This is a genomic window from Niastella sp. sgz303648 (assembly GCF_059587045.1).
Genome location: NZ_JCAPSW010000005.1, coordinates 576,715 through 634,385, shown reverse-complemented (window position 1 = coordinate 634,385; position 57,671 = coordinate 576,715). Strand labels below are relative to the sequence as shown.

Annotated in this window: 53 protein-coding genes and 1 pseudogene (2 of these 54 only partly in view); 24 read left to right on the top strand and 30 right to left on the bottom strand. The window is 41.1% G+C overall.

What is annotated here, in order from left to right; translation table 11 throughout:
* Positions 1–325, bottom strand: the start of a protein-coding gene (locus AC59IL_RS18175; RefSeq protein WP_496553597.1) for a hypothetical protein. It extends 539 nt beyond the left edge of the window; only the first 325 of its 864 coding nucleotides appear in the window; the start codon lies at positions 323–325; its stop codon lies beyond the left edge, outside the window.
* A 255-nt stretch (positions 326–580) separates the two neighbouring features.
* Between AC59IL_RS18175 and AC59IL_RS18170 the strand changes: the two genes are divergently transcribed.
* The 4 genes from AC59IL_RS18170 to AC59IL_RS18155 all read left to right on the top strand — a co-directional run bounded on the left by AC59IL_RS18170 (position 581) and on the right by AC59IL_RS18155 (position 3,924).
* Entirely contained in the window at positions 581–1,699 is a 1,119-nt protein-coding gene (locus AC59IL_RS18170) for a hypothetical protein (protein WP_496553596.1), read from the top strand.
* A 106-nt stretch (positions 1,700–1,805) separates the two neighbouring features.
* A complete protein-coding gene (locus tag AC59IL_RS18165; protein ID WP_496553595.1) occupies positions 1,806–2,429 on the top strand; it encodes a hypothetical protein in 624 nt (207 codons plus the stop codon).
* Between the two features lie 191 nt (positions 2,430–2,620).
* Entirely contained in the window at positions 2,621–3,247 is a 627-nt protein-coding gene (locus tag AC59IL_RS18160; RefSeq protein WP_496553594.1) for a hypothetical protein, read from the top strand.
* A gap of 74 nt (positions 3,248–3,321) precedes the next feature.
* The gene (locus AC59IL_RS18155) at positions 3,322–3,924 is read left to right on the top strand and encodes a hypothetical protein (protein WP_496553593.1); all 603 of its coding nucleotides are present in this window, start codon (positions 3,322–3,324) and stop codon (positions 3,922–3,924) included.
* A gap of 225 nt (positions 3,925–4,149) precedes the next feature.
* On the opposite strand, the gene AC59IL_RS18150 is transcribed toward AC59IL_RS18155, so the two are convergent.
* Positions 4,150–5,187 carry a tetratricopeptide repeat protein gene (locus tag AC59IL_RS18150; RefSeq protein ID WP_496553592.1) on the bottom strand — a complete coding sequence of 346 codons (1,038 nt, stop codon included), beginning with the start codon at positions 5,185–5,187 and terminating at the stop codon, positions 4,150–4,152.
* A 6-nt stretch (positions 5,188–5,193) separates the two neighbouring features.
* A complete protein-coding gene (locus AC59IL_RS18145) occupies positions 5,194–5,943 on the bottom strand; it encodes a LytR/AlgR family response regulator transcription factor (protein WP_496553591.1) in 750 nt (249 codons plus the stop codon).
* Between the two features lie 210 nt (positions 5,944–6,153).
* On the opposite strand from AC59IL_RS18145, the gene AC59IL_RS18140 reads away from it, so the two are divergent.
* Complete coding sequence (locus tag AC59IL_RS18140) at positions 6,154–6,747, top strand: dihydrofolate reductase family protein (RefSeq protein ID WP_496553590.1); 594 nt, start codon at positions 6,154–6,156, stop codon at positions 6,745–6,747.
* A 132-nt stretch (positions 6,748–6,879) separates the two neighbouring features.
* On the opposite strand, the gene AC59IL_RS18135 is transcribed toward AC59IL_RS18140, so the two are convergent.
* Positions 6,880–7,512 carry a MarR family winged helix-turn-helix transcriptional regulator gene (locus AC59IL_RS18135; RefSeq protein ID WP_496553589.1) on the bottom strand — a complete coding sequence of 211 codons (633 nt, stop codon included), beginning with the start codon at positions 7,510–7,512 and terminating at the stop codon, positions 6,880–6,882.
* Positions 7,513–7,654: 142 nt separating this feature from the next.
* Here AC59IL_RS18135 and AC59IL_RS18130 point away from each other — a divergent pair, with 142 nt between their 5' ends.
* From AC59IL_RS18130 to AC59IL_RS18115, 4 genes are all read left to right on the top strand, one after another.
* Positions 7,655–10,036, top strand: coding sequence for a TonB-dependent receptor (locus AC59IL_RS18130; protein ID WP_496553588.1), 2,382 nt, complete (start codon positions 7,655–7,657; stop codon positions 10,034–10,036).
* A gap of 20 nt (positions 10,037–10,056) precedes the next feature.
* On the top strand, positions 10,057–10,542 hold the full coding sequence (locus tag AC59IL_RS18125; protein ID WP_496553587.1) for an anthrone oxygenase family protein: 486 nt from the start codon (positions 10,057–10,059) through the stop codon (positions 10,540–10,542).
* A 224-nt stretch (positions 10,543–10,766) separates the two neighbouring features.
* Positions 10,767–12,146, top strand: a complete 1,380-nt coding sequence (locus tag AC59IL_RS18120; protein ID WP_496553586.1) for an outer membrane protein assembly factor BamB family protein — start codon at positions 10,767–10,769, stop codon at positions 12,144–12,146.
* A 125-nt stretch (positions 12,147–12,271) separates the two neighbouring features.
* Positions 12,272–13,021, top strand: a complete 750-nt coding sequence (locus AC59IL_RS18115; RefSeq protein WP_496553585.1) for a hypothetical protein — start codon at positions 12,272–12,274, stop codon at positions 13,019–13,021.
* A 249-nt stretch (positions 13,022–13,270) separates the two neighbouring features.
* Here AC59IL_RS18115 and AC59IL_RS18110 read toward each other — a convergent pair whose 3' ends face one another.
* From AC59IL_RS18110 to AC59IL_RS18085, 6 genes are all read right to left on the bottom strand, one after another.
* On the bottom strand, positions 13,271–13,687 hold the full coding sequence (locus tag AC59IL_RS18110; protein WP_496553584.1) for a VOC family protein: 417 nt from the start codon (positions 13,685–13,687) through the stop codon (positions 13,271–13,273).
* 90 nt (positions 13,688–13,777) lie between these two features.
* Positions 13,778–14,230 carry a VOC family protein gene (locus tag AC59IL_RS18105; protein ID WP_496553583.1) on the bottom strand — a complete coding sequence of 151 codons (453 nt, stop codon included), beginning with the start codon at positions 14,228–14,230 and terminating at the stop codon, positions 13,778–13,780.
* Positions 14,231–14,439: 209 nt separating this feature from the next.
* Positions 14,440–14,748 carry a YdhR family protein gene (locus tag AC59IL_RS18100; RefSeq protein WP_496553582.1) on the bottom strand — a complete coding sequence of 103 codons (309 nt, stop codon included), beginning with the start codon at positions 14,746–14,748 and terminating at the stop codon, positions 14,440–14,442.
* A gap of 383 nt (positions 14,749–15,131) precedes the next feature.
* Entirely contained in the window at positions 15,132–16,256 is a 1,125-nt protein-coding gene (locus AC59IL_RS18095) for a leucine-rich repeat domain-containing protein (protein ID WP_496553581.1), read from the bottom strand.
* A gap of 65 nt (positions 16,257–16,321) precedes the next feature.
* Positions 16,322–16,969: a hypothetical protein gene (locus tag AC59IL_RS18090; RefSeq protein WP_496553580.1), complete on the bottom strand. Its 648-nt coding sequence runs from the start codon at positions 16,967–16,969 to the stop codon at positions 16,322–16,324.
* A 233-nt stretch (positions 16,970–17,202) separates the two neighbouring features.
* A complete protein-coding gene (locus tag AC59IL_RS18085; protein ID WP_496553579.1) occupies positions 17,203–17,760 on the bottom strand; it encodes a hypothetical protein in 558 nt (185 codons plus the stop codon).
* Positions 17,761–18,374: 614 nt separating this feature from the next.
* Here AC59IL_RS18085 and AC59IL_RS18080 point away from each other — a divergent pair.
* Complete coding sequence (locus AC59IL_RS18080; RefSeq protein WP_496553578.1) at positions 18,375–18,758, top strand: RteC domain-containing protein; 384 nt, start codon at positions 18,375–18,377, stop codon at positions 18,756–18,758.
* Here the strand turns inward: AC59IL_RS18080 and AC59IL_RS18075 are convergent.
* Positions 18,652–19,266, bottom strand: a complete 615-nt coding sequence (locus tag AC59IL_RS18075; RefSeq protein WP_496553577.1) for a glycoside hydrolase family 3 N-terminal domain-containing protein — start codon at positions 19,264–19,266, stop codon at positions 18,652–18,654. The genes AC59IL_RS18080 and AC59IL_RS18075 overlap by 107 nt on opposite strands.
* Positions 19,263–21,656 carry a glycoside hydrolase family 31 protein gene (locus AC59IL_RS18070; RefSeq protein ID WP_496553576.1) on the bottom strand — a complete coding sequence of 798 codons (2,394 nt, stop codon included), beginning with the start codon at positions 21,654–21,656 and terminating at the stop codon, positions 19,263–19,265. The genes AC59IL_RS18075 and AC59IL_RS18070 overlap by 4 nt, the downstream gene beginning before the upstream one ends.
* Positions 21,657–21,919: 263 nt before the next feature.
* Here AC59IL_RS18070 and AC59IL_RS18065 point away from each other — a divergent pair, with 263 nt between their 5' ends.
* Positions 21,920–22,063: a hypothetical protein gene (locus AC59IL_RS18065; protein WP_496553575.1), complete on the top strand. Its 144-nt coding sequence runs from the start codon at positions 21,920–21,922 to the stop codon at positions 22,061–22,063.
* Between the two features lie 213 nt (positions 22,064–22,276).
* Here the strand turns inward: AC59IL_RS18065 and AC59IL_RS18060 are convergent, their stop codons facing one another.
* The 7 genes from AC59IL_RS18060 to AC59IL_RS18030 all read right to left on the bottom strand — a co-directional run bounded on the left by AC59IL_RS18060 (position 22,277) and on the right by AC59IL_RS18030 (position 31,586).
* Complete coding sequence (locus AC59IL_RS18060; protein WP_496553574.1) at positions 22,277–23,068, bottom strand: hypothetical protein; 792 nt, start codon at positions 23,066–23,068, stop codon at positions 22,277–22,279.
* A gap of 183 nt (positions 23,069–23,251) precedes the next feature.
* Positions 23,252–23,488 carry a hypothetical protein gene (locus tag AC59IL_RS18055; RefSeq protein WP_496553573.1) on the bottom strand — a complete coding sequence of 79 codons (237 nt, stop codon included), beginning with the start codon at positions 23,486–23,488 and terminating at the stop codon, positions 23,252–23,254.
* 138 nt (positions 23,489–23,626) lie between these two features.
* On the bottom strand, positions 23,627–24,220 hold the full coding sequence (locus tag AC59IL_RS18050; RefSeq protein WP_496553572.1) for a hypothetical protein: 594 nt from the start codon (positions 24,218–24,220) through the stop codon (positions 23,627–23,629).
* Between the two features lie 164 nt (positions 24,221–24,384).
* A complete protein-coding gene (locus AC59IL_RS18045) occupies positions 24,385–25,263 on the bottom strand; it encodes a hypothetical protein (protein WP_496553571.1) in 879 nt (292 codons plus the stop codon).
* Between the two features lie 315 nt (positions 25,264–25,578).
* Entirely contained in the window at positions 25,579–25,953 is a 375-nt protein-coding gene (locus AC59IL_RS18040; RefSeq protein ID WP_496553570.1) for a hypothetical protein, read from the bottom strand.
* A 511-nt stretch (positions 25,954–26,464) separates the two neighbouring features.
* Positions 26,465–30,898, bottom strand: a complete 4,434-nt coding sequence (locus AC59IL_RS18035) for a PKD domain-containing protein (protein WP_496553569.1) — start codon at positions 30,896–30,898, stop codon at positions 26,465–26,467.
* Between the two features lie 310 nt (positions 30,899–31,208).
* Positions 31,209–31,586, bottom strand: a complete 378-nt coding sequence (locus tag AC59IL_RS18030; protein WP_496553568.1) for a winged helix-turn-helix transcriptional regulator — start codon at positions 31,584–31,586, stop codon at positions 31,209–31,211.
* Positions 31,587–31,701: 115 nt separating this feature from the next.
* Between AC59IL_RS18030 and AC59IL_RS18025 the strand changes: the two genes are divergently transcribed.
* From AC59IL_RS18025 to AC59IL_RS18015, 3 genes and pseudogenes are all read left to right on the top strand, one after another.
* Positions 31,702–32,679 carry an NmrA/HSCARG family protein gene (locus AC59IL_RS18025; protein ID WP_496553567.1) on the top strand — a complete coding sequence of 326 codons (978 nt, stop codon included), beginning with the start codon at positions 31,702–31,704 and terminating at the stop codon, positions 32,677–32,679.
* Between the two features lie 234 nt (positions 32,680–32,913).
* Positions 32,914–33,585: pseudogene (locus AC59IL_RS18020) on the top strand (ABC transporter permease); the annotation flags it as partial.
* A 12-nt stretch (positions 33,586–33,597) separates the two neighbouring features.
* Entirely contained in the window at positions 33,598–35,352 is a 1,755-nt protein-coding gene (locus AC59IL_RS18015; protein ID WP_496553600.1) for an FtsX-like permease family protein, read from the top strand.
* Between the two features lie 25 nt (positions 35,353–35,377).
* Here AC59IL_RS18015 and AC59IL_RS18010 read toward each other — a convergent pair whose 3' ends face one another.
* The 4 genes from AC59IL_RS18010 to AC59IL_RS17995 form a co-directional block, all read right to left on the bottom strand.
* The gene (locus AC59IL_RS18010) at positions 35,378–36,148 is read right to left on the bottom strand and encodes a cupin domain-containing protein (protein WP_496553566.1); all 771 of its coding nucleotides are present in this window, start codon (positions 36,146–36,148) and stop codon (positions 35,378–35,380) included.
* A gap of 180 nt (positions 36,149–36,328) precedes the next feature.
* Complete coding sequence (locus AC59IL_RS18005) at positions 36,329–36,727, bottom strand: hypothetical protein (protein WP_496553565.1); 399 nt, start codon at positions 36,725–36,727, stop codon at positions 36,329–36,331.
* A gap of 218 nt (positions 36,728–36,945) precedes the next feature.
* Entirely contained in the window at positions 36,946–37,683 is a 738-nt protein-coding gene (locus AC59IL_RS18000; RefSeq protein ID WP_496553564.1) for a hypothetical protein, read from the bottom strand.
* A gap of 75 nt (positions 37,684–37,758) precedes the next feature.
* Complete coding sequence (locus AC59IL_RS17995; RefSeq protein ID WP_496553563.1) at positions 37,759–38,724, bottom strand: Ig-like domain-containing protein; 966 nt, start codon at positions 38,722–38,724, stop codon at positions 37,759–37,761.
* 380 nt (positions 38,725–39,104) lie between these two features.
* Between AC59IL_RS17995 and AC59IL_RS17990 the strand changes: the two genes are divergently transcribed.
* Together AC59IL_RS17990 and AC59IL_RS17985 are read left to right on the top strand one after the other, a co-directional pair.
* Positions 39,105–41,537, top strand: a complete 2,433-nt coding sequence (locus AC59IL_RS17990) for an ABC transporter permease (RefSeq protein WP_496553562.1) — start codon at positions 39,105–39,107, stop codon at positions 41,535–41,537.
* Between the two features lie 24 nt (positions 41,538–41,561).
* Positions 41,562–42,317 (top strand): head GIN domain-containing protein, encoded by a 756-nt coding sequence (locus tag AC59IL_RS17985; protein WP_496553561.1) that lies wholly within the window; start codon positions 41,562–41,564, stop codon positions 42,315–42,317.
* A gap of 70 nt (positions 42,318–42,387) precedes the next feature.
* Here the strand turns inward: AC59IL_RS17985 and AC59IL_RS17980 are convergent, their stop codons facing one another.
* Positions 42,388–44,064: a DUF3863 domain-containing protein gene (locus AC59IL_RS17980; RefSeq protein ID WP_496553560.1), complete on the bottom strand. Its 1,677-nt coding sequence runs from the start codon at positions 44,062–44,064 to the stop codon at positions 42,388–42,390.
* Positions 44,065–44,226: 162 nt separating this feature from the next.
* Positions 44,227–46,503, bottom strand: coding sequence for a catalase/peroxidase HPI (gene katG / locus AC59IL_RS17975; protein WP_496553559.1), 2,277 nt, complete (start codon positions 46,501–46,503; stop codon positions 44,227–44,229).
* A gap of 233 nt (positions 46,504–46,736) precedes the next feature.
* Between katG and AC59IL_RS17970 the strand changes: the two genes are divergently transcribed.
* The 8 genes from AC59IL_RS17970 (at position 46,737) to AC59IL_RS17935 (ending at position 52,079) form a co-directional block, all read left to right on the top strand.
* Positions 46,737–47,180: a hypothetical protein gene (locus AC59IL_RS17970; protein WP_496553558.1), complete on the top strand. Its 444-nt coding sequence runs from the start codon at positions 46,737–46,739 to the stop codon at positions 47,178–47,180.
* Positions 47,181–47,184: 4 nt separating this feature from the next.
* Positions 47,185–47,841 (top strand): hypothetical protein, encoded by a 657-nt coding sequence (locus tag AC59IL_RS17965; protein ID WP_496553557.1) that lies wholly within the window; start codon positions 47,185–47,187, stop codon positions 47,839–47,841.
* Positions 47,811–48,605 carry a sensor histidine kinase gene (locus tag AC59IL_RS17960; protein ID WP_496553556.1) on the top strand — a complete coding sequence of 265 codons (795 nt, stop codon included), beginning with the start codon at positions 47,811–47,813 and terminating at the stop codon, positions 48,603–48,605. The genes AC59IL_RS17965 and AC59IL_RS17960 overlap by 31 nt, the downstream gene beginning before the upstream one ends.
* A gap of 12 nt (positions 48,606–48,617) precedes the next feature.
* Complete coding sequence (locus AC59IL_RS17955; RefSeq protein ID WP_496553555.1) at positions 48,618–49,241, top strand: response regulator transcription factor; 624 nt, start codon at positions 48,618–48,620, stop codon at positions 49,239–49,241.
* Between the two features lie 258 nt (positions 49,242–49,499).
* On the top strand, positions 49,500–50,147 hold the full coding sequence (locus AC59IL_RS17950) for a hypothetical protein (protein WP_496553554.1): 648 nt from the start codon (positions 49,500–49,502) through the stop codon (positions 50,145–50,147).
* A gap of 38 nt (positions 50,148–50,185) precedes the next feature.
* Positions 50,186–50,581: a hypothetical protein gene (locus AC59IL_RS17945; RefSeq protein ID WP_496553553.1), complete on the top strand. Its 396-nt coding sequence runs from the start codon at positions 50,186–50,188 to the stop codon at positions 50,579–50,581.
* A gap of 111 nt (positions 50,582–50,692) precedes the next feature.
* Positions 50,693–51,115 carry a hypothetical protein gene (locus AC59IL_RS17940; protein WP_496553552.1) on the top strand — a complete coding sequence of 141 codons (423 nt, stop codon included), beginning with the start codon at positions 50,693–50,695 and terminating at the stop codon, positions 51,113–51,115.
* 43 nt (positions 51,116–51,158) lie between these two features.
* The gene (locus AC59IL_RS17935; protein ID WP_496553551.1) at positions 51,159–52,079 is read left to right on the top strand and encodes a hypothetical protein; all 921 of its coding nucleotides are present in this window, start codon (positions 51,159–51,161) and stop codon (positions 52,077–52,079) included.
* A gap of 73 nt (positions 52,080–52,152) precedes the next feature.
* Here the strand turns inward: AC59IL_RS17935 and AC59IL_RS17930 are convergent, their stop codons facing one another.
* The 5 genes from AC59IL_RS17930 to AC59IL_RS17910 all read right to left on the bottom strand — a co-directional run.
* On the bottom strand, positions 52,153–53,058 hold the full coding sequence (locus AC59IL_RS17930) for an NmrA family NAD(P)-binding protein (RefSeq protein WP_496553550.1): 906 nt from the start codon (positions 53,056–53,058) through the stop codon (positions 52,153–52,155).
* Between the two features lie 180 nt (positions 53,059–53,238).
* Positions 53,239–54,012: an isocitrate lyase/PEP mutase family protein gene (locus AC59IL_RS17925; RefSeq protein WP_496553549.1), complete on the bottom strand. Its 774-nt coding sequence runs from the start codon at positions 54,010–54,012 to the stop codon at positions 53,239–53,241.
* Positions 54,013–54,077: 65 nt separating this feature from the next.
* Positions 54,078–56,207 carry a TonB-dependent receptor plug domain-containing protein gene (locus AC59IL_RS17920; protein ID WP_496553548.1) on the bottom strand — a complete coding sequence of 710 codons (2,130 nt, stop codon included), beginning with the start codon at positions 56,205–56,207 and terminating at the stop codon, positions 54,078–54,080.
* A gap of 378 nt (positions 56,208–56,585) precedes the next feature.
* Positions 56,586–57,623, bottom strand: coding sequence for a PorP/SprF family type IX secretion system membrane protein (locus AC59IL_RS17915; protein WP_496553547.1), 1,038 nt, complete (start codon positions 57,621–57,623; stop codon positions 56,586–56,588).
* A gap of 25 nt (positions 57,624–57,648) precedes the next feature.
* Positions 57,649–57,671, bottom strand: partial view of an MBG domain-containing protein gene (locus AC59IL_RS17910; RefSeq protein WP_496553546.1) — the end only. Its footprint extends 3,583 nt past the window's final position; the window shows 23 of its 3,606 coding nt (coding positions 3,584–3,606); its start codon lies off the right edge, out of view; it ends in the stop codon at positions 57,649–57,651.

Genomic DNA, 57,671 nt, shown 5'->3' with positions numbered 1-57,671 from the left:
GTTCTCTGTACTCTTTTCCTCCATTATTATAAAGATATTGAAGAAAATGCTGGACACGCTCTTCAAAGCCATAAGGTATTTCCTGCTCTTTTAATTTTGATAATAAAGCAGTATCAATCATTGTAGGCCCTTCTCCTTTTAAACTCCTATTCCTACAAATTCCGGCTAAAATTTGTTTTTCTTCTTCACTCAATTGACGGGCCGCCCTTAGCGCTAAATCAGTAAATATCACTTCACCAGTTAAAGGAGTTTCGTAGTGAAATTCCCTTTTACTTCCAGGTTGGAACATATTCACGGCTTTACCGGTTAAGGGGCATGTGCTCATAATTGTAAGTTCAAGTAATAATTACACATTAATTATTTAGCAATTTACTTTAATTTATGAGTTATTATATACGTGTAACTTAGTAGCCTGCCGGTATATTTAAATCATAAGGCAATTTAACGAGCTGGCATAGGTGTGCGTCAACCTCAACCAAAATCAATAGGATGAATATCAACAATTTACAAGTGTTTTATATAATTATAAATTGATGCGTAATTTGTAGATTGCAAAACGAACTTGTATAAACCATGACATATGCAGGCGCAACAATCCTTTAGCAAGCCTTCAAACTGGCAAGATCTTGAGTTATTTAGCAAAAACCTTTGGGGAGAAATATGGCAATGCCCAGAAATTAAAATGAATGGTCGAAAAGGGCAAAAGCAAAACGGAGTAGACATATATGGTATGCCAGCGGGTGAAAATGGTTATTATGGTATTCAATGTAAAGGCAGGGGTAAAGAATTTGGCCGACCATTTACTGAAAAGGAAATATTAAGGGAGATTGAAAAGGCAAAAGGATTTACACCAGCATTAAAAAAACTATATTTTGTAACCACAGCTTCTAAAGATAGCCAAATAGAAAGCTTTTTTCTTCAAAAGAACCTGGAACATAAATCCATGGGCATATTTGAGGTTCACCTTTTTTGTTGGGAAGATATTGTTGATCTCATGGTACGAAACAAGAATACATTCGACTGGTATGTAAATGGCCAGAATTATATAGTGCGAAAATCGGCTGTACTATCCTTTGATGATGGAAGCTTTAAAGTAATTAGGAATCCCCGATTTAAAAAAACTACAATTGAATATAGAGAGGCCATTATTCCAGCGGACTATACCCCCCCATACGCTTATCTTTTAATCAAGAATCGGGAAAATAATTCTTCTAAACCTGTTTTGCCCGAATATGCTAATCATTGTACGAACCACAGTTATTTCCCATTGCAAATCAGATTAAAAAACAACGGTAATTCTCCTATACATGAATTTGTAATTCGATTAGAGACTAAAGGAAATATTTCAGGTCTTAGTGAAAGCAATATTTCCGGAGGATTACTTGCATATAGTGAGCCCAAGCCAACGAATGTAATTATTAATTTTGGTGAGCAGAGCCTTAAAGTACAACCTGGAAAGAAAATCCTTGTAGCTGGCGATGATTTTTATTCTGATATATTCTACATCAAAGCACATGCGGAAGAAACAAACATTCAAATAAAATGGACGTTGCTTTCGTCTGATTTTACCGAAAGCGGTATACTGGAAGTGGAGTTGCAACCGATAATAGAGGATGAAATATTAACTGTGTTTGTAGAAAATCGATATAAAGTGAAAACCGTACATGCAGGTTTCAGGGATTATTGTACAGGGTATTAAAGAATGAAGTGATAAGAGAAGCACGGTGAATTATTAGAAACGGTCTAATCTCTTTCAAGATGAAAAAAGTGATGCCTACTTTTAGAAAAGCATAAATTGAAACAAGATGAAATATTATCAAATAGCGTGCTTGTTTATCTTTCTTACGAGTTGCGAAAAGAAACCAGAAATTTTATTAGGATTTAATTTATTGTCTTCTCCAGAAGAATACAACGAACATTTAAATCATTTAGTTAAAGAAAATAAAATTGTAGATAATCATTATTCATTAGACTGTGGTTATAGTTTTTATACAATAACAGGCAAAAAAAATTTATACTGTAATCTCATTGAAAATTTTACTGAAAACCAATTGTCAAGCCTCAGACTTGCAGGTAGTATTAAGGAAAAAGACTCTCTTGCTTATGAAGAGATAAAGAATTGCCTCATTTCTAATTATCTTGAAAAATATGGGTATCCCGTCGATACTCTTAAAAAGCAATTCATTGCATTCCAACAACGCAAAGAATCAATGTACTGGCCCCAAGAAATGGGAACAATATTTATTTGGAAAAAAACAGATTTTTCAATTGAATTAAAAATATCTGATGAAGTTGGAAAAAAAGATGACATACTCTGGAAATATGTGAGCTATGTGAATATCACATATTTGATAGACTCTGCTCTTATCGATAATAAGTCAATTGAATTAGAGAAAAAGAAAGTAAATGAAACCCAAAAAGACATTTAATCATCTTGAAAATAACTTTAAGCCAAAGCGGTTAATCCATGAATAAACATTTTTTTTAAGCAGAAGGGGCATTCACAATTCATCAGATACAAGTTTAAAGCTTTTGATTATTTAATCCCTCATTATTGGTAAAAATATAGATTTTATGTGCGAAGTCGTTTTTAGCTAAAAACATTTAAAAATAATTGAAGATGGATTCAATAATGAATAACATAAAAACAATTTGGGGAAGGATTGATGAATGGATGAATAGGGATGTAAAATTAATTTCATCAGAGAAATCAGTAGTTTTCAACTTTGCTTGGGAGTTTCAAAAAGAGTTTAATGAAAGCATAGCATTAATGGATTTCGAAACCAGTTTGTTTCATGAATTTTCTGACGGGCAATATTTAGACTTATTTATTAAATTCATTCACGAAAATGACGAAATTAAAATAGGGATTGAATTTAAGTATCCAAATAAAAAAATAAATAATTCAAATCAAACTCAAACAAGACAAAAAATAATAAATGATATAAAAAGGCTTAATTGGCTGGTAGCAAATAAAAAAATTGACATAGGTTGTTTTTTATGTTTAACTAACGAAAATAGTTACATAAACAATGGACGTTTTACTGTTGCTACCGCATTTCTTACTCATCATGGAAAAATTTATAAACAAGGTGAATTTTTACCAGAAAGCCAATTTTCTGTTGAAAAAGTTCAAGCAATATCAGATATTAATTTTTTTTGGAAACATATTTCTTATAAAAAGAATAAACATTGTATAGAGTTAAATAGATATTCGTTCTTAGAACCAATTTTTATTAAGCTATGAAACTGAATTAGGTGATCGCAATTTATAAATAGGTTTTAAGCACACATATATATTAGGTTATAAAAAGGATATTCATGGAAAAGATGCCTAAAGTAAGTAGCACTTACATCCTTGAGAGAGCGGGTATTTTGAAGGTTGGACTGGAGATTAATAATCTTGGCTTCATTTTTAGAGAAACACACGATATACCTGAATTATTTACAGTTATGATCAAAACTAAATGTGCAAATCCAACTTTTTCAGTTTCTTTTTTTGACCTCTTTGTCCAGGGATTAACCAACATTTCTCGACAGCTCTTTTTCTCAATGTCACTTGCAATAGAAATTGCCGAGTTTAATAACGAGAGTGAATATGGTCTATCGATTGGTTATGAGGAACACCAGTTTCTTAAGGAATATGTTACCTTCTTATTTAGTCAAAGTTTAGCAACAATAGATTATTCTGATTATTTAATAGATTGGAGAGATCGTGAAATTCAATCAACTTTTTTATCGACCATTACTCCCAGAGGTCGACTTTTGATGGAATATATAGGGCAACAACAGAAAAAATTTAATCTTACCGGGGTGAACTTACTTATGGAAAGAAATTTGATAATGGATGCTTTTGGTTCAGGATGGGAAAAATTGCCAGAAGCTAAGGAGTTCCAAAAGCTATTTAATCTCAATCTGCAATAAACTTACCAACTGTATTATATAATCTTTTAAATTTGCCCAGACAGGTAGAAAGTGCGAATAAGCACGCATAACTGGCACGCCTAATTGCTCTTTAATTTTTTGCGACACAATTTTGACACACGTCGTCTATAAATAATTGATAATCAGGATGTTTAGATTCATGTCCTGGGCACATTACAAACCTTGTAAACAATTGGTTTACAAGGTTTTTTTATGCCCGTTCGCTCAGTTTTCCTCGCTTTTTTCCGCTTTTTGCCGCCCTTTTTGGCGAACAAATGGCGAACAGATTGGCGAACAGATTGGCGAACAAAGCTGCGCTTCTTTTCCCGCTTTCGCTTTCCAGATAGCAGTGATCTGGTGCAGGTCATTTTGTTGTTTGGCAAGGATCATCGCCGTGTCAAGGTTCATGCCTGCCTTATCAAACTGCTGCAACTTATTATACGCTGTTGCGAGATCGTAATAGGATTGCGCATCCAACGCATCAATGCCGCGATTGATCGCAAAAGCCTTTAACTGATACTGTAATCCTTCCTGCAGTTTATTTTGCTTTGTCAGCAAAGTGCCGAGGTTTTCATACCGGATTCCGAAATAATAAGGATTGTTCAGGCTGCTGTCTTTGTCCAGCATTTTCAGGAAATAGATCGCGGAGTCCGTTTGACCAACCTGGTCATAATAATCGGCGATATTGTTGGTAAAAACTACCTTGTGCGCAGGGGAGGTGCTGCGCCGGTAACCTTCCCGCAGGTATTTATACCGCTGCGGCTGGTCGTTGATGGCGTTGTAGATTTGGGCAAGCCGGATACAGATCAGCGGCAAGGCGATGGTATCCACTTTAACCGCAAGGTAGTAGGCTTCCCGTGCAAATTGCAGCGCGCTGTCATAGGAGTGCTGCAGCCGGAGCACTTCCGCGAACTGCAGTTTGGCAGCCATGATCTCCCTTTGCGTCGTGTCACGTCTTGTCGCAAGTGCCAGCGCCTGCCCGATAAACCATCTGGCACTATCGTTTGTACCACCTTGGTGTTCCACCGATTTGCAGCGCAGCCAGGCACCGGTCAGCCGGTAGTCTCCCAATTGATCAACGATGGGCTTGATACTGTCCAGGATCTTTTTGCCACCGGCGATTTGGTTCTGGTTAAAATAAACGTTGACCGAACTTTTCAGGTAAGCGATCAGCGAATCGGCTTTGGCTGTATTGACGGGAAGTTTGTTTGGTGGCGTGTTGCAGGCAGCAAGCAGCAACAGCCCTACAATAATGCGGTTCATAAGCTATCAGTGAAGATGGTTCATATAATGCAGGACCGTTTCTTTGCGGCGCGTGGCTACAGGTATCACTGCGCCATTGCGCAACACCAGTTCATTATCCTCTTTCCGGTACCGGTCAATAAACCGGGTATTGACCACATAAGACTGGTGTGTGCGGAGGAAAACCGATTCCGGCAAGTCGCCTTCATATTCCTTCAGGTATTTGGAAGTAAGCAGCTTCCTGCCATCAGCTAAGAAGAATGTCGTGTAACCGGCATCGCTATGACAATACATGACTTCCTGCAGTTCCACCACCTGCAGTTCTTCCTGGAATCGCAGCAGGATGCGTTGCCGGTCACTTGTCTGTGTCACTGGTTGCGCACCATTCTGTGTTGCATGCTGCACGGTGTGCGACCTTTTTGCTTTGTGTAAAGCAGCAATCAGTTCTCCCTGCTCAATGGGTTTTAATACATAGTCCAATGCGCCAAACTTGATGGCTTTAATGGCGTGTTCTTTATGTGCCGTTAGAAAAATCACACCGCAGGGGTGTAGGTCGTTTTGTTGCAGGATATCAAAACCGGTGCCATCGGTCAGCGTTATATCCAGCAACAACAGCTCGGGTTCTATGGCTGGAATGAGTACCTTGGCATCTTTCACGCTGCCGCAGGTGCCTGCAACAATAAAGTCTGGTTCATTGCTGATCATGGACTGGATGTCTTTACGGATGGCAGGCTGGTCTTCGACGATCAGTAGCTTGAGCGGAGTGGATAAGGTCATGGCGTATAATGATTAGCGGTATAAATATATTGCAAAAAGAAAATTAATGCAGGAGCAAAATTAAGGATGCAGGAATAGTATCACGCGGATAATAACCGTGCTTTGGCATAATTGACCCGCTAAGTTGTCATTTTCACACCGTATGAAATCCTGAAAGGAATGCAATCTTTGTGAAGTAACTATTTCAATTAAACAATAAATCAAAAGAAGATGAGAAAGATAACTGTTTTATCAATGATTTCACTGGATGGCGTTATGCAGGCACCGGGTGGTCCGCAGGAAGACACCTCAGGCGGCTTTAAATATGGCGGCTGGACGGCGTCTTATGGTGACGAACTTTTTGGAAGGATCATGGAAGAAGAGTTAAAACCAGCGGAATACCTCCTGGGCAGAAAGACATTTGAGATTTTTGAGCCCTACTGGCCGCAACATGCTGACTTTTGGCCGGGCATCAATGAAGGCACCAAGTACGTCCTGTCGCAGACAAGGGACAAATCAGCCTGGAAAAATACCGTTTTCCTCAAAACCGTAGCTGATATCGAAAAGCTAAAGCAATCAGCGGGCGGCGATCTCCAGGTTTGGGGGAGTAGTCAGCTCATACAGCTGTTGCTAAAGCATGACCTGGTGGATGAACTCCGGCTCAAGATCTACCCGGTAATCCTGGGTGAAGGAAAAAGGCTGTTTGACAACGGCGCGATGCCGGCCGCATTTACCTTAACAGAAAGCCATGTTACGTCGAAAGGGGTCGTCATCGCCAGTTACCAGCGGACGGGATCAATCATCACGGGTGATGTTATTGCCTGAGCCACTGCAAAACGTAATATAGGGTTGTCTGATCTGCAATTGAAATTTAGGCAACCGCGTAGCCATCACTGCTCTCGCAATAAAAAACCCGCTGCGAACAGCGGGTAATTTTCGTGATACCAACAGTTGATTCTACTTACCTGTTACAGTACTATAAACTTCATCAAAAGGTTTGCCTTTGTGGTGTAGCCACTGACCCGAAAATTTCAGCTCAACATTTTTAAGAAGCTGAATACAAAGACTAATGTCATCATCCGGCATTTCAAAAAACATCAACTCACTTACCTTATGAATTTGTGCATAGCATTGCCTTAATATTTTTTCTCCTTTTGGTGTTATGCTAACCCTTTTTGAACGTTTGTCTTCTTCATCGTTCTGTTCTTTAATATATCCTTGCTTAATAAGGCTGGTAAGGATATTCAAGCCGTTAGACAGCTCATTTACGGTATGATAGATCACCTCTGTTTTCTTGGGGAACTTGAGATTTTTAATCACCGAAAGAAAATAGAATTCTTCTGCCTGCTTAATCCCCGTTTCCTTGGTCGCCATATCTAAATAGACATTGTGTATCCTTACTATTTTCACCAGAAGCTTTGTTAAAAGCGAAGTTTTCTGGGGCGGCACAATCCCCTCAAGAAACTGCTGCTTATTTTCTTTTTCACGTTTGCGAACTAAATAATACCGGCAAAAATCTTCTATGCCGGCTTGCGGGTGTGTCTCTTCAAAAGCTGCCCATTCGTTTACCAGTTCAACTGTTTTGTTCATTCTGTTATAGCAATTGTGTTACAAATTTATCAAAAAAGGGACACTATTTATATTAATGCAACAAAAATGATGTTTAAATAATAATATTATAACAAAATTGCTATATATTTATCCTTTGTAAGCTTCCACTTTAAACAACATCATGCGCAAACAATATTTTTTTACATTATTCCTTCTAACCTGCACCGTTTGTGCAGCATTGGGACAGGCAAAAAACACAGGTGTTATAAAAGGCAAAGTGTTTGACAAAAGCACAAAACAACCTGTACCCTTTGCAACTGTTATAAACAAAGAAACAAAAGCCGGGACAGTTACTGATTCAACAGGTACTTTCATGTTAAACAATGTTGATGAAGGCATTTATTCACTAATAATGAGTGTTGCAGGATACCATGAAAAAACGATACACGACGTTCATGTTTTGAGAAACAAAACCAATTATGTTGAAATTGAAATAGAGCAAGTGGTATCTGACTTAAAAGAGGTCATTGTAAATGCCAGGAAGTATGAAAATAGCCGGTTTACTCCTGTATCATCCTTTAGCTTTTCAAGAGAGGAGATAGCAGGAAACCCTGGTGCACAGGGAGATATTTTCCGGGCAATCGGGTTGTTACCAGGTGTATTAAGCAGCGGGGGGCAATATTCTGCTATTGCAGTAAGAGGGCAAGGTACAAGAGATAATGTATATATGGTGGATGACGTTCCTGTTACAGAATTAGGGCATTTGGAAGGCGGTTCCGGCGGCTTTAACGATCCCAATGGCGGAAGGTTCAGCATTTTTGCGCCAAGAGTGGTTGACAATGCTCAATTTCAAGGCGGCGGTTTTGCTGCACAATATGGCAGACGAAGTGCGGCTTATTTAGGTTTGGGAATCAAAGAAGGCAACAAGGTTGATCCTACCATTGACGGCCAGACAGACTTGCTCGGCTTTACGCTTAATTATGACGGGCCAGGCTATCTGCATAAAAACACAGGCCTTTTTGTATCGGTCCGTTACCAGGATTTCACCGTTTTGACAAATGTGATTGGACGGGAGGATATTGGGATCCCTAAATATGCAGACTTTATTCTAAAATCGACCACGCAAATCAACAATAAAAACAAACTATCCCTCCTTGCTGTTTATAGCCCGGAAACCTATACACGGGGCGTGGGAAACGTAAAGGAAGACAAAGAACTGAACAGCCTTGATATTACCAATTCAAGTAACAACAAAGCGATCATTGGCTTAAACTTACGTACACTTACCGGTAAAAGCAGTTACTGGAAAAATGTTGTTTATTATACCAGCACGGCATCTTCAAATAAAAACGGAAAAGCCTTTCCACAAACAGATTCTGTTGGTAAATTGATTAATCCCGGGCATATTCCTTATGAAGGTGGCATAACAAATGTTCAATACAGAGAATCCAAACTGGGTTACCGTTCTGTCTATATCGTCAGTTTTAAAAACCTGTCAAGCCTTAGCGCCGGATTTGATTTTGACAGAATCGATATAAAGAATAACAGGGTACTAGGCAGGTTAGATACTTCCTTCACTTTTAATACGGATGACAACAGACCGCCTGCCCAATACTATACCATCAAAGCCCCCATTGACTTTAATGCGGATTTCAAAGATTTTGCCTATGATGTTTCGTGCTATGCCGATTACTCGTTTGTTCTGTTGAAAAAACTACAACTCAATGCCGGGTTTCGGTACGACTATACAGGATTTTGCGGACAGCATACTTTCTCTCCACGTTTAAGTGGAAGCTTCCAGATTAATGATAAAACCACCGTCAATTTTGCAACGGGCATTTATTATCAGGACCCCGTTTATTCAGAGATAGCCGACCAGCCTGTTGATAAAAAATTAAAAGAAGAAAAAACGGCACAATACATTTTGGGGTACAAAAAGTATTTCACTCCCGATCTGAAGCTTACCATTGAAGGATGGTACAAAACATTTGATCAGCTTGTCGTTCGCCCCGTCAGCAGTTCAAGAGAACAAAATAACAATGGGGACGGATGGGCGGGTGGTATAGATATCAGCCTTACAAAAAGGCTTTCAAAAAACATCCACGGGCAGATAGGCTATTCTTATATGCAAAGCAAACGGAATGACAATGATGGCCGGGGTGCATATGATTTTTTGTTCAGCCAACCACATCAGATCAATTTCCTGGTAAGCTATAAGGCTGGTAAACGCTGGATTTTGGCTTCAAAATTCAGGTACGCAACAGGCAAACCAACAAGCTCTTACATGATACATAACAATGTATTTAACGATCCAGACTACATGCGCTATTCCCGGGAAATCACCGGCATAAACAATATGCGGCTGGCTGATTTTATAAGTTGGGATGTACGGGCAGATTACAGGTTTCAGGTAAAAGGAGTCGCTTTAACAACATTTGTTGATATCGTAAACATATTGAACAGGCCTAATCAAAATGAGCAACGGTTCAATCCTTTAAAAGGAACAATCTATTACGATGGGCTTTCCATATTTCCCTCATTTGGGTTAAAAATAGAATTTTAAAAAAATACAAAAACAGGATAATGAAACTTCAACTTTCAAGAATTACTTCCCTGCTTTTAACAGGCTTAATTGCGGGCACTTTCTTTTATGGGACATTTTGCGTGTTACCAACCTTTTATGACGTGCCACCCGATATTCACTTAAGATTTAGAACGGCCCTGATGCAGCACAATAAAACCCTGGTCATGTCGCTTGTGTTGTCGGCAATCGTGACATTGGGATTTTACACCTGGCAGGCAAGAAAAATAAAGACAGCACGAACATTATGCGGCCAGGCCCTGATTTTTACAATCATTTCATTAGTAATCACCAGGATAGGCAGCGTTCCGATAAATATGCAAATGAAAACCTGGAATCCGATTGCTCCTCCTGCCGGCTGGTTAAAAACCCTGGCAACCTGGGATTTGTATAACAGCATCAGAACGATTACCTCAATTGGTAGTTTTGTTTGTTTATTGATAGCTGATTTGTGGCTGATAAAATATTGGCAAAATAAGGATCACTGATCATCTATAAATTTATAGTTAAAGTGAAACAACCAATGGTACTAACGCTACATGCCACGCGCATTTTGCTTGCAAATGCGGATTGTATTGTTTACCTTTCTGAACGACCGCTGAAATCATGAAACTGTTGATTGCTTTACTTGCCGCGCTCACGATTTCATTTTCTCCAATACAGAAGGAAGATGAAGTATTCATTTGTGTCAGTTCAACCGCGCATATGTATTATGTACGCAAAGATTGCCGCGGGCTGGATGCGTGTACGCATACCATCAAGAAAGTACCTGAGTCAGTTGCAAAGGGTGAGTACAAGCGAAGGGCTTGTAAGGTTTGTTATTAGTTATCCAATCCCTGAAAATCTGCTGTTGACCTGTGCCAAAAGTGCTGAAATCAAAACCGGCAAGGTTATGAAAAATAAGAACCTCTTCTTTTTGTTTGTTGTTATTGCATTTTCTTCCTGTGCGACCGACAAGCCGATACCGACCTGGTGGAAATACCAGAATAATATCAGGAACTGGGGACAGGCGCAGGCAAATGTACCCGCGGGCAAACCGAAATTCCCCGTTCCTTTTCCTGGCGGTGCTTACGTCGGATGCCCCGTCTTATGGTCGGATCCGAATTACGACGACGTGAGTGATGCCAGGGTAATTGTAGGCGATGGCGGAAGCGGGTTAACTTCATTAGTGCCATTAAACGGAAACCAGGACAATCATTATTCAATCGGTCACGTCGTATCGACTTGTCCCGCTATACCGGTAAACGGAGAAGGTCCGTTAGGGATCTATGGCTCGACAACCGACGGTTATGTTTTTTGCACCACGACGGCACTTCAACAGAAATGGCTGAAGAACTTCCCTGAAACACATGGCAGTGTGCTCGTATCGTCACCCACTATCTGGGATAATATCGTCTTTGTAACGATCGGCAAATCTTTTTTTGCGTTGGATGCAGCCAACGGGGACCGGTTGTGGGATCATCCAATCAACAACGGCGACCAATACGCAGGAAAGGAAAGTGCGGTGATTGATCCGGTTGATCCTGCTACTACATTTACGTATGTAGCGACAGACAAGGGAGAGGTGGTAAAATTCCGGGTATCACGCACCGATGGATATGTCTGGACCTCACCTTCCCTTGGCCGGATAACGGGGCACCTGATGATTGACGGGCACCATAATATCTACGTCCCGATGTATGATGGTTCCATCCGTGTGCTTGAGCCAACAGCAGGAAGCGAAATCGGCAGGTTCGAAAGCCATGAAGAGGGTTTCACGACCGGCGCTTCGCTTTCCTTTGATGGAAAGACTTTTTATTTTGCCAACGGTGCGGGTGTATTGTTTGCCGTTGATATTGCCACACGCAAACGGATTTGGTTTCACAAACTTGGACTACCCCCAACTACGCCAATCATCGTGACACCAGATGAGACCTTGTGGCTGGGGATCGGACGCGGTTCCGAGGATGCAAGCCTTGTTGCCTACAACGCTGCAAGAGGAGCCGTTTTTCCGCCGATCAGTCATTTTAATGATACCGTACGATACCTGGCTATCGGGCCCGATGGCGCGTTATATGTGGTTTCCGGGCACACAATTTATTTTATCAAATGACGCATCAGTTAAAAAAGGTAACGGTATGCATTACAAAAAAAGAATACAACCACAGCGCTTGTAAAGTGTGTTATTAGGACTATAATTCTATATTTTCTATCGCTTCTATTGTAAAAACATGCACCATGAAAAATGAACCGTTAACGCCGGTCTGGTTGACCTGTTGTTTTCTCATCGCATTCAGTTTCTGCAGCTGCAATGCACCCGTTCAACCGGACGATCCCAAAGCCATCCTCCAACACTATAAGGCAATACCTGTGGACCGGTTACCGGTAACCCAACTATCGTTCTTCGATGCCGCGGGGCATCGCACAAAGCCCCAGACCCTGAGCCAGCTCGGTGTATCCGCGCATGCCTTTATCCTGGTTCCTGATTCGTTCACGGTCAATGCACCAAACGGGCAGGCTTTTATCGCTGCAAATAAGGGCGATTTGAATCCTGCCGTGCTAGATAGCGTGGTTGCCAGACTCAAATGCAGGAGCAGGTGGCAATACAACGACCAGACGATTACTGTATCGGACCAGTGTGCATTTACTTTTTACGATCCTTATATGACTGCCAGAATTATTCCCCATTTTCCCACTTTCAATATTGTCCCCAATATTGTCCTTCCTGGGACGTCAAAGGACACGCTGCATTTTTACCGTTGCTCAACGACCCTCACCGGTGTGATTGTTTGCGAAAATACCTGTGGTGATGCCGCGATGCACTGCCGTTTTGAAGGTGGTGGCATTGCTGTTCCCGTTCCTATACCACCGGGAGATCCTTTGATAACGATGTATCCCTGCAACTCGCTGAATAATTGCAGCGGCGATGGTGGCGATCCTCCGGTTCCGCCGGTTGATACGGGCGGTCATACGCTTCCTCTTAAATAATTCAGGAAGGAATAACTGTTTATAGCCATGTTGGCTGCAGTGCATTTGTAGGTCACTTTTTTTGCTTACGGTTGATATTGAGCAGCTAAATTGGGCAGCAGCTTAGCGTCAATATCCGGTTGTGAACCAGACCAACAAATTTGGTGGTTGGCTTTGATGAAGGTTTGTGAAGAGAAATTGCAAATACCAATTTTTTTGAAATTGGGTTGTGCAACAGTGACCTCATATTGTACGCCGCACTTCTCCTGTTTACTTTTTTTTGTCAGCTCTTTTATTAATACTGTTTTTTAGGATACGCTTATCTGAACTATTCTTTGCCTTCATTGGTTTAGGTCTTACATGTCTTGGTTGGTAAACTCCAATTTTTCCACCTCCTGGCAATATTAGTTGAACTAACTGTCCCCAACCCTGATTTTGTATTTCACTGCAAACAATGTTTTGCTTAGACATTTGTTGAACAAACGTTTTGATATTATCACACATTAAGTAAATCTCATGTTGGTCATTAGTTGCGGATGGATGCACAGCAAGTTCGGAAGGTGGGAGTCCAAAAATCAGCCAACCATCTCCCACATCAACATTTGTTAGTTTAAGTACATCCCGAAAAAAAGCTTTGTCAGCCTCTGCGTCTTTTGAATAAATTATGAAATGTACTCCTGTTGTCATTGCATTGATTATTTTGAAGGTTCGCTATTGTGTTAGCTGCGGTTAGTGGCGAAAATTCCTCCGGCAAGGATTTTATAAAACATCCGCTGCTCATTTATCACCAAGTTGTTCTGCCAGCCCGATGAGAAGTCCTTCGGGGCCGCGGATGTAGCAGAGCCGATACGCGTTCTCGTACTGAACTACTTCGCCAACGAGCTGAGCGCCATGCTTGCTGAGCCTGGATACCATCTCGTCAATGTCTTCAACGGTGAACATGACGCGCAGATAACCGAGCGCGTTCACAGGAGCAGTCCGGTGATCTGAGATAGTAGGCGGGGTGAGAAATCGCGAAATCTCGAGCCGGCTGTGGCCGTCGGGGGTAACCATCATAGCAATCTCGACGTGCTGGGGGCCAAGTCCGGTGACACGACCAGCCCATTCTCCTTCGATCGTGCCTCGCCCTTCGAGCTTCAGGCCCATCTCCGTGAAAAAAGAGATTGCCTCATCGAGGGATTCTACCACGATTCCGACATTGTCCATTCGTATTAATTTGTTTTTTGCCATGTCATGAATTAAATGTCATAATCTCTATTTAAAACTTAACCCAACTAAGTTTATCTCTAAGCGTCTCTGTCATAAAGTTGCGCATAACGGCCAGGGCTTTCTGCTGTGCTGATATTCCGTGATTCGATGAGTATATATTCTTCAGCCAGCATAGCAGAAAAGCGATGTTAGCGGTGGTGCTTCTGTCAATTCGATAGAAGATCTACTTCCTATTTGAGTCCCCGGGTAATTAATGAAGCTTTTTGATTTACTTCATAGTCAACCGAGGAAACATTCTTTACGAATGGTCGGCTTACAACTGCTTTTACCAAGTCAGAATTCATAAAATCTTCCATTGCCGTTTTGTTTTCCCATAAATAGAAACCGCCAAAAGTGTTTTTTTCTATGTCTGCCAACCAAACTTTTGAAATAAGCCCTTTTACTTCCGCTAAAATTGGTGCATCCGGTTCCACCATTTGCTTAAGATATTCCGCTTGAGAAATATCCTTTAATTGATAAGTGATTAATTGCGCTTGCATTATTTAATTTTTTAAGTTTATAATGATGCTCAGGTAAAAGTGTTCCACCGTCTAAAAAATACACAAGGATTTTGATGCGCATTTTTTTTTGTGAATTCTATCGGACGGAAACCTGTTGACTTTTTAAAAAACCTGCTAAAGTATGCTTCATTTTCAAAACCAGGTTCGTAAGCAATAGTGTTTACTTCTTTCATTCGTATGAATAAAAAGTCTCTTTGCTTCTTGTAAATTCTTAGCCTTCTGTCGGTATTTGTGTCGTCATAGCATTACCCTAATTCAAAAATATACGAAAGTTTTTGGCAAAACAATTTTTCGTTTTATTCCTAACCAGGCACTTCACCGCCGCAAATATTGCCACAACACCCGCGCATTTCAACGCATCATCACTCGAAAACAATTTTTGCATTCGGGACCATCTCTTTAATTCGTTTCTGCTCATTGCTGTCAAACAAATTGTACGTCAACCAAAAGGTCTCTACCTGTTGAAGTTTGTCAAAACCTGACCGCATAGTTGGAAGTTTCATCGTGTACATTCCTACGCGTCTTAAGTTGGGTAGTTTTTCCAAAATTAAAAAAGCATTTGTCCAGTTTAAGGAATGCAGGTCGCCCAAACCCAATTGCTGAATTGTCCTGAGCTGCTCAAGTTCAGCCGGTAATTCCGTTAAAGGATTATCACTAATAGAAAGTCGTTCGAGCGTTTTTAGATTTTTGATCTTATTTGATAGCGTTGCGATATTGTTGCCTTCTAAGTCGAGGTCTCTTAAGTTGTAAAGTTTACAGACTATGTCCATACTTTTGTCGGACAGTTTATTACCTCTTAAGGATAGTTTCTGAATGGCTTTAAGTTGTTCAAATTGTTCAGGCAATGAAGTGAGCGCATTGTGTTCCAGATTGATTTCTTCAATTTGCTTAAAGCGTTTGATGCCGTATGGAATCTTACTGATTGAATTATACCAAATGAGGATTCTCTTAAGGCTGCGAAGAGCCGATAACTGAACAGGAAACGTTTTAAATTCGTTATAACAAAGGTCAATGTATATCAGGTTAGGCAATTCGCCTTTTTTGAAACTTAGATTTTTGATTTTGTTGCTAAACAACCTCAAGTACTTTAACTTATTTAATTGCTTAACAGGTTCGGGAAATGACGTTAGTTCGTTGTCGTCCAGCCATAGTTCTTCAAGGTTTTTCAGTTGAACAAGATTTTCAGGTATGGTTTTTATTTTTCCGTCAGTCAACCAAAGTATTTTTAGGCTTCCAATTTGTTTTAGTATATCAAATGCCTGGGCTAAATCCAGGTTTGGATTTGAGCCGATGTCAATCTTTTCAAGACTTGTTAGCCTGGCAACGTCGCCGGGGAGTTGTGCAAGGTTTTGGTCGGAAAGGTCAAGTGATTTTACGATTGCCGGGTTAACCAGGGCTTCTTTGATAGAGGTAAAAACTACTTCTGTGTCTTTCTGTCCCAAAGACCTTAAAGAGAGTAAGAAGAATACAAAAAAAAGTCGTTTCATTGTTACCTGGAGTTAGTAGGGTGGTCGTTTAAAATGTAGCACAATGGATCCTTTTGTTAGCAATACTACTGTAATTTCCTGTCTAAAATTGTGTCCCCCAAAGGCTCGGCTATTTCACCATTGATTTCTTGAACCGCAAATGGCATTTTTAAGTTTCCTTCAAACACTATTCCATAGTTATGTAAATAATAACCAATTAGCGATAGTCGACCAGTTGTTTTTTTACTCAAAATATCATTTTCGGCGTCAGCTTTAATTTGTCTATAAACATTTATTAGTGGCTGCTGATTAGTTAAAGTTTTAAAGTCCCAAATGATTGATTCAGTAGTTCTATTTTTAAATTCTTCTCGGGAATATGGAAATCCTCCAACAGAGTCCGACCTATTAGGATAAAGGTCTAGCCTATTAATATACCTGATTATATCCTCCTTTTCTTTCATTAGGTCAATTGGTTGAAATCTATATCCAATTTCAAAAGCTAAGTCATTAATTGTTTTTGTTTTTAATTCTTTTGCTTTTGAATATTCTGTGTATTTGTTATAGCCAAACGTTATTAAACCAATAAATACTGTTGAAAGTATCCACAATCCGAAGGGGGAATTTAAAAACTGAAGTTTAGTGTTATCTTTCTTTGGGGAATTTAAAGAAATGCGAACCTCATTTCGAAAAGTTTCCTCTTCTATAATCTTATTTTTCTCTTCTGGTGTAAGCATATCCAAAAGTATTACAGCCAACGGTCAGGGCTCGGGGCAGGTGGGGAAATAGAATTCCGTCCGCCCATAACCGCTGCTGATTGAAAATATTTTGTTGAAGTTAACATTCAAGGTAGAATGTAATTTATCCAGCCCGAACCACTGTCTGGCTTTGCAAATTGTCGATTGCACTTCCCGTCCAGCCACCACATTGCTAAACCGCCTGTTGGCTGCTGTTAGTTTTAAAGGTGTTTTTAAATATATTGTTTTAAAAATGATTTTACATCGCTTAATTTAAATACGTCTGACACGTAAATTTTATCCAAGGTCTCTACTATTCGAATTATTTCCTCATATTCTTTGGCAACCATTTCGGCTACATTGTCAAATTCATAATCACATTTTTCTATTTCTATAAGTATGTTAGTTATCACATTTATAAGAATGCAAGATGTGTCATAAAAAATTTTTGAAAACCAGATCCGGTTAGTGAGCACTGCCAAAAGCTCTTCATTTAAATTGTTATAATAGTTTATCAACACTTCCTTGAGTTGAGACCTATCCTTTGGTAGTATCTTAGTATCAGGTATCAAGACCTTATTGTATTTTTTTTCGTTTTTCAAAAAGCCAATTCTATAAAACTTATTAAAAATAAGGTTTGCATTTTCGTAGGCATCAATGCGTTTTTTAACAATGTATTTCTTGTAATCAAATTTAAAGTCAACACTTTTCATTAACCAGCCTACTAAACCTGAAATAATCGCAGCTATCACACCGCTTGTTAAGAAAATTGTTAGTGGAGTCTTGTCCATAAAATACAATTATTAAAAAACTATCGAGAGATGAGTTAATAGCAGCCAACTCAGAAATATACGAAAGTTTTGGCAAAACAATTTTCCGTTTTATTCCTAATCGGGCACTTATCCGTAACACGAAAAAGCGCTTTTACGATTTTTGACCGGGATCAACGCCGCAAATATTGCCACGACACCCGCGCATTTCAAAGCAATACCATCGAAAATGAACCTGGATGTTTGTGCATGCATTTGTGCTGTTATTTTGTTTCCGTTAGAGAGGCTGCCACTGCGGCGGAAAATATTTTTCAGACGGGTTAAACCTTTCGCGCGTATCCGTTCTATAAGGTATAAGCGCGGTTTCCCTTCCGCTTACCTTGCACAGCCTGATTGGTAACGTTAGCTTTTAGCGATCCACTATTTCAAAAACTTGACGGGCATCAATTTGTTGATGCTTTTGCTAACCAAAAGAAAACACACATATATGGAAGGGGGACAGTTAAGCGAAAGTTTTCGGTGAACTTTTCAATGCATTACAAAAGGAGTTAGACGGGATTGCGCGGGACGTGGAGGATGTTGTCGGGACAGCAAAACGTTCTGCGGCTGTATGCAGTACTGCATACCGGCGGCTCATGGAATCGGCTCGGGTGAATGGCTTTAGTGACACCGCCGAAGAAATTGCTTTTTTCAAAACGTTCAGACCGCAACTGGAGAGCCGTGTATTGTACTATACCGGGCTGTTTGCCATCGAAATGGGCAAACCGGTTGGTGTGGATAAACTCCAAAGGGAGTACTATGAAAAGGAACTTGGAAAGATCGCAGGCTTTTACGAAGAACACAAATTCTTGGTAAGGTATTACCGCAGCGGCGAGACGTTCCTGGATGACAAGCTCTTTGTGCGCAATGCAGCTACCGGTTCGGTCTTCGGTAGTGTTTCATCAATGAAGCCGTCATCCAGTATTTCGGATCACTGCCCTGCAGCCCTTTTACATAGGCCTGCACCATGCAGCCGTTGAAGAAAGCATCTTCACCAAAGCATTCTTCCGTTCTTCCCCAGCGCGGATCGCGACCTATGTCGGCATTGGGGGCTCGTATCACCAAAGCGCCGGTATTGTATTTGGCCGATTGAAAAATGTACCGTGCTTCATATGCTTCGGTTTCTGCTACCTTTCGTATCAATGCCGTATCCCATGTTTCGGCCAATCCATACGATTGCGGAAAGGTGGTCGTGTTCACGAATTTTCTTCTGCCCCAGCTGGCAGGAGGCCCGCCCAGGGCTACCCCATGCAAACCCTCGATATGCCCGCAACCTTTGATACCCAACCGCGGCACAGAAGGATTGGTACTTAAACAGGTTATCTTTTCATCCGGCGTGAGCAAAGAAATGATGTTATCGATCCTCTTTTCTGTTGGAAGGTGCGGGTCCTGGAAGGGATATTGCCCGGTGGTTTGTGTTCGGCCATTCATGGCCAGCAACATCACCAAAACAAGACAGCCGGCAGCCGCTTTTCCCACGGTCGTCATTTTGTTTCTTTATAAGATTGTATGTTCCATTTTATGTTGCCGTTGTACGGATCGTTGCGCAGCGCCCATTTGCCGCCCGTTCCGTTCGTATTTATTTCGTGCAATCCATTATCGGATGGCAGGCATATATACCCGGTAGCGTTATTGCCGGTAGCGTAAGTGACCAGCCTGATATGGTTCCAGTCGATGTCTTTTGTGCATTGTGCCAGTTTCACATGCGGTATCACCGCACCGTCGCGAACAAGAATAATGGCGGGAATTTTTCCGGCGGACATGTGATGCCATCCGGGTTCGTACACTTCATTGCTTTGATAGTTGATCCATTTCCCTTTTGGCAAATACACGTCGCGCTCGTAGGTACTGTCCTGGAACAAAGGGGCCACCAGCAGGTCGCCGCCAAACAGGTACTCATCATCGATCAACCAGGCGCCCGGGTCGTCGGGGAATTCTACAAACAAGGCCCGCAACATGGGCAGCCCGGTTTCGGTGCAGTGCTTTGCCTGCGCATAGATATAGGGCATTAGTTGGTAACGCATTTCATCGCTCAGCCTGAACTCGTCGAGAAAGGCCTTGCTATAGGTCCATGGTTCTTTGGGCGGGTTGCCATGATTTCTTGTGTGCGAGCTGAGAAAACCGAAGGGCGTCCACCGGCGACAAACGTCTTCGGGTGTACGCTGTACGAACCCGCCAATGTCGTGACTCCAGAACGAAAAACCCGAAAGCCCAAATGATAAACCGCCTCTTAAGGTCGACTGCATGGCCGAAGAGGTGGGCGCCGGATCTCCGCCCCAGTGAACAGGATATCGCTGGCTGCCTGCCCAGGCCGCTCTTGCCCAGATGATATTGTCGCCGGTTACCCGTTTCGTAATCTCGGCAGCCGCTTTGTTGTAACGGACGGGGTATAAATTGTGTTCATAAAAACCCGTTTTGCCCGAAGCGTATAAACCCGATGCGGGGGCCGCTTCACCAAAATCGACCTTAATAGCGCCTACACCCATGCGTAACAGGGTATCCAGTTGGTCCTGGTACCATTTTACCGCGGCCGGATTGGAAAAGTCGAGAATGGCATCTTCATAAGGCAGATTCCCTTTGGCATCCTTTACATACAACCCTTTCTGCACGATCTCAGGGAACAACCGGTTCTTTGGAACAAAATAAGGCAGTTGCCAGAGGGAAATATGGAACCCGTCTTTTTTTAGATCGCTGATCATCCTGGCCGGGTCGTTGAACCGTGAGGTCGAGAACTTGTAATCGGTGCGCCAGTCGGTTTCAAACCAGCCAACATCAAGATGTATCACATCGGCCGGTATTTTATACTGACGCAGCTTTGCGGCAATATCCCTTGTTTCGCTTTCCGACGAATACGAAATACGGCTTTGCCAGTAACCAAAGCTCCACAGCGGCGGCATAGGCGATTTACCGGTAACGTTGGTATATTCGTTCAGTATTTCTTTGGGATTGCCGATGAATACAAAAAGGTCCAGCGCATCGTCGCCGATCATCATGGTGTTCATCCCATAAAAAGAAGCGCCGAAATCGCAGGTGATGGGGGTCGATGAATGAATGAACATGCCATAGCCGTTACTACTCATGAAAAACGGCACGGGTTTGTACATGCCCGGGTTTTGTACGCCATTGGCGTCATCGGTCCACAATACCACTTTTTGTCCTCTTTTATTAAAACTCCCGTACGATTCACCACAGCCAAAAATCTTTTCTCCCGGCGACAACGAAAAGGAAGCGGCTACGCTTCTCGACAGATCGCCTGCCCGTTGCACAAACGAAAACGGCATCACCGGGGTGAACGTGCTTTCATTATCTACGGCATGATTGGTGCCGGTAAGCAGTTTACCATGGCTGTCCCTGATCTCGATATGCCAGGGCCAGGGTTTGATCAAAACCGACCCATCGAGGCTTTTAAATAAATAACCGTTGTTTGTTTTTGTATATTTCCAGGAGGCGTTATCGGTTACAGGTTCCTTTGCCAGCATCAGGGTATCTGGTTCATCGTGGGCAGCAAAACCGGTTTTGATCCTGATGCGGAACGAACGCGGTGAAATAAACTGGATGCTGAATGGCAGTACCGGGTTCTGGGCATATTCTGTTTCGGGAAAGACCACATGTTGATCGGGGCGCAGCACGGCCAGTTCATTATTAAATGCCATACGCCGCGCATAGCGGTTCCGTTGCCATTGAAGTGTGCCCGACACCGTTGCCGGATCAAATGATACAAGGCTGTCGGCCAGGAAATAGGTGTTGGCAAAATTCCTGAAATCGGGACTGATATCAACCGGTTCATTAACGAGGTAATTGTTCTCTGTTTGGGCATGCAGGTTGGTTATGGCAAATACTGCTGCAATCGTTGCGGAAAGGAATTTATTGATAAACATCACACGTTGTTTTATTAAAGGTACCGTTCACTGAAGCGAAATTAACGGCTGAATGCCGTAAAGGGAGTATCCAAATGTTTCAAATATGGTATCGGAATGTTTTAATAGCCTCCTTATAATCCCAAATCAGCCATTAACCACGCCATAAAACACGCCATAACATCAGCCACAACTCAGCTTAAACATACAAACTGAATTGTTAGTTGCCCAGGCATATGAGACAGAATATGCCCGGCACCTTTAATAATTTTCCAATTTGATTTATGCGTATCAACATCGATATACATCCCAAAGAATGGGTATTGATAACTATATTCATTCTTGTGGTTTTCCTTGCGTTTTCCGGTAAAACAGAGGAAGCGATAAGAGTGGTGAAATGGGCCGAAATTTTAGGTAAATTGGAATGATTAAATTTGATAGATGTTTTAGCAGGCCGTTATAATTTGAGATATTGCCTTTTATAATTTTTACCTTTTTTATTAAGAAATTGTAGATACGATTTTCTGTTTCGTCAGACCCACGATTTGTAGAATTGTAGTCAGCACCAATCGAATATATTCGTCGCCCCGCCATATTGCCAAACCGCCTGTTGCCTGATGGCGCTTTCTGTCACACGAATGCTATTTGCTATTTCTATATCTTTCTTCAAGATGTTTTTCTTTGTCAAATTTGTTGTTTGCTATTTCACTTAAAATGTCGCTGAAAGAGATTTTAATTCTTGTCACCATTGGCTTAGCATCGTGTACCAACGAATAAACTTTTAAATTTTTGTCAACTGCTAAATAATTGCCGTCCTCGAGGTCGCAAAAGGAATAAAATGTACGGTTATTAAAGTCGATGTCAAATAATTCATCAGGGTTTAGCTTGTTTTTAATTTCCTGGTCTAAAGAGTCGTACAAATTATCAATGTCGCTAGGCGGGAAAGTAAACACAGATTTTGTAACACCCTTATTGTCGATTTTGCCTAAGTCAAACTCACTTATCTGATATTGAGAGTTTTTAATTTTTAGTCCGCTAACCAAATTATCGTGAATTAAAATTTCAATGTCCTCAAACTGCTCGGTCAGATATGAATATATTTGAAGTCCTGAAATTAAAAAATTCTGTCCACGTTTTTTGTATTTAAATATAGTGTCACCTCCATAACTTAAAGAAATGAATTTGAAGTCAGGATAATGTTTCCAATTGTCAAGTCCCCAAAGACGAGCTGCAAGAGTTTGTTCTTTTATTTCAGTAAAGTCTTCGGGCAATGAATTTATTATTGCTTTAAACAGTCTGGCTTGCTTTTGTCGTAAAACACTAAACTTGTATGGCGGAAAAACAGTCCCTAATATTTTTTGAAGAATATTCATAGTTTGATGTGTCTCTATGCTTGCAGGCAACGTTTCAGGGTTTTGTGCAGTGCGGGGCATTGCTGTTGTGTCCGCCCTGGCTAACCGCTGCCCAATTGATGACTAAAGTTAATGATTTGCACCGAGGCAAAATAGTATTCCGTCCAGCCCTACCACAGCTCACCATAGCTGCGACTGTTGAAGCACGGGATTCGTCCGCCCGCATTGCACAAAACACCATGTTGGCTGTCAGGCCTTTTGAAATTATGAAATTTTTGCAATTATGAATGCATTCAAAGCTTTTGCCGATGAGTAAAAAGCCCTCAATTCATTAAACTCATCCTTTAATTCGTCAGGCTTTTCAGGTCTTGCATTTTTCTCTGGATTAATGCTTCTTAAAATCGAAGCACAGTTTTCCTCGGTGTTAACAAGCTGTCGTTCACAATATTGCTGTGTCAACAAAAGATTTTTACTAAATATATCTTGGTCTATGTCTAACATTTTGTATCGTTATGATGGTCGCAATATGGTTGCAGGCAACATTATATTTCCGCTATTCTACGCTACTTTTAGCGGGAAACAATATTTACAAGTTATTATTTTCTAGCTATTTAGCTGTTCGGGCTTTTTTCAAAGTCACTATATTTTGTTGTCAAGAAGTTGGTTTTTGTCGCTGAAAATAGAGGTATCAAACAGCTTGTTTATTCTTGGTTGTATAATCCATATGCCAATTGGGAAAAACCAAATTAAAAAAAACTCTCCCGCAAAGTCACTAAATGTTACTGGTTTCTGCCACTCAACTGTTTTTAAGGCTTTGGCGTTAAAATACAGACAGTAAAAAATGCAGAACATTGAAAATAAATGTAAGGGAATTATTAGGGCAAAAATTGCGGGATTTGGTTGTCCGCCAGATGAAACGTTAGAAAACATACCTGCTATAAATACTGAAATTAAAACCATATACACAACAGGTATAAATAAAAATATTTTGAATTTTGTCAAGTTCATTGTCGCTGTCAGTGGTAATTTTTTATGCAGGCTTGTTCCAAGTGCATAAAACCAACCAAAGAAAAGTCCAACGAATAATACCATCATTATTGGAAAGAAGTAAAACATAGTTGCCGGGTTATTACCTGAAATAACGGAACCAATAGTAATGAATTGAAATATTATTGGAAGTCCCACCATTAGTCCAAATAGTTGCCAATGTTTTAGCGTGAGAAATTTTGTCATATTGTTTGTCGTTAAATCTATTGTCTATTTGTCAAAAATGGGTCACTTTTTTACGCTACCACTATTGTTGACACATAATGGATCAAGTCAAAATCCCGGGGGATTGTAACCTACAGCCCACAAAAATGATGAGGTAATCTTTGAAAATTCTTTTGCCCGAAGTGTTATGTATCATTAAACGAAACTACGCTGGTTGTACGTAGAGCAGCTATTGTAAAGGCCATTATTGACGGTGCATACATGCGTTTATGGGCCGTGGGAATGAAATAGTATTGCCCATGGGGATGGCGTAGCGTAGCGGCCTTCTTTGTAATTGTTCGTTGCGCACCAATGACAGTAGCTTCTTCCAATCGATCAGCAGGTAACGTTGGCAGCAATTCTGCTAAAATAGCTGACTCGCTTATTTGATCCTTCAATAACTTCAGGGCCAATCCGGTCAAATATTGATAGTCACAACGGCGCCTGGATTGGCGCGGCAACCGGGCGTATAATTTCGAACCTATTTTTGATGCCCTGCCCATGAGACCGGCATAATACAACGTCTGTCGCCTGCGGGTTTTTCGCCGGTTGCTCTTAATGGTTTTATTGTTCCAGTATTCGCTGTTTTGTTTGCGATACGCCCGTTTAGGCTCACCAGGAAACAGGGCATTAATAATAGTATCTTCAGATTGATTGGAGCAGTTAATGGAAGCTTGCTGCTCTTTGCCGACCACTATTGCTACATAGCGTTGCAACAATTCCTCGTGTATTTCCTGCTGCTTTTTCCCTTTTTTCAATAGGGTAAACGCCTCCCCGGTAAAAGACCGGTACATCCACGATTGCCGCCAATAAACAGGTAACGCATTGTACACCAACGACCCAATTTTCGATGCCTGGCCCATCAGTCCGGCATAATGGCGGGTGTTTTTAAAACAAGGCGCATACAGCACTTTCCTGCGGGTCAAACTGCTTTTTTTACGCACGAAGTTCCTGCCTTCCATAACATAGAAGGTTAGTTTACCGATGGTTCGGTTAATTATGAACGGTGCAAAAGCTTCGGCCATGTAATAAAGTTACCAACTATCTTAAAACGCCCAGGTGCCGGCGCCTTGATTTTGACTTTTTTCAATATTTAGTCGTATTGCGATAGAAAGTGTGCAACCAGTATATGACTGCCACTGAACAAACTTAATGCGTTGCTGGTACGGGAACTACTATACATATACCGTACATGCGCCGTTGCAGATCCATGGCACAAGCATAGGACATCCATAGTTGAACGCCGCCAACTCCATGGATGCGCCCACGATACAGAATACTTAAAGCGCATTTTCTAAATGTGGGTGTTGCACGCAAAATCGGGCTGGTTTTATTTATTTCTACAACCAACGTTTAATGGACTCGGCTGTGTCTAGTGGATTCGTGTTAAAAATAATTTTCGAATTTTGAGCATTGTCGTGAACAGTATTCACTAATTTTTCAAACAATATAAAGTTTATAGGCGGTATTCTAACGCCAGCCCCAATAAGTATTCCGTCAAATTGCTTTGTTTTTAGAAGGTCAACAAGATTTGCCAAATTTAATACCCCAGAGTCAATTAGGTACATTTCGGAATCATACCCTAAACCTTTTAGGTTCTCCCTTTCTGCTTTAATTCCCATTTCCACTTTTTCGGCAGTCAAACCAGGTGCAAAACCAGGGCTTGAAAAGTCAATAGTATGCGGATTCATTCCTACAATTAAAATTTGTTTCATTTTCATTTTTTTTATTGTCCTACTCGTTTGGCTTTTCGGTTCCGCCGCCCCGTTTTTTAAGTGGCCGCTGGCCTCCACAATATTGTCTGTCGAGGAATAGAGTCAAAATGTGTCAGCCCGAATTGTCGGTCGATGTTTTCTTGTCCCGCAATGTCGTTTCCAAAACTTGTCCATAACACTTAAATATATGCCGTTAACCGGTCTTGACCTAAAAATATAAGCATGATAATCAAAGTAGGAGTAATCGCCTTTTTCATTGTTACGGCGCAAATACAAAATAAATATTATATCATTCAACCTTTCCGCTACGCCACAAATCATCCAAAGGACTCTCAATACTAATGAGTAATGACAATCCGTGTCCAGCACACAGTTTCGCCACATCACTTAAAAAGAAACCTCCCGATTATCTGGGAGGCTTTTGTTTTTAAACTATGTCGTTTCCTGCTTTATTAAGATCAGGTCTTGTTGAGGGATTGGGGCTCCGGTAACTCACATTGTTCCACTTAACCTATCGCACCAGGGTCAGCGTCCCTTTTTTCGAAAATGAACCTTCCGGGCAATCGATTTCAACAAAGTATACATAAGTGCCCGTTTCGGCAGGGTAACCATTTAAGGTTCCATTCCAGCATAATGACTGGTCGTCGGCGCTGAAGTTACTGCGCTCAAACACTTTTTGTCCCCAGCGGTTAAATATCATCAGATGCTTTACAATAGCAATGCCCCTGATCATAAACACATCGTTTTTCCCATCGCCGTTTGGTGTGAGGGCATTGGGTATCCTTATTCTGCTCTCACTGCATAACAGCTTTACCACTATGGTGTCGGAAGCAGCACAGCCAAATTGATTTTTTACCGTAACGGTATACGTATTATTGGTGAGCGGTGTACAAACGGGGGCAGCACAATCTGTACAACTGAGATAGGCAGCAGGTGTCCACTTCCAGTTAATTACATCATTGCTTCCGGTGGCTTGCAATTGAATGGGTTCGCCGGGCAATGGTTGTACATCCGGCCCCGCATTTACCGTGGGTAAAGGTATAACCCGGATCGTGATATCAGCTGTATCGGTAAAACAACCATGGGCGTCTGAGCCGGTAACGGTATAGGTTGTAGTAACGCCAGGCGTCGCCACCGGGTTGGGAATATCAATATTGTTCAGTCCGGCAACATCATTGATCCATTTATACATATACACTTCACGGCCGTCAGCTGTAAGGTTAACCGATTCGCCCTGGCAAATATCGCCCTTGCCGCTTACAGCTACCTGAACGGGTTGTATAACCGTAATGGTAACATTGCCCGTGTTTTTGCAACCGATATCATCTGTAACTTTTACCGTATATGAAATTGTCTGCGCCGGTGAAGCCAATGGGTTAGCTATTGCAGCATTGCTTAAATCATTAGCCGGAAGCCATTCATACGTAACGCCTCCGCTTGCCTGCAAAGATTCGGAAGCCCCTTTACATATTAACGGTTGCGCCGGCGTAATGGTCACTACGGGATCGGGCCTGATATTGATCTTATCCGGGAACGGCGTGGATCCCACACAACCATTGCCCAATTGTTTCATGATCAGGGCCGGAGTATATAAACCCGGTGTAGTATATTGATGGCTGGCAAAAGTATCTGTTGTTGCTATCACATTACCATCGCCAAAATCCCAAACGTAAGAACCGGTATTGCCGGCAAGAGCGCTCAGTGTAATGGTGGAATCTTTACAGGCGTTCAACCCGCTACTTTGAAGAACTGCCTGCGGTTGATCGATGATCACCGAATCAATATAAGTGCCTTGTAATCCGCTTGCATTCATGACATTTAACGTTATAATATACCTGCCGGCCTTTTCGTATATATGGGTGGGGTTATCTACATTTTCGATGATCGTACCATCGCCAAAATCCCATTTTATGCTGGTGTAATTTTGTGAAGTATTGGTAAAACTCACCAACACCGGCGGACAATTATTAGCAGTAATGGTCGTGTAACCAATCTTAAAGACTGCATTAAAATTATTTACTGAAATTAACTGAGTGGCTATAGAGGAACATCCGGTTACGGGGTTCGAAGCGGTTAGCGTAACGGTATAACTACCCGGTTGATCAAAGGTATAAGAAGGACTGAAATCGGTGGAAAAATCAATTCCATTCACCTGCCATTGATAAGTAGTATTACTACTGCCCGAATTGTTGGTATTGTTAGCAAAGGTAACGGTAGTACCCAGTGGTACCGTGATACCGGAAGGTGTAAACGCAGCCTGCGGTCCAAGAACAGCTACCGAATTGGCAGAGGAAGAGGTAGAGGAACCACAACCGCTGGCATCGATAATTTTTAAAGAAACATTATAGGTCCCTGGTTTACTATAGGTATGTGAAACAGTTCCATTTTGTGAACTGGTTTGTCCATCCCCAAAATCCCATTGCCAACCGGTGATGGTGCTGTTATTCGACTTTGAAGTGTCTTTGAACATGACCGCATCTTTATAACAAATGTTATTCGACAGTACTTCAAAACCGGCACTGGAACCGGTTACCTTAACAGGTACGTAATTGCTGGTATCATTACACCAATGAACGCGATCCCGTACAATGACCCGTACCTGGTCTGCATTCTTTTGAATCTTTTGTATAGTTCCGTTAAAAGGGAGGGAATATTGCGATATTATACCCCAGTCCGCATCTGTAGAACCGGTATTATAGTTATAGCCAACCAGTTCATAAGACATCATATATCCACCCCAGTTATAGTACATCAGATCGACGTTTGTAAGCTGGTAATTCAATGGTTCATTTTCACAAACACTGGTTTTGGCAGCCGTAACCTGCGGGTATTGTTTAAGCAGTACATTGACCGTGGTGGAATCAGATACCGAGCACTGCCCATTGGTGGCTGTTAATTTCACTTTGTATATACCGGTTTGGGCATAAGTGTGCGTGATGAAAGGCTGATCGGCAGTCAGCGTTTCTATAGTGCCATCCCCATAATCCCAGGTCCAGGTAACACCACCGGGGCTTGTATAATGAAATCTCACATCACCCCTGTTCCCATCACAGGTATACTTCACGCTATCGATCTTTGCAAAAGGCGGCAATACGGTTATGTAATCAGTCTTTGTAATTTTATCATAGCATCCATTCCACTCAACTGTAAGGCTTATAGTATGTTTTCCCGGCGTAGTGAACCTGTATATCATATCCTGTTTCGGGGAACTCGACCCGTTTACCAGCTTTCCATCTACAAACCACCATGACCAGCCTCCGGTTGACGTATTTTTGAAATACACCTGGTTATTGCCACAAACAGTAGTGCCATCAAGGCTTTCAAAATCTGCTTTCAACGGGTTTGTAACGGTCATCAGGTAATCGAAATCCACGCTGCTTGAACAACCGTTCTTTGTTACATATTTCAATGATAAGCGGTATTCACCCACATTGGTATAAGTATGGGTTGGCGAAGGAGCTGTTGACGTGGTATTGTCGCCAAAATGCCATTCATAAGACGCAATATCCTGTGGGTTGGCAACAAAAAAAGTAACAGTAAGAGGTTCCCCGCATGATCGCAAACCAAGGGAGCTGGAGCTGTTATACAGGATCTGTACATTTGGTTTATCAATTCTTACAGTCTGGGAAATGGTGCCTGAACAGCCGTCTGCATTAAATACTTTTGACAATACCGTGTAAGTCGTATTGGTGTTATAAACATACGTAGGCGCCTGCAGGGTAGAATGAACTACAGTTGGATTATAATTGTTTTCAAAATGCCACTCCCATTTCACTGCACCCGGCGTGGTATCTTTAAAATTCACGGTGGCGGGCGCTCCGCAAAGGGTGACTATATCGGCAATAAAGGGGCGTATATCCGGAACATCTTTTACCTGCACCTGTTTTGTAACCGAATCGAGGCAATTGCCAAAGGTATTCACCAGTTTAACAGAATAAGTTCCGGTACTTCCAAAAGAATACGCGATGGCATTATTGCTGATCGGAGACACCACCTGATCATTCACTTTCCAAACCATTTTATCTGCTACGGGATTGTTACCCGCATTAAAGGTATCTGTGGTGCCTATGCAAACAGGCGTAGGCACCAGTATATCCGAGCTGTAATTGGCTACATTCAGGTAGTTGGTTTGGGTTTTGGAAGCGGTGCAACCTTCGGAGCTGTTAACAGTGAGGGTTACCGTATAGGTGCCTTTTTTATTGAATGCATATGTAGGATCTTTTTGGGTAGAAGTATTGCCATCGCCAAAATTCCATATATAATCCAGTACGCCCAGGCCGGTACTGGAGTTGGTGAATTGCACAGGATCCGTTTCCTTACAAAGCACTGTTTTGTCTGAAGAAAATGCCGCCACGAGCGCTGGCAGTGTTTCAACCAGATCATTCTTTTTTAACGTAGCATGGCAGCCGTAATTATTGGTTACGGTAAGACTTACGGATGAGTTCTGCGGGAGATTATAGAGATGAAGCTGACTGTTGTTGTTTGCCTGTTGTGTGCTGCCATCACCAAAATCCCAATAATAGCCCGAGATGGAACCACTGCCGGGCCGGGCGTTACCCGTAAAGGTTACCTGCAGCGGAACACAACCTTTCAGCACGGAAGCAGAAAAATCAACCACCGGTTTCTTATATACCGTAATGGTCGTTGTTTTACTGGCTACCTCATTGCCATCCTGAACAGTAAGCGTAACGGTATATATTCTTTCATCGGCATAAACGGCTGCCGGGTTCACAAGTGTGGAAGTATTGCCATTTCCCAAATCCCATTTGTAGATAGCACTGGCAGATGTACCTGTTGTTTTGTTGGTAAAAGAAACAGTGAGCGGAGAACATCCTGCGGTTTTATCGACTGTGAAATTTACATTAAGCTGAGCCTGAACAGTACTGGCGTGTATGAATAAGACAAGAAATAATAGTTGTATTACTGTCCGGAAATATGCATTCATGCGGTTTAAGGATTAAGACGATGCCATAAAGGCTTTACTCAATAAGGGTTTGGAATGGAAAATTACTGGTTGAATTTCGTTTAAACAAAATGGTAGTGATAATTTTTACATACCGTTGGTGAAACAGCAGAATCGTTGATGCGGTTATAACCAGAATCTGCACACTTATTGGCAAATCTGCACGGTTATCAGCCAAATCGACGCAGTTATCGTTATGAAGAATAAAATCCTGCTTCGGCAAAACAATCCTATATTTTTTTTGATAGGTAGAAAGTGCTCAAAAGCACGCCTAACTGGCACACATCTCTGTTTATAAGGAGTTTTTGACAAATTCGCCTTTTTGTGTAGCTATCTGATTACCCCACCCAATTATTGCATCAAGTACAGGGATAAAAGACTTGCCAAAATCAGTTAAACTGTAAACAACTTTAATGGGCGGCTTTTTTCCATAAACTTGTCTTGAAATCAACTCATCTTCCTCTAATTGTTTTAACTGCAAACTCAAAGTCCTTTCAGTAACACCAGGCATTTCCTTTCTAAGCTCGCTATACCGTTTATGTGTATCCTTTAAATGGTATAGAATAACCGCTTTCCACTTTCCGCCGACCAAATCCATAGCTACACTCACAGTGCAAGGATATAATTTATTATTGACCTTTATAAAATCACTTTGACATTCTATTCCCATAACATTTATTTGATAAAGCTATCCTAATGGATAGTTATTGTAAATCTATTGCACTATAAATAGTTTTGCAACTATATTTTTTATAGTTGCAAAAATCATTTAAATAACAGAAAGCATGGTATTTAATTTAAAAGAACATGAAACAATGACACAAAAAGATAAACCACTCATTACTATCGTTGGCGTTTTGGGTAAGCAAGGGCGCAGTGCTGCACGCACTTTGTTACAGAGCGGGCGTTATCGTGTACGCGGTCTCACTCGCCGCGTTGATTCACGGGAGGCGCTTAGTTTGGCAGAGCAAGGGGCCGAATTGGTGAATTTACCTCTTGATCTGGGATATAAAAAAAACTTTGTGGAAGCATTCCGTGGCTCGGATGGTGTTTTCATGATGACACCAGGCATTGTACCACCGGCAACTCACGAGATGGAGTTGGGTAAACAGTTGGCGGATGCGGCGATTGAAGCAGGAGTACGGCATGTTATCTTCAGCAGTTTGGAAAATGTAGATAAAATTACGGAAGGAAAAATGTTTGCTCCCCATTTTACAGACAAGGCCAAAATCGAAGAATATATTCGCACGCTACCAGTCACGAGCTCGTTTATTTACATGGCTTTCTTTTACACTAATCTGATTGAATTTTATCCGCCTGATATGAAAGGCGATACGCTTGTATTTCCGATTTATTTACCAAAAGACTTCCGTGCGCCATTTGTTGATCCTCTTACAGCCACAGGTCCTGCTGTTTTGGAAATTTTTTCGAATCCAGGTCTGTATGCTGGTAAGTCCCTGCCGGTAATCGGCGATATTATCTCACCCCAGGAGATGGTCGATACTTTCATCCGGGTCACAGGTAAGAAGGCTGCATACAGTTCTGCATTCACGCGGGAGGGTTTGCTTCATCATTTCCCGGAATTTAGTTCAAATGAGATTTTAGTTCGTGAGATTTTGGGGATGGTAGAGTACGCAGTTGAATATGAATATTTCAGAAAAGATCGCGACCTGCTATGGAGCCGACAAATAAACCCGAACAGCCTCAGTTGGGAACAATTTCTGCGCACCACTGGTTGGAAAGGCCAAAAACTTTCGTATTGATTGTTACTTGAAGGCTTTTATTAATACGTTAGACATAGTTTCGGTTGATTTGGACCAGGTTTATCGAAGCACCCCGGTTGTGCAGGGTTCTTATCCGTATCCGTACGACGACCGTCCGTTTTCGTACATTTTTCCGCCGCGGTAATTCATGAATCCCTTATTCACAGAGGATTCTGTTACTGGCATGCGGGTTGAGGCCACTAAATAAACCCGAGCTGGTAAAAAACGGATAACATGATAAGAAATTATTTCAAAATTGCCTGGCGGAGTTTAATGAAGCAAAAAGTGTTTTCATTCATTAATATTATTGGCCTTGCAATTGGATTAACAAGTTTCGTTTTAATAGCACTTTATATTTTTGATGAACTGACCTTTGACGGCTTTCATAAAAATGCAGATAATATTTATCGTATTGTAGATAATAAAATATCTGCAGAAGGAAAAGAAACAAAAATTGCAGGCGCAGGTTACCAGGTTTCTGAAAGCCCGAAAGAAGATTTCCCCGAAATAAAAGATGCTGTGCGATTGGTAACTTTTGGCAGGGCTAATATTTCTACCCTGGAAAACAACAATGTTTTTTATGAAGATTTTACAATTGGCAATGACGCTTTTTTAACAGCGTTTGATTTTAAGTTGCAGCAGGGAGATCGCACCACAGCATTGGTATCTCCGCATTCTGTAATACTTACGGAAGATGAAGCAAAAAAGTTATTCAATTCAACCGATGTATTAGGCAAAACGATAAAAGCAGACAGAGATACTGTTCCGTATAAGATAACAGCTGTTTTACAAAACTTTCCTGCCAATTCAAGCATTTCATTTAATATTCTTTTCTCCGAGTCAAGTTTTGAAAATGATAAATTCAAAAAATTTACTAAAACAGATTGGACCTCCGACGCGTTCAGCACTTATGTATTGTTGAACCGCAATGTAAATGTATCTGCACTTCAGGGAAAGATCAATAAACTTGTAACAAAAAACAATAATGGACAAACAAAAGCAAAGCAAAATTTTATACTGCAGCCGTTAAAGGATATTCATTTTTATTCAGCAGGCATTGAAGGCAATCCCGGCAACACGGGCAACATAACTTATATCTATATTTTTTTGGTGGTTGCTTTTTTTGTATTATTTATTGCATGTATCAATTACATGAATTTAACTACAGCGCGTTTTGCTAACAGGGCTAAAGAAGTCGCAATACGTAAAGTGGCAGGCGCATCACAACAAAATCTTGCCGGACAGTTTCTTGCGGAAGCATTCCTGTTAACTACAATTGCAATGTTGATTGCTTTATCGATTGTAAAAATATTGTTGCCTGCTTTTAATGAATTCACACAAAAGCAACTTACGTTAGGAGGCGAAACTGATTACCGCATCTGGTTAGGAATGGCTTTTATTATTGTTTTTGTGAGTTTAATAGCCGGAATATATCCTGCCTTTTTTCAATCACGTTTAAAGCCATTGTTACTGCTTAAAAGCAAAATTAATATTGGTAAAGGAAATATTTCGCTTCGCCGTTCTTTGGTTGTTTTCCAGTTCACACTTTCCATTGTTATGATCGTTGCCACCATGATTGCTTACATGCAAATGCAATATGTAAATACAAAGGACATGGGTTTTAAAAAAGATCAGTTGGTGGTGATAGATATTAATAGCGGCAAGGTTCGCCGGGCTGCAGAAATAATAAAAAATGAATTTGCAAAATTGCCGCAGGTGCAAAATGTGTCAGTAAGTTCAAGAGTACCGGGCGAATGGAAAAATCTGCCAAAAGTAGAAGTGAAGAAACAAGGAGAAACAACTAAAAATAATGACGCATTTTTTATCGGTGTTGATGAACAGTTTTTGAAAACATATGAAGTGGCGTTGGTTAAAGGGAGAAATTTTAGAGCTGGCGATCATTCTGATTCATCATCAATATTAATAAATGAAACTGCTGCTAAGCAGCTTGGCATTACAGAAGCTGCAGGGCAGGTTATTGAAATTCCTGCTGTTAATTATGGCGGAGATTTTTCATTGCTTGATAAACCTTTTTATGCAAGCGTAATTGGTATTGTAAAAGATTTCAATTTTCAATCTTTGCACGAATCGCTTTCTCCAATGATACTTGCTTACCAAAACAATCCCATTCACAATATTGATTATTTTACCGCAAGAGTAAAAGCAGGAGATATAAGTGCGACTCTGAAAAAAATGGATGCAGTACTGCACGACATTGATCAGAACCATTTATTCGAATACCATTTTCTTGATAAGCAATGGAGCCTATTTTATAGGGAAGACCAAATTCGGCAAACGATTTTTATAGGCATGGCAATACTTGCTATTCTTATTGCCTGTTTAGGTTTATTTGGTTTGGCAACTTACGCAGCAGAACAGCGCATAAGAGAAATTGGTATTCGCAAAGTATTGGGTTCAAGTGTTCGGGCAATAGTTTTCATGCTCACAAAGGATTTTTTGAAACTCATCATTATCGCTGCTGTTATCGCTTGTCCCGTTGCATGGTTTGCTATGTACAAGTGGTTGCAGGATTTTGCTTATCGTATAGATATTCATTGGTGGATCTTTTTGATAGCTGCATTGCTGGCGGCTGTAATTGCTTTGGTTACAGTAAGTTTCCAGGCGATAAAAGCAGCGATTGCTAATCCTGTAAAGAGTTTGAGAACGGAATAGGCAATTTGATGATGCAGTGGCGGTATTATCTCCACTTAAAAGCAAAATAACTGCATGGTTTGTCAGATGCATTGCTGATGCCGTGCATCTTGCCACTTTCCATAATGTACAGATCGCCGGGACCGGCGGTATAGCTTTTTCCATCAATGATCATGGATGTATTGCCGTCAATGACTAAAATGATTTCTGTTTCTATGTGTTGGTGAGGGGCATGGCTGGGACCGATATGTGACAGTTGGGTAACATGCATTTCGAAATTTTCGCACATGGCAGTGGGACGATCAAAATATTTACGCGTACCGCCTTTTTCTGTCTTTTTAAATTCTAAAGAATCTGCATTTAATATCAATATTCCTCCTGCCTTTTTACTTCGTTCAATGTCCATTGGCTTTTTTGAACGAAAAGCAAAGACATAATAAGTAAGGGAGCCATTGCCAATATTCTCAAATGTTTGCATTTCGAGTGGCGGTATCAACAACACACTGCCAGGTCCAATTGTTTTTGTTTGATTGCCTATCGTGCACTTCATGTTCCCTTCCTTTACAATAATAAGCTCTTCCCTGTCTTTTTGGGCATGTGGTGGCCGTGGTAAAGCGCCTTTCTCCTGGGTAGAGGCATGTATCTCGAAGTAATCAAATTCGGGGGTGGTGCCTGCTGCGATTTTCCGTCCTTCGCGTTGATCGCTTTTTGTAACGGGCAGATCGTTCCAATGAAAAACGCCGGATGTAACGGGTTGCATTTGTGTAAATGCGTTTATGGCAATAATGTGAAACAAGCAGGTGAGTAAGATTTTCATATCGTAAGATTAAGGTGAGCCTGGTCACTGTTACCAATGTTACGGATATTTTTTAAGCTTGCCAGTAGCAGGCAGGTCAAACGTCAAGTTTTTCAATTCTAACAGAAGCTATTTATTGAAGCTGCCCCAAAAAAAGAAAAGCGCTTTTCTTTTTTTGGGGCAGCCCTTTAAAATCATTAATTACTCAACCCAGTACACCAACGTTACTTCAATAAATCCATCCGCTCCTTCCTGACTGGCATCAAGAGTCACTGTCTTCGACACAGCACCGTCCCAGTTGCCGGGATATGCGCCGAAAGTATACGTGCCGGCAGGTAAAGCTTCAAATTCATCTCCTTCCTGGTCGGTAGGATCATAATATACGCCGGTTTGCTCATTACGGGCCCAGAATCCGTGCAATCCTACGCTTCCGGTAACCGGGCTGCCGTCGGTGTGTACCAGCCTGATACGTACATCGTAGGCAGTGGTAATGTTGTTTAGCTTAAGGTGCCGGAACAAAAGGTTACGGGCAGGTGTAGTGGCAAAAGTTTGTGTAACAAATAACAGCGAGAGTACACTGAAAATGATTGTTTTTCTCATGGATAAAATGGTTTATTTAGTGAAGCACCGAATTTAACGATATTACCTTATATCGTCAAACAATATACGGTTATCAAATCCTGAACTAATCTTAGTGCAGGGTTCAGACCAGTCATTAATGGGAAACTAAACTTTATACGTATCTTTTTTGCCATATGTTGGCATCTGCTGTCTTCAAAAGTGAGAAGACAGCCCTTTACTTTTCCTGATATTTCAGATCAGAACTTAATATTCAGTTTTTGGGAAACAAGTTTATTGTCTTTATAACACTCAAAAAACCACTCCCCGTTCTTTCTGAAAACGATGCCGTTCGATGCGCCGTCGTCAGCTATAAAATAATCCTGCATGGAAGTTTTGAGCAGTGTCAATACTTTTTTAGGTGTAGTATCAATCAACTGATAGCCATTGGAAGTAGCCTGTGCATATAAGACGCCGGTTTCTGTAACTGCAACCGGGGTGGGAGCGGGGGCCGCTACCGGAACCGTCGATGCCACAGCAGCCTGCTGTGGTGGCATCGACGCTGCGCTATCATATTTATAGGGAATATCTTTCAATGATGAGAAAGCATCTTTTAAAGCCTCACTGTACGCAGCCGGCCATTCTTTCTCCCTGCTTTTACCCTCCTTGCTTTTGAAGATAATATTGCCATAGCAATCTTTCAACAGCAGGGTAAGGCCGGTAACGAAGAATCCTTTTTTCTCCAGCACTTCAGCTTTAAGCGCATTGCACTTGTTGGCAGCTAATTGCGGTGGCAATTCTGCGTTGCCCATAAATGCTGTAAATCCTTTATCTTCCAGCAGCATTTTTGTCAAATTATTCAATCCATACTGATTATCTGTCTTGAAAAAATCGAACCGTTCGGGTACAAGTACATATTTGTAATTGCTGATGGTGTTTTGTGACCAGGCAGTGACGGTGGTCAATAATACCGAAATAAATAATGCAAATGCTTTCATATGTTTTGCTTCGTATTGTTACGAAAATATGCAAAACTTATCAATTGAAAGCTTTCTCAATTTGGGAGAGAAGTCTTATTCCTCCTGCAGTGCAAATTCAATGATTACTTCAGATTTATTTTTCTTTCGTAATTGGGGTTTGGCTATCTGAATTCTTTCCGGGGCGATTCCCTCTTCTGATTCCAAAAAATTTTTTATAAAGCTGGATAATTTATCTGCCTTGTGTTTTGTTGTTTTATAATAAGATTTTAAAGTGATCTTTTGATCAGGGTTGTTTTTCATGAAAATTGCCAGGTCCCCTAAAAGGGATTTGGTTTTTGTATCCAGCTTGTTCGAAGATTGAAATGAAAATGTAGACAGTGGATCAGGAAAGTGAAAGGCAGGCTTTATTGCTCCCATAATAACAGGTTCCGGTACATATTGTTCGTATAAGATAACATCAAAACTGGCAGACCGCATTAGTGGGTGATAGCTTCGAACCTCACGTTTCAGATTCCCATATGAAAATTGAATGATTCCGGGGTTCTTAATTTCTGTAAGTATAAATTGAAACTTTCCATTTTTATCTGTGAGTGTTTTGTCGTGACCAAAAATGATTTCGGCATTTTCAATGGGATTACCATCTCCATTTTTTACAGTCCCTGAAATGGTTACAGAATCAGCAGGAACGTCTGGTGCCTGTTTGTTGTTGGGAAGTGGTGCCTGTAACAGGTTAACAGGAAGGGGAGCAGGGTGGGCGGCTTCTGAAGTAATCGCGGTCAGCGTCAGCAGCGTAGCTGCAACCGGAGATAAATTCCGGTTTATTTTTAATTCTGAATTAACATAGTTATGATCTCTTTGTGAGTTCAGCATTCTGCCACAAACGGGGAAAGGATGTTTCAAAAAGTATTGAAGGATCTGTTGATCTGTAAAATCCAAAAAATTAACTACTGGTTTTTGACATGTATTGCAGAATCGTCCCTGCTCTGTTGGTTCCATTCCATTCCAATTCTCATTACAGGGCGTATTCATTTGAATGGTAAGTGAAATAGCTTTGCTCATAACTCATTTTTTGTTTTGACATAACAAATTTGTCGTACTACCTTAGTAGTATACCTGTTCACTTTCTGACCATTGGTTTTCCCTGTGCAGGTAAAATAATATCTTTTTTTTGAGAAAAAAAGCATGATTCGGCCGTACCCGCGTGTGATGCTGGTTTGCAGTCTTAAATTATTGGATTTATCAAATATGTTACCCGGAATATAGCGTTTTATTCAAATCCGTGCACTTTACTGTCCGATTTCGGACACTTTATGAACTGCCGCGTTTCTAAAACCCGCTCAGGCAAAGGGTTTCAGGATTGGCATACCCGTTGATCCTGATGCAAGGCGTCTGAATTGTGTGCCGGAAATGAATTGTGGTACAACTAAAAAATGTCTTTTATGTTCAGGAATTATTTCACCATTGCGGTAAGACAAATGATGAAGCAGAAAATGTATACTGCTATAAAAGTTGGCGGGTTTGCATTGAGCATTGCAGCATGCCTGCTGATTGCATTGTACATAAAAGATGAATTGAGTTATGATAAAAACTGGTCAAATGCCAATCGCATTTATAGAATAACAGGTGAATATAACAACCATGGTAAAGTTGAAACCGGTACTGCCTGGCCGGCCCCAATGGCAAAAGCCTTGCGGGAAGATTTTCCTGAAGTGGAAAAGTCAGGACGTTTTATGGATGCACCGTCTTTTTATGGAGCAGGTAGCAACCAGGTGAGAAAGACAGATGAAACACAAAACACCTACGAACAGGGTTTCAGTTATGCCGACCAGGACATGCTCGACATACTACAGGTGCCGATGGTATATGGCGATAGGGCGCATGCATTGAGCGAACCAAACACAATGGTTATTTCAAAAACCAGGGCAGATAAATATTTTCCCAATCAAAACCCGGTTGGAAAAATAATGATCCTGAATAATGATGTAAAGACCCCCTATAAGATCGGTGGTGTGATGCAGGATTTTCCAGCCACATCACACATTCATTATGATTTTCTTTTAACCATGACAGGGCACCAGCTTTGGGATGGTGAACAGACTACCTGGATGGCAAGTAATTATCCAACCTATGTTTTGTTGAAGCCGGGCACTGATGCTGCCAGGTTTCAAAGTAAGTTGAAAAATATTCTAACAAAATATTATCTGCCGGCTTTAAAACAAAACGGAGATAAGATCGCTGACCAGCTTATACAAAACGCAAAACTGCTTATACAACCCATAACAGCTATACATCTGTATTCTGCAAACATTGATGATGGTCTTGAAAAAGGAGATATAAAATTTGTATGGCTGTTTGGCGCCATTGCCATTTTTATTCTTGTAATTGCCTGTATCAATTTCATTAATCTTTATACCGCAAAATCTGCCAACCGGGCAAAAGAAGTTGGATTAAGAAAAGTGGTCGGGTCGCTTCGCGGTAACCTGGTAAAACAATTCCTTACAGAATCTGTATTGTATAGTGTGGTGTCGTTTGTACTGGGCTTGGTGATTGCGGTGTTGTTGCTTCCCTATTTTAATACACTTGCAGCAAAACATTTAATCATGCCGTGGACTGCATGGTGGTTGCTGCCATTAATGATTGTTGCTGCAATTGTTATTGGTGTGTTTGCCGGTTTGTATCCTTCTTTTTATTTGTCTTCATTCAAGCCCATCAATGTTTTGAAAGGACAAGTGAGCAAGGGAACAAAAAATTCAATTTTACGAAACGGACTGGTGGTATTTCAATTCACTACTTCCATCATCCTCATCATAGGCACCATTGTTATTTACACGCAAACAAAATATATCCTTAATAAAAAAGTTGGTTTTGATAAAGACCAGGTGTTATTGGTGCAGGGAACAAATACACTCGAAAACAACAGACAATCTTTTAAAAATGAATTGCTGAAATCTTCCGTAATAAAAAGTGTTTCGGTTGCAGATTATTTACCTGTTTCAGGAACCAAACGTGATGGTAATACTTTTTATAACGAAGGAAAGTCAAAAGAAGAAATTGGCGTAGGCGCCCAGAAGTGGCAGGTAGATTATGATTACCTGAAAACAATGGGTATGCATCTTGTACAGGGAAGGAATTTTTCAAAAGAAATGGCTTCAGATTCAAAAGCAACTGTTATCAATAAAACAATGGCTGCAAAATTGGGCTTAAAAGATCCCATAGGAAAGCGCATAGAAAATGGGTGGCAAAAATTTACCATAATAGGTGTAATGGAAAATTTCAATTTTGAAACCATGCGGCAGGATATATCACCACTTTGTTTTGTGTTGGGTGACTATCCTTCATCGATTATTGCTGTAAAAATGAGCGGCGCCGATGCAAAGAACGTTATCGATTATGTATCCCGTATATGGAAAAACTTTTCACCCAATCAACCTTTTCGTTATACATTCCTCGATGAAAGTTTTTCTAAAATGTATGCTGATGTACAAAGAACAGGACGCATCTTCACCAGTTTTGCAGTACTTGCTATCATCATTGCCTGTCTTGGATTATTTGCACTTTCTGCATTCATGGCCGAACAACGCAATAAAGAAATCGGCGTACGAAAAGTGCTTGGCGCAAGTGTAAGTGGTATTACGGCAATGCTCTCGAAAGATTTTGTAAAACTTGTTTTCATCTCAATAGTTATTGCATCACCCATTGCTTATTGGGCAATGGTAAAATGGTTGCGGGATTTCGCATACCGCATTTCTATCACGTGGTGGATGATCGCTGTAGCAGGTATAGCCGCTGTTGTAATTGCATTGATAACAATAAGTTTTCAATCAATAAAAGCTGCAATGGCAAATCCGGTAAAGAGCCTGAGATCGGAATAATATTAAAAAACAAACATAAATCGTATGAAAAAATCGATAAGCATTTTGCTTTTGGGCCTGCTGCTTGCAACAGGCGTGGCTGCACAGCAAACAGAAACAAGAAATGTTGCTGCTTTTAGTAAACTCGAAATTGGTGGCAGCTTTAATACCGTGCTGCGCCAGGGCAATGAAACATCGGTAAAAATCATAGCCGAAAATATTGATCTGAAAAAAATTCTTACCGAAATAAACGGCAGTACTTTAAAGGTTTCTCTTGTAAAGGGCTTTTACCATAACATAAAAATAAAACTCGAGATCACCTATAAAAGTCTTGAGGGCATTTACAGGTCGGGTTCGGGCGACCTGACTTGTGAAACAGATCTTTCTGCTGCTGGTAATTTCGATCTCCATTCAAGCGGCTCCGGAAACATTATCCTGAAAGGCATGATCAAGGCAGGCAATATAACTGTTATACGAAGTGGCAGCGGGGATATGAAGCTGTTGAGTTTGCAGGCTGACCAGTTGAAAATGACTTTTTCCGGCTCTGGCAATTGTGACGTAAACGGTGGCAATGCAAAAGCGCAAAACATCCGCTTAAGTGGTTCAGGAAATGTAAACGCTTATGACCTGAATACCGAAACATGTTCAGTAACCATATCAGGTTCAGGAAATATTGGAGTGAACGTAAGCAATGCCATCGAAGCATTCATTTCGGGCTCGGGCAACATCGGTTATCGTGGCAGCGCCCGGATAACAAAAATGGAGGTGCATGGATCAGGTAAAATAAACAAAAAGGCTTAGCATCATATGAACAAACAAAACCCCGGTCATCCGGGGTTCTGTTTGTTTAAGTTCCTCTGTTTTGTTTCCTTCAGTTAGCAGCAAGATGTATTGTTATGGTATTTGATTGGGGATGTATGCGCAATACTGCGCCATTGGCGGGTTTTGAGAAACTGCCCTTTTCGGCCCTGATGCCATATTGCATGCCCTCAAAGCTGCAATCGATGTTTTTAGCAGCTATTGAGTTAAACGGAAGTTTTGCTTCTTCGGCCGTATTCAAATCAAAAAACCAGCTTACCGGTTGATCACTTTTCAATTGCATGACCATCTTTTTTTCACTCAGGTAAACCTCAAAACTTCCTGTTACCGTTTTTAAAGGCCAGCTGATATGCATGGTTGAGGCGTTTTTCCTCATGAACGTTGGATCGCCGCCCTCTAATGAAATTTCTTTGCCATCGATGAGTGCCTTTAATCGTAAGCCTGCAAGTTGTTGGGGTTTACTCCAGATATACCCATCAACAAAGGGCAATGTGAAAAAGGTACATTCATTTTCTGTTGCCGCCTGTGTTTCGTATTTCGATGTAAGGTTTTCGTTGAACAGGTGAATATCGCGTACCCGTAATGTTCCGTGTTCCCATAAAATGTTGATCCTGTAAAAGCGGCTATTGAACCATATGGTCTTCAGATCGCTTCCTTCCAGATCCTTATCAACAGAAAATGTGGTAACAGGTGTTACGGCATACTTTTTCCTGAACCAACGGCCCGAAGCTTCCAGCGTTTCTACCCTGATCTTTTGTTCATCACGCAAGCGGGCGATCAACGGCATTTGTATCTCAAACCCCTTCGACATTGCTTCCCAGGTGAACGAATTTTCCTGACCTGCCTGAGTATAGTTGAATCCAAGTGATGGATCTTTGGTGAATGATGCAAAGAACCAATTCACCCAGGCTTCGTCTCCGCCACCAAATTTATATACCGGCTCAAGCGTAATAACGCCCTGGCGCGCTGCTCCCAGTGCATGGTCGTATTGCCTGATGGGATCACTTCCCAGCATTCTGAAAATGGGTACAGGTATCTGGTTCTTCGCATTTTGAGCGGGCATATACGAATTGACCTTACTTGGATAATAGGCCTGGTTCCAGTAACCACCCCATAAAGTATAGCCATCCGTTCCATATTGGTCTTTGCAATTGGCTGAAGCCACTATGTGGTACTTTTCATACATGTAACGTAAACTGTGCGCATCGATAAACCAGGAAGCTACTGTTTTGGGATAGTAGCCAAAGATCTGTTTAAAATCACTCATGTATACGTCAATCAGTTTTTCGCGTTGTTCCGGCGTATAGCCTGTGGTAAAGCCGATATTTGCACGCCAGTCCCAGGGATACCTGCCCCGCCATTTCATTCCTGCCTTTTCTATCAGTGGCTGTGGAAGTTCCCACCAGGCGCCGATCTCAAAAGAATCTTTCGGCAGGCGCTGAAGCAACGACTGATAACGGGTATCCATCAAAGCATCATATTGTAATAAAAAAGTACCTGTGATCCTGTATTTTTTCATAATCTCTACCTGTTTCACAACCGTCTGGTATAAAACATTCTCAGTGATCATTGAGTCCCGGGGTTCGAGTAAGCGAATGAAATTTACAATGTTTACGATTTTGGGTACTTTGTCAGTGACTGGTGAAGGGTTCCGTTTCGCCGGAGGTTGGGAAATACACAGCGTGCCAATGAAAATAAAACTCAGGGCGATGTATATACGTAAATTCATACCTGTTATGTTGATCGAATCAAATTAAATATTGAAAAAGAAGTTTCGCAGAAATACAAATTTATCGCTTTCAAACTGTCCCATACTGTGCTGTAGTATCTACATAAAAAAAACCTCCGGTGACGGAGGTTTTACATTATTATTATTTTACAAATTTGAAAATTACACTAAATCAAACCTGTCTAAATTCATCACTTTATTCCAGGCTGCTACAAAGTCTTTCGCAAATTTATCCTGCGCATCGGTACTGCCATACACTTCTGCAAGAGCCCTCAGTTCTGAGTTAGAACCAAACACAAGATCAGCACGGGTGCCTGTAAATTTTATTTTACCGGTGGCACGGTCGCTGCCTTCAAAAAGTTCTCTGTCTTCAGATGCGGCTTTCCATGAAGTGCTCATGTCGAGCAGGTTTACAAAGAAATCGTTGGTAAGCAGGCCCGGTCGTTGCGTGAAAACACCATGTTTTGAACCATCAAAATTAGTGTTCAATACGCGCATACCACCCACCAATACGGTTAACTCAGGTGCTGTAAGTGTGAGCAGGTGTGCTTTATCTATCAGCAATGCTTCGGTAGATACAGGGAGTTTTGATTTGCGGTAGTTGCGAAAACCGTCGGCAACGGGTTCAAGATAGCCAACTGAATCAACATCGGTTTGCTCCTGTGAAGCATCCATACGGCCAGGTGTAAACGGAACTGTGATCGCCTGTCCTGCATCTTTCGCTGCTTTTTCAACACCGGCACAACCGGCCAGTACAATCAAATCGGCCAGCGAAACTTTTTTTCCGGAAGACTGTGTTGCGTTAAATTCTTTTTGAATGCTTTCCAGTTTATCCAGTACTTTTTGCAACTGCGCCTGATTATTGACCTTCCAGTATTTTTGAGGAGCGAGACGAATGCGGGCGCCATTAGCACCACCGCGTTTATCAGACCCCCTGAAGGTAGCAGCAGAAGCCCAGGCTGTAGAAACCAGTTCAGATACGCTCAATCCCGAAGCCAATACTTTTGCTTTTAAAGCTGCAATATCTTTTTCATCAATCAATACGTGGTTTACCGCAGGTATAGGATCCTGCCAAAGCAGTTCTTCTGCCGGCACATCCGGGCCCAGGTATCGTGCACGGGGACCCATATCGCGATGCGTTAATTTAAACCATGCCCGGGCAAATGCATCTGCAAGTGCTTCGGGGTTTTCCAAAAAACGCCTGGATATTTTTTCGTAAACCGGATCAAACCGTAAAGAGAGGTCGGTAGTAAGCATGGTTGGTACATGCTTTTTTGAACCATCATATGCATCAGGAATAATACTATCTGCATTTTTAGCTACCCACTGGTGTGCACCGCCCGGACTTTTTGAAAGCTCCCATTCAAAACCAAACAGGTTTTCGAAGAAGTTATTGCTCCATTTGGTGGGCGTTTTCGTCCAGGTAACTTCGAGACCGCTTGTTATGGTGTCGGCTCCTTTACCGGAACCATAGCTGTTGCTCCAGCCCAGGCCCTGCAACTCTATACCGGCGGCTTCAGGTTCTTTGCCTACATGGGTAGCAGGAGCGGCGCCATGGGTTTTGCCAAAGCTGTGTCCACCTGCTATCAGGGCAACTGTTTCTTCATCGTTCATTGCCATACGGCCAAACGTATCACGGATGTCTTTAGCGGCAGCAATAGGATCAGGATTACCATCAGGACCTTCAGGATTCACATAGATCAACCCCATCTGCACGGCAGCAAGCGGATTTTCAAGGTTGCGGGAGTGAATATCGCCGTTTGCATTGTCGTCAGACGAAACTACGCCATGTTCCTTTGGCACACCGTGCGAACCATTGGCATAACGAATGTCGCCACCGAGCCACGTAGTTTCTGAACCCCAATACACATCTTCATCGGGCTCCCATACATCCGGACGACCGCCGGCAAAGCCAAATGTTTTAAAACCCATTGATTCCAGCGCTATATTACCGGTAAGTATCATCAGATCGGCCCATGAAATTTTGTTGCCATATTTTTGTTTGATGGGCCAAAGCAGTCTGCGGGCTTTATCGAGGCTCACATTATCGGGCCAGCTGTTAAGCGGGGCAAAACGTTGTTGTCCCGCACCTGCACCACCACGGCCATCACCCACACGATAGGTGCCTGCACTATGCCAGGCCATGCGAATGAACAGGGGGCCATAATGCCCGAAGTCGGCCGGCCACCAGCTTTGTGAATCGGTCATGAGTGCATGAAGATCTTTTTTCAGCGCTTCGAGGTCAAGGCTTTTAAAAGCTTCGGCGTAGTTAAAATTGTCACCCATCGGATTAGATTTGGATGAGTGCTGACGCAGAATACTTATTTTTAGCTGGTTGGGCCACCAGTCGCGGTTTCTGGTACCGCCACCGCCAACATTTTGCTTCAAACTGCCATTGTGAAACGGGCATTTACTGATGTCGTTAGATACTTTTTCCATTTTAATAATTTATGGTATTGATTGAATCTATTGTTTACACCTGGTATTTGTTCAGGGGGCATAAAGTTAGGCTATTGGGAAGATAAGCATTATCGATTAATTCTATATTTTAATAGTTAAAACCTATAGGAGATAATCAAATCCAGGTTGAATACCATAAACATGGGATTGTACACCTCAACACTACTGTTACCTTTATCCATTGTACTTATTCACATCTAAATACCATTTTCATGCACCAGAATTTTACCACAACGGATCTAACGAGATGGATATTACATTTCAATCCTAATGACAAATTACCATTTATCACTAAATCAGGGCTGATCAAATTACAAGATCTGGAAGATTTTATTGCTGAGATCAAAAAGCAGCAGGCCGATAGCGTTCGCATCTATTTTCTCAGGTTCCCGTTAAACGACACGCCTACTGCAAAAAAGTTGGGAACTGATGGCGAGCTTGTCAAAGGATGCAAATGGCTCGAAGCTGCTAATGGCATTACGCAGGCAACAATTGCCATGGTACCGGCAAAGAATTTTAATATTGCAGATGATCTTGTTTTTTCTGCAGACGATATTATAGTTGATAACAATATGCTTACGTTGATGCCCGGGATAAACGATAAGGGCACCGGCCTGAATCCACCAGCCCCATCTACAGAAACTATAATGATTTGATGAAATGACAGGCAGAGAATTGTTATCGACCTTTCCTTTACTCGTTGTTGCACTGGCTGCTGTGATCAGCCTTATCAGCTTTCGGAATAATTACCCTAATACACTCAAAAAGTTGTCTGTATTATGGGTAATTAACTTTTGTGTTGACCTTGGCGGGCATATTACCAAGCATTATGGCATAAAAAATCACTGGTTGTATAATATCTTTTTTTGGATAATGTATATGACCCTGGCGCATTTATATGATCAGGAAATTCAAAACAAATATGTTCACAGCAGTATCCGGTGGTTCCATATGTTATTTCCATTGCTGGTAATAGTTGAATCCATCGTATTTGGTATTAATGACCTTCAAACAATCATTATAGTTAGCGGCGGCATTTTCATGATTTTTCTTTCAGCCTGTTATTTCAGACAATTATACCTTAGTGAAGAAAGCGATCAAATCACCCGGGATCCATGGTTCTGGTTCAGTTTTGGTTTTATTATTCATTTCGGCGGCACGGTGCCCTTTCTGGGGATGCTTAACTATTTATGGAGTCACTACAAGGAATTTACCGGTTTCTACTATTTGTATTTTTGTAATTCCTACACTATCTTACTGAACATACTTTTAATAACCGGCTTTTTATGCAGGAGAAATTATCAGAAGTCACGCTGATCCTATTTGGAAGTACTGCGATCATCCTGCTGCTCACTGGTTTGATAGTACTTTCTCTTTTTATTAATCAAAAGAGAAAATACCGGTTTCGCCAGGAAACGTTTGAAATGAAAAATAATTTCGACCGGGAACTCCTGCGTTCACATTTGGAAATTCAATCGCAGGCTTTTGAAACCATTTCCCGCGAACTGCACGATAATGTTGGTACGCTTATCTCTATTGCAATGGTACATATAAGATCCCTGGCCATTGGTGAAGCGGGGAATAAACAACAGAAGCTAACAGAGGTGGATAGTTTATTAAATGAAGCGATGGATACACTCAGGGATATTTCAAGAAGTATAAATCCCGAAAATATCAACCGTCTTGGCTGGCAAAAGTCTTTTATTGCCGAAATAGACAGAATCCGTAAAACGAATTTATTCAATGTGCATTATTCAGAAGAAGGAAATCCCTTTACTATTGAACTGCAAAAGCAAATAATCATATTCCGCATTTTACAGGAAACGCTCAATAACATTGTAAAGCATTCAAACGGGCGCCACATCAATATTCATATTTGTTTTTCAAATGGTGAGGTAATTATTACCATTAAAGATGATGGAAAAGGGTTTCAGCAGCAGTTGACTGATTTGCCTGCACAGGGATCCGGAATAAAAAATATGCGTGCGCGTGCAGCCATGTTGCCTGCAGTACTTGACATTGAAAGCCGGGCGGAAGCAGGAACGTTGGTCACGCTTTCTTATAAAGAAGCATTTATTTAAAAATTCATTCCAATGATCAGGACCGCCATTGTAGAAGATCAAAGCAGGTACAGGGATTTGTTGCGACTGATCCTTACCGGAGCCGATAACATACAACTGCTATTTGAAAGGGAGCATTGCCGCAATATTATTGATGATGTAGTAAAAGAAATGCCGGATGTATTGATCATGGATATTGATCTTCCGGGCAAAAGCGGTATAGATGCAGTTATTGAGTTAAAAGCCGTATTCCCTGAAATAAAAATTTTAATGCTGACCGTTTTTGAAGAAGATGAGAAAATATTCGCAGCTATTAAAGCCGGTGCCAATGGATATCTTTTGAAAAAAGACTCGCCGCAGAAAATTCTTGATGCTATCAGAGAACTCAGTGAGGGGAAGGCATCTATGAATGGATTGATAGCAAAAAAAGTAATGGAATACTTTCATAAAAAAAAGACCACGAATGTGGAGGAATTTAATTTAACAAAGCGCGAACATGAAATACTGGAACTGCTTATACAGGGATTAAGTTATAAAGAAATTGCCTCGAAATGTTTTATATCGCCTGAAACGATGAACTCGCACATCAAGAATATCTACCAGAAACTCAATGTGCACTCCCGCGCACAAATCAATGCACGTTTTGGTAATAAATAATAACCTTTCTGCCAGCAACTTATAGTAGCCAATGCTCTCCGCATAATAACGGTAATAGTCACCTATAATTTCTGTTGTAATTAAGTGTATGCCATATTCATGGCATAGAACTATTGAATACTATAAATATTTGCCATGTATATGGGATGGTTTGCGCCTGCAAGCCGATATATATTTATACAGGATTTAATGAAAACGTCTTCGGAAGTATTTCAAAAAGTAAACAACCTATAAATAATAGTATTTAAAATTAAAATTATGAAAAGACATGCATTCATGATCACAGCCAGCATCCTGCTTATAGCTTTTTGTTTTACCGGATGTAAAAAAGAAGATACTAAAAAAGATTACAGTTCTTTATTCAAAAACACTGTATGGACCGGTGAGTTTAAATATTCCGGCGCCCTTGCACAACCTGTAAGCATAGAGTTCAAAGAAAGCGGTGCATTAACCTGGTACGAATTATCAGGTGAGTATTCCGGCACCTGGAAGATGGAGAATAGCAGCATCAGCGTAGACATAACGAACGGAAATGGTTTCAAAGCCGATATATCCGACGATAATAAATTAACAAACATTCAGAATTTGCCTGCAAACAAGTGGGCTATTGTTAATGCGGCATTGAATACCGTTGCTGAGGAGTCATTAGATCAAACCATGTGGACTGCAACAAATCTTAAATTAAGTTTCAAAGCGGGCAACAAAGTTGATATGGCGCTTGGGCCTGCCGGAGCAACAAAGTATAATGATATAAGTTATATATACAAAGCTAAAACGCTGCGCTATGCTGTTGTGAATGGTGATTATAAATGGTTTTTTGTATGCAGTAGTAAGTTGGCCTTTAAAGGGGTTAACATGTTTGCACCTGACCTTACTATATATCCATTTGATCTCTTAAAGAATTAAGTTTTATCAATCCTAATTATTGCATAAAAATATACTATATGTTTAAAAACGTAGCAATTCTAATTGTAATGATGATTACTGTATTATCATTTGGTTGCACGAACCAAAAACCGATAGGTTCAATAACAGCAACCACAAAAAAGAATCAATTTGGAGGCGAAGTTACTATTACAGGAAAAGGCTTTTCGGCAGGGCATACTATACGATTTAAGTATAGAGGCATTCCGGGAAGATCAGACGAGTTTAGTCCGGGCATCTTCGTCATAGCAGATGCACAGGGTAATTTTAAAGTGACTGATTTTTCAGTCAGGTGCAACACACACGATCATGACTCAAACTTTACGAATGTTATGATTGTAGCAGAAGACTCCCAAAGTAAAGCAACAGAAAACCCGGTCACAATGGTGAGCCCTTTTATCTGGATTTGTTCTTAAGCCGAGTGGTGTTTTAAAATCAACAATTTTTCATTGATTCATAGTTGGCATTGAATAGAACCGCATAAGCAATGCCCAACTTTTTAATAATTGCGGCTAAAAATAATTAAAATGGCTACAGATGTAAAGCTCGATCAGGTTGATGGTAGTTTTTTATTACTGGAAGGACGTGTTGTTAAGGCGACCGCTTCCGATTTCATGCTCGACTCGGCAGAACGCCACAAGGGTGGGGGACCCTTCAGAAGGGCGCTGGTGCACAATCAGAATGATGGTTTGACAATTAACTTTAATGGGGACTACCCCGGCGGTGTTACTATTACAGGGTTAACCGAAATTACACCTAAGCGGGAACAAGGACAATTGTTGCCTGTTCTTAAAGTTCATGGTGGAATTTCTTATGAGGTGCAAGGTATAAAAGTTGACGGCGGTAAGGCTCCGGTCACCGTATTTCTTGACAATGAGTTAAGCAATCTTCAATCACAAATATCAGCACTCAACGCAAGGGTAGCTGCCCTGGAGGCAAAACTTAAATAACTTCTTTAATAAGTTTAAGTAAACTAAACAGGAGGAAAAAAGCATGAATAACATCAGCATTCGTACGGTTCTCGCCCCGCTGAACCTTACTTCGGTAAGGGCTCTTGAGAACGTAACCCACTCTGTGGATTTTACCGGTGAACCGGACGCAAGTATTCAACGACAGACAGGCAGAGCGCTCTTCATCCGCCATCAGGCACGTACAGGAGGAGCAACAGGCCGGATCGGTATTCCAATGGGCGATTTACGCCAAATGGATAGCCGGTTTGTCAAAACGTATTCCGGCGGTCTGGTCGAGTTGCTCGATTTTACGGATGGTCCGCAGGGATTTCATAAGTTTCGTGGAGAAGTACGTTGCGTGGGCTTTCGTTGCCACCAACAGTCTGAAAAAGAAGATGGTGATGGTGATGAACCATATTTCATAATAAGCGTAATAGGGTCGAATGAAGAAGAGAATGTTACAAAGACTTTCGGCCCTTTTAAAGGCGTGAGCTCTCTCAACAACACTTTCCTTGAAACTATTGTCACAACAACTGCTCAGCCACCATTCACCATTGTTGTTATAGCGATGGAGAACGACTCCGGGTCTCCGGATGAGGCATCAGCCAAAGTCGAAAAGTCGTTGAATGCCACAGCTGCCAAATTGCAGCTGACTCTTCCTTTACTCGGAGTCAATCCGATAATCGGATCTACTATACAATCGATATTAAATATTTTTGGAGGCACCATTGGCGACGCTACCAGTGCAGTATTTGGTATGGGTGACGACCTGATCGGACAAAATGCAAAACATCTCATCGAATTCGACTCGGATCTTCAGGAGTGGAAGTCGCCGCCGAAACTTACTGCTCCGGATTTTGATAGGCCGTTTAACATTGAATTGGTGCTTGATAACGGTGATGGGGGGAGATATAGCATATTCTTTCAGGTAGACCTCTTCAAGGATACAGTTGCCAGGATTTAACAGCTTAAATAACTAACAGGAAAGCCTTCCCGGCAAATCGGGAAGGCTTTTTTATACTGTATCACTTGAATTTTTAATTACTGAACTGATAAGCCATTGCAAATTCTTTGGCAAAATCCTGCAAGGTTGTTCCACCTTTTGCTTCGGCTTTGTGTTTGCTGTAGTCTTCCATCATACTGCCATCGCGCAGTGCGGCGCCAACTTCAAGCATATAAACCTTTACCATTGTTTCTGAAAAACCGTTTTGAACCATGGCACCCAAAAGCTGTTCATCAGGAAAGGCAATCCAGTTAACATCAGGTTTGCCTACAGCATTGCCTAATGTTTTGGCAATTTCTGACCCGTTTTTTTCGTCGCTTACAATGTATTGAATTTGCTTACCTGAAAACGACAGGTCATTCAAAGCATGAAATGCAGCATTGGCGATATCCTTCGGGTGTGTAAGCGGAAGATTTACCGTTCCGTCGAAATTGTTTCCCAGCATGTTCTGATACTTTATCAGTGAGATGGCGCCATAAAAATTAGTCATAAACATGCCCGGGCGCAGGTGCAGCACGTTTACATTTTCCAAAGCGTTCAACTGCTGTTCTCCATAAGATCGTGCGCCTGCAGCACCTGCACCATTCAGAATATGCGCCCCAATGCTGCTCAGGTTAATTACATACTTTATTCCGTTTTCGCTAACAGCTTTTGCATACTGTTCGCCAATGGTTTTAACGTATTGTTTTTCCTGTTGTTCGTCGGTTGCTGCGGTACCCGGTGGTATCATCAGGTAAACGGCATCGCTGCCCTGAAACGACTTTTTGATAAATGCATAATCTTCTAACGAACCAATCAATGGGATGGCGTTCAGTTTTTCAATTTCCTGAATCCTTTCGGCATTAGAGCTTATGACTTTTACTTCGTGACCATTTGCCACTAATTTTTCGATGAGAACACGACTGATATTTCCCAAAGAACCTGTTACTGTAACTTTCATGTGTTTATTTTTATTCTTTTTAAAAGTTCGTACACAAAAGTAGGGGTGTACTTACTTTTATACAAGTACTTACTCAGGAGTAAGTGTCCGTAACAGGGGAGTGGTTCTAAAGCAGTGGAAGAGGGTAGAATACAGCTGTCGCAAAACATTAAGCATTTTTTCCAACAATACCGGCTAAGATTAAATAATAGGTGAAAAACTTTTCTTTTCGGTGATTTTGCGGGATAGTTCGCTTGCTTTTTTGTAAGTTTTGGTGAAATGAAATGGCCCCATGCTTGCCCGCTTTACTCCCAGCTTATTCAATGTGTCAAAGTCGGGTAGCCCGGGTATGCACATTACATTAACGGGCAATTTTGTATTGGTAACTGCTTCAGCAATATCAGCTTCGTCACTGATGCAGGGAAGGAATATTCCGTCGGCTCCGGTTGTTTCATATATTTTTAAACGATTGAGGGTTTCTTTTTGCTTCTCTTTTACATGAAGAATATAGGTATCGCATCGAATATTAACAAAGAGCGATAAATTTTTTGATGATAGTTTTTGCTTAATGTATTCAATTGTTTTCGCAAATTCTTTTGCATCTTTCAATGAACGTTTTGAATTGCTTATTGATGAGTCTTCAATGTTTATCCCTACTACTCCCAACTCAATCAATTGCTGAATGTTGTCAAATATTTCAGTATCGGTTTTCCCATAACCCATTTCCAAATCAACGGTCACCGGAATTTTTACAGAAGCCAGTATTCTTCTAATGACAAACAGGTAATCAGAGAATGGCATACCTTCGCCATCTTCATAGCCAATACTTGCTGCTACTGCTGCACTGGAAGTGCCAATAGCAGGATATTCATTTTCTTCAAAAACCAAAGCACTTTTTGCATCCCAGGCGTTTGGGAGAATAAATAAATTTTTTGCCAGGTGCAGGTTCCTGAATTTTTCAAAATTTGCTGACATGATTTATAATTTATGCACAAAGTTCAGCCAGCAGAAAAAAGAAAAATTGTATAAAACGGAACAGGTTAAAAAAGATGTAAAGAAATTTTAAATAATCCGTTTATTCCGGGTTGGTCATTAACAGTTGGATAAAAATTTCCATCTGCTGATCTGATGCCCGGATCATAATAAGTTTGATCGAACAGGTTGCGGATATTCAAACCTGCACTTACCCGGTTGTTAAATAATTTATTTGTACTAATAACAAATTGGGTGATGAAATATTCATTCACCTTTCCCAGCGGATTGGTTGCAGGCACTGAACGTTTACCCACCCAATTTTCTATTATGCTTATATTAACCAGGGTTGCAATATGAATGGAAAGGCCAATATTGCCTTTTATATTCGCAATGTTGGGAATATCTGATTGTTTAGTTCCGTTATTTTGTTTCCCCTTCTGGTAAGTAAAATTCACAAATCCTGAAAATGATTTTGAAGGAATAATATCAACCCTCGTTTCAAGTCCTTTGATAGATGCAGTTCCCACATTTTGATTTTGCAATATACTACCCCCCACAGGCACAGTCTGAATAATAACATCCTCAAGTTCATTTTGGAATATATTGGCTTGAACGGATAAAATTTTTACAGGAGCATAAATTATGTTTGCTTCATAGGTTTTAATTTTTTCGGGCTTCAAATCGGGGTTTGGCATTAATGTAGCACCAAACGTGTAAAGCTCAAAGTTGGTCGGAGCACGAAATGCGCTGCCGAAAAGTAATTTAATGGTTATTTTTTCGTGTGGCTGGTTAATTAACCCGATCCTGGGATTGATGGTGGCGCCATAAACATTATTGTTATCATATCTTACGCCAAGGGTAAGATTGGTTTTTCTCAAAAAGGTTGTATTCAACACATATTGCAGGTAAGAGCCCACATTATTTTGAATGGTATATTCCCGTGGCTTAAATGTTGCGTGAATATTTGTTACCCGGATATGTTCAACGGTGTCAAATTTAGTATCGGGGATTACTCCTCTTAATCCGCGTTCAAGGTTATCCTGCGAAAATTGAAATCCTGCTGAAAGCGTGTGATGTTGAGAAATTATATAGTTTGCTGAAATTTCACCCTTGATACGATTGGCGTCATAGGCATATATGCCCCTGGATAAAAAATTTTGCCCCGGCGGATTACTATAGAAATACGATTTGTCCGACACTCCTGTTTCCTTGTATTGCGCTCTTACTGCAAGGCTCAATTTTTCATTGGGTAAATATTCAATATTCAGGAATGCGGTACGTGAAAATCTGTCTATTAAGGATGCTTTTTCTCCATTGAAATCAGCAGGCATGATACCGCCTTTTCCCGTATTTCCATTTCCCTGTGATGGAAGCTCCAGAAGAATCGTAGGTGAACCGGTGAGCTCTCCCTGTCCGCAGGGAGTTTGATAGGCGCTGGCGCCCAATGTAGTTTTAATTTTTTTCAGCGTGAAAGAAATAGCCCCATTGAACGACCATGCATGATCTACATACGAATTAGAATATTTTGGATGATGGTTGGTAAAGCGCGGTCCGTTTGTATTGAAAAGAGAACCGGAAAGCGCTACGTCAATATTAGATTTTTTAATTCCCAACATTACATTATCAATCGAAGTATTAAAAGCGCCATATCCTTTCTGATATTGCAGCCCGTTTATATCTGCGCCTTTTTTTGTAATCATATTGATAACCGCGCCGAAAGCATTCGCGCCATAAAGAGCCGAGCCGGGACCCCAGAGTATTTCTATTCGTTTTACATTATGCAAACTGTATGCAGGGCCGGCTATTTCATAAGTGCCGATAATATTGTTTTCTACAATTCCGTCGATCATAAAAAGCAATCTGCGGTTTTCATCGCCATACATTCCGCGGAAAGTTATAAGGCTGGGGGCTAATCCATATATATGTATCAAATCAACGCCGGGAATGTCGCGCAACACATCTTCCAACTGTTCATACCCTCTTTCGGCAATTTGCTGATCGGTAATCACCATCATTGTTGAAGGAGCCTCGCTTATTTTCTGTTCAAATTTTGCAGCTGTAATAACCTGAATATTCAGCAATTGTTCGAGGGGGAGATTTGTAAGTTTTGCGATGTATTGCAGGGAATCGTTCTGCCCCTGCAACAAATAAGGTATCAGGGATAGAATGATTATAATAAAAACGCTGGTTCTCATAGAAACAATGCTTTTCGTAAATAAGAAATAATGATGAATGATTTAAAATAACCACTATCATAACCTTAACGGAGAGCATTAACCTTTGGATAGGGAGGAAATCGGCGGAAACTCAAAATGTAACCTTATGAAAGGTATTGTATTCGATCTGTTCTAAAAACCGTTTTTTCACTGTTTTTTAAAGTATGTACTCAGAAGTAAGTACTTGTATAGCAGGGATAAAAAAAGAGCCCCGGTTACCCGGGGCCCTGTTTTTAGTTAAGACTTTCCCGCACATTGCTCTGGCAGGCTAACATAATTGTAAATACAGCCTGTAATGACCTTAATTCATCCGGTAATGACCAAAATACAGCGAACAATATGCCGGTTACAACATCTTTACCACACATTTCGAGGACAAGTATCCCCATAACGGTTGCCGATCAAAAAGCCGATCATTAATTCATGCGTGCCTTTGCTATATGTTTGAAGATCGGTTTTTGTAAAATCATAGGCATACCCTATGTTGAACGTATTAGCTACATTAATACCCAACATGGCCGCATATCCGTCGAACTGCCGGTAACTTCCGCCAATCCATAACAGGTCGTGGTATTGCAGTTTTACATTCAATTCGGCCTGGTAATCGTTTTTAAATGCCCCGCTGATATATTTCACCATTACCGAGGGAAGGGCATTGATATCTTCATTCAGCAAAAACCGGTAGCCGGCCGTAAGAAAAATATGCGGTATCAGTTTGCCGGTGGTTTTAAAAGTAGCATCATCTGTAAACGCTAATTTTTGAGGAATGATCTGTTGGCCCGACAAGCCGATAAAATAATTGGCAGAATATAACCACAGTCCGGCAGAAAAATCAGGTTTTATTTTTCGCAGGTTGCCGGCCACTGCACCTCCAACGCTGGGATCTGAAGGGTCAGATCCAAAAAAAGCTTTGCCGTTTGCATTTAAACCTATCGAAGATATACCTGCTGCAAAACCGGCAGCCAAACTTGTTCGTGCACTTAACCCAAGATGATATGCATAACTTACATTGGCCGTAAACCGGTTGAAATTGCCCGTTCTGTCATTGATGATGCTCATGCCTATACCATGATGCGGCTCTGCTGCTGTATAGGATTCCCAGTAAGCATTGCCTCTTGGATTTTCACCGGGAACATCATAGGAGGTGGCGGTAGTTCTAAAATCTTTTTTACCGATCGGGCCATGTATGGTTGCATAAACGGTGCGCGGTGCGCCGTTAATACCCACCCATTGATCCCTGGCGCTGATCTTAACATCAGTATAGTTTTCAATACCGCTCAGGGCCGGATTAAGTATATAGTTATTGAGAATGTATTGGGTATAGTGTGACCTTTGCTGCGCAAAAACAACATGGCATACATACATGCCCGCAAACAACAACAGGAACTTTTTCATTTTAGTGCTATTTATTCTGAATTGATTATCTGATTATGTCAATAAACC

Excerpts from the sequence above, each read along its gene's own strand:
- AC59IL_RS18040 (WP_496553570.1), bottom strand. The coding sequence starts at position 25,953 with ATGAAACAAATTTTAATTGTAGGAATGAATCCGCATACTATTGACTTT.
- AC59IL_RS18045 (WP_496553571.1), bottom strand. The coding sequence starts at position 25,263 with ATGGCCGAAGCTTTTGCACCGTTCATAATTAACCGAACCATCGGTAAA.
- AC59IL_RS18125 (WP_496553587.1), top strand. The coding sequence starts at position 10,057 with ATGAAACTTCAACTTTCAAGAATTACTTCCCTGCTTTTAACAGGCTTA.
- AC59IL_RS18055 (WP_496553573.1), bottom strand. The coding sequence starts at position 23,488 with ATGTTAGACATAGACCAAGATATATTTAGTAAAAATCTTTTGTTGACA.
- AC59IL_RS18065 (WP_496553575.1), top strand. The coding sequence starts at position 21,920 with ATGCGTATCAACATCGATATACATCCCAAAGAATGGGTATTGATAACT.
- AC59IL_RS18110 (WP_496553584.1), bottom strand. The coding sequence starts at position 13,687 with ATGACAACAGGAGTACATTTCATAATTTATTCAAAAGACGCAGAGGCT.
- AC59IL_RS17960 (WP_496553556.1), top strand. The coding sequence starts at position 47,811 with ATGCAGGAGAAATTATCAGAAGTCACGCTGATCCTATTTGGAAGTACT.
- AC59IL_RS18170 (WP_496553596.1), top strand. The coding sequence starts at position 581 with ATGCAGGCGCAACAATCCTTTAGCAAGCCTTCAAACTGGCAAGATCTT.
- AC59IL_RS17950 (WP_496553554.1), top strand. The coding sequence starts at position 49,500 with ATGAAAAGACATGCATTCATGATCACAGCCAGCATCCTGCTTATAGCT.
- AC59IL_RS18135 (WP_496553589.1), bottom strand. The coding sequence starts at position 7,512 with ATGAACAAAACAGTTGAACTGGTAAACGAATGGGCAGCTTTTGAAGAG.
- AC59IL_RS18090 (WP_496553580.1), bottom strand. The coding sequence starts at position 16,969 with ATGCTTACACCAGAAGAGAAAAATAAGATTATAGAAGAGGAAACTTTT.
- AC59IL_RS18025 (WP_496553567.1), top strand. The coding sequence starts at position 31,702 with ATGGTATTTAATTTAAAAGAACATGAAACAATGACACAAAAAGATAAA.
- AC59IL_RS17930 (WP_496553550.1), bottom strand. The coding sequence starts at position 53,058 with ATGAAAGTTACAGTAACAGGTTCTTTGGGAAATATCAGTCGTGTTCTC.
- AC59IL_RS17985 (WP_496553561.1), top strand. The coding sequence starts at position 41,562 with ATGAAAAAATCGATAAGCATTTTGCTTTTGGGCCTGCTGCTTGCAACA.
- AC59IL_RS17945 (WP_496553553.1), top strand. The coding sequence starts at position 50,186 with ATGTTTAAAAACGTAGCAATTCTAATTGTAATGATGATTACTGTATTA.
- AC59IL_RS17995 (WP_496553563.1), bottom strand. The coding sequence starts at position 38,724 with ATGAGCAAAGCTATTTCACTTACCATTCAAATGAATACGCCCTGTAAT.
- AC59IL_RS18160 (WP_496553594.1), top strand. The coding sequence starts at position 2,621 with ATGGATTCAATAATGAATAACATAAAAACAATTTGGGGAAGGATTGAT.
- AC59IL_RS18060 (WP_496553574.1), bottom strand. The coding sequence starts at position 23,068 with ATGCCCCGCACTGCACAAAACCCTGAAACGTTGCCTGCAAGCATAGAG.
- AC59IL_RS17970 (WP_496553558.1), top strand. The coding sequence starts at position 46,737 with ATGCACCAGAATTTTACCACAACGGATCTAACGAGATGGATATTACAT.
- AC59IL_RS17965 (WP_496553557.1), top strand. The coding sequence starts at position 47,185 with ATGACAGGCAGAGAATTGTTATCGACCTTTCCTTTACTCGTTGTTGCA.
- AC59IL_RS18140 (WP_496553590.1), top strand. The coding sequence starts at position 6,154 with ATGAGAAAGATAACTGTTTTATCAATGATTTCACTGGATGGCGTTATG.
- AC59IL_RS17925 (WP_496553549.1), bottom strand. The coding sequence starts at position 54,012 with ATGTCAGCAAATTTTGAAAAATTCAGGAACCTGCACCTGGCAAAAAAT.
- AC59IL_RS18105 (WP_496553583.1), bottom strand. The coding sequence starts at position 14,230 with ATGGCAAAAAACAAATTAATACGAATGGACAATGTCGGAATCGTGGTA.
- AC59IL_RS17915 (WP_496553547.1), bottom strand. The coding sequence starts at position 57,623 with ATGAAAAAGTTCCTGTTGTTGTTTGCGGGCATGTATGTATGCCATGTT.
- AC59IL_RS18120 (WP_496553586.1), top strand. The coding sequence starts at position 10,767 with ATGTACGCAAAGATTGCCGCGGGCTGGATGCGTGTACGCATACCATCA.
- AC59IL_RS18085 (WP_496553579.1), bottom strand. The coding sequence starts at position 17,760 with ATGGACAAGACTCCACTAACAATTTTCTTAACAAGCGGTGTGATAGCT.
- AC59IL_RS18010 (WP_496553566.1), bottom strand. The coding sequence starts at position 36,148 with ATGAAAATCTTACTCACCTGCTTGTTTCACATTATTGCCATAAACGCA.
- AC59IL_RS18165 (WP_496553595.1), top strand. The coding sequence starts at position 1,806 with ATGAAATATTATCAAATAGCGTGCTTGTTTATCTTTCTTACGAGTTGC.
- AC59IL_RS18070 (WP_496553576.1), bottom strand. The coding sequence starts at position 21,656 with ATGTTTATCAATAAATTCCTTTCCGCAACGATTGCAGCAGTATTTGCC.
- AC59IL_RS18050 (WP_496553572.1), bottom strand. The coding sequence starts at position 24,220 with ATGACAAAATTTCTCACGCTAAAACATTGGCAACTATTTGGACTAATG.
- AC59IL_RS18115 (WP_496553585.1), top strand. The coding sequence starts at position 12,272 with ATGAAAAATGAACCGTTAACGCCGGTCTGGTTGACCTGTTGTTTTCTC.
- katG (WP_496553559.1), bottom strand. The coding sequence starts at position 46,503 with ATGGAAAAAGTATCTAACGACATCAGTAAATGCCCGTTTCACAATGGC.
- AC59IL_RS18075 (WP_496553577.1), bottom strand. The coding sequence starts at position 19,266 with ATGACGACCGTGGGAAAAGCGGCTGCCGGCTGTCTTGTTTTGGTGATG.
- AC59IL_RS18130 (WP_496553588.1), top strand. The coding sequence starts at position 7,655 with ATGCGCAAACAATATTTTTTTACATTATTCCTTCTAACCTGCACCGTT.
- AC59IL_RS17980 (WP_496553560.1), bottom strand. The coding sequence starts at position 44,064 with ATGAATTTACGTATATACATCGCCCTGAGTTTTATTTTCATTGGCACG.
- AC59IL_RS17955 (WP_496553555.1), top strand. The coding sequence starts at position 48,618 with ATGATCAGGACCGCCATTGTAGAAGATCAAAGCAGGTACAGGGATTTG.
- AC59IL_RS18030 (WP_496553568.1), bottom strand. The coding sequence starts at position 31,586 with ATGGGAATAGAATGTCAAAGTGATTTTATAAAGGTCAATAATAAATTA.
- AC59IL_RS18145 (WP_496553591.1), bottom strand. The coding sequence starts at position 5,943 with ATGACCTTATCCACTCCGCTCAAGCTACTGATCGTCGAAGACCAGCCT.
- AC59IL_RS17920 (WP_496553548.1), bottom strand. The coding sequence starts at position 56,207 with ATGAGAACCAGCGTTTTTATTATAATCATTCTATCCCTGATACCTTAT.
- AC59IL_RS18035 (WP_496553569.1), bottom strand. The coding sequence starts at position 30,898 with ATGAATGCATATTTCCGGACAGTAATACAACTATTATTTCTTGTCTTA.
- AC59IL_RS18080 (WP_496553578.1), top strand. The coding sequence starts at position 18,375 with ATGGAATCGGCTCGGGTGAATGGCTTTAGTGACACCGCCGAAGAAATT.
- AC59IL_RS18005 (WP_496553565.1), bottom strand. The coding sequence starts at position 36,727 with ATGAGAAAAACAATCATTTTCAGTGTACTCTCGCTGTTATTTGTTACA.
- AC59IL_RS18155 (WP_496553593.1), top strand. The coding sequence starts at position 3,322 with ATGGAAAAGATGCCTAAAGTAAGTAGCACTTACATCCTTGAGAGAGCG.
- AC59IL_RS18150 (WP_496553592.1), bottom strand. The coding sequence starts at position 5,187 with ATGAACCGCATTATTGTAGGGCTGTTGCTGCTTGCTGCCTGCAACACG.
- AC59IL_RS17940 (WP_496553552.1), top strand. The coding sequence starts at position 50,693 with ATGGCTACAGATGTAAAGCTCGATCAGGTTGATGGTAGTTTTTTATTA.
- AC59IL_RS18095 (WP_496553581.1), bottom strand. The coding sequence starts at position 16,256 with ATGAAACGACTTTTTTTTGTATTCTTCTTACTCTCTTTAAGGTCTTTG.
- AC59IL_RS18000 (WP_496553564.1), bottom strand. The coding sequence starts at position 37,683 with ATGAAAGCATTTGCATTATTTATTTCGGTATTATTGACCACCGTCACT.
- AC59IL_RS17935 (WP_496553551.1), top strand. The coding sequence starts at position 51,159 with ATGAATAACATCAGCATTCGTACGGTTCTCGCCCCGCTGAACCTTACT.
- AC59IL_RS17990 (WP_496553562.1), top strand. The coding sequence starts at position 39,105 with ATGTTCAGGAATTATTTCACCATTGCGGTAAGACAAATGATGAAGCAG.
- AC59IL_RS18100 (WP_496553582.1), bottom strand. The coding sequence starts at position 14,748 with ATGCAAGCGCAATTAATCACTTATCAATTAAAGGATATTTCTCAAGCG.